Annotated in this window: 38 protein-coding genes (1 of these 38 running past the window's edge); 25 read left to right on the top strand and 13 right to left on the bottom strand. The window is 68.0% G+C overall.

Annotation, left to right across the window (positions count from 1 at the left end):
* From GEU84_RS19245 to GEU84_RS19230, 4 genes are all read left to right on the top strand, one after another.
* Positions 1 to 284, top strand: the 3' end of a protein-coding gene (locus tag GEU84_RS19245; RefSeq protein ID WP_241427775.1) for a DUF1800 domain-containing protein. Its footprint begins 1,126 nt before the window's first position; only the last 284 of its 1,410 coding nucleotides appear in the window; the start codon falls outside the window, past its left edge; it ends in the stop codon at positions 282 to 284.
* 8 nt (positions 285 to 292) lie between these two features.
* The gene (locus tag GEU84_RS19240) at positions 293 to 1,579 is read left to right on the top strand and encodes a DUF1501 domain-containing protein (protein ID WP_152828525.1); all 1,287 of its coding nucleotides are present in this window, start codon (positions 293 to 295) and stop codon (positions 1,577 to 1,579) included.
* Positions 1,580 to 1,741: 162 nt separating this feature from the next.
* Entirely contained in the window at positions 1,742 to 3,283 is a 1,542-nt protein-coding gene (locus tag GEU84_RS19235; RefSeq protein WP_152828524.1) for a hypothetical protein, read from the top strand.
* Positions 3,273 to 5,582, top strand: a complete 2,310-nt coding sequence (locus GEU84_RS19230; protein WP_241427774.1) for a sulfatase-like hydrolase/transferase — start codon at positions 3,273 to 3,275, stop codon at positions 5,580 to 5,582. Before GEU84_RS19235 ends, GEU84_RS19230 begins: the two co-directional genes overlap by 11 nt.
* A 40-nt stretch (positions 5,583 to 5,622) precedes the next feature.
* Here GEU84_RS19230 and GEU84_RS19225 read toward each other — a convergent pair whose 3' ends face one another.
* Both GEU84_RS19225 and GEU84_RS19220 read right to left on the bottom strand, forming a co-directional pair.
* Positions 5,623 to 7,860 carry a CAP domain-containing protein gene (locus GEU84_RS19225; RefSeq protein WP_152828522.1) on the bottom strand — a complete coding sequence of 746 codons (2,238 nt, stop codon included), beginning with the start codon at positions 7,858 to 7,860 and terminating at the stop codon, positions 5,623 to 5,625.
* 201 nt (positions 7,861 to 8,061) lie between these two features.
* Positions 8,062 to 11,292, bottom strand: a complete 3,231-nt coding sequence (locus tag GEU84_RS19220; RefSeq protein WP_152828521.1) for a M10 family metallopeptidase C-terminal domain-containing protein — start codon at positions 11,290 to 11,292, stop codon at positions 8,062 to 8,064.
* Positions 11,293 to 11,637: 345 nt separating this feature from the next.
* Between GEU84_RS19220 and GEU84_RS19215 the strand changes: the two genes are divergently transcribed.
* The 4 genes from GEU84_RS19215 (at position 11,638) to GEU84_RS19200 (ending at position 18,936) form a co-directional block, all read left to right on the top strand.
* A complete protein-coding gene (locus tag GEU84_RS19215; protein ID WP_174540005.1) occupies positions 11,638 to 12,582 on the top strand; it encodes a glycosyltransferase in 945 nt (314 codons plus the stop codon).
* A 615-nt stretch (positions 12,583 to 13,197) separates the two neighbouring features.
* On the top strand, positions 13,198 to 13,815 hold the full coding sequence (locus tag GEU84_RS19210) for a hypothetical protein (RefSeq protein WP_152828519.1): 618 nt from the start codon (positions 13,198 to 13,200) through the stop codon (positions 13,813 to 13,815).
* A complete protein-coding gene (locus GEU84_RS19205) occupies positions 13,808 to 17,749 on the top strand; it encodes a glycosyltransferase (RefSeq protein WP_152828518.1) in 3,942 nt (1,313 codons plus the stop codon). Before GEU84_RS19210 ends, GEU84_RS19205 begins: the two co-directional genes overlap by 8 nt.
* A 65-nt stretch (positions 17,750 to 17,814) precedes the next feature.
* Positions 17,815 to 18,936: a polysaccharide pyruvyl transferase family protein gene (locus tag GEU84_RS19200; RefSeq protein ID WP_152828517.1), complete on the top strand. Its 1,122-nt coding sequence runs from the start codon at positions 17,815 to 17,817 to the stop codon at positions 18,934 to 18,936.
* A 15-nt stretch (positions 18,937 to 18,951) separates the two neighbouring features.
* Here GEU84_RS19200 and GEU84_RS19195 read toward each other — a convergent pair whose 3' ends face one another.
* The gene (locus GEU84_RS19195; protein WP_152828516.1) at positions 18,952 to 19,455 is read right to left on the bottom strand and encodes a hypothetical protein; all 504 of its coding nucleotides are present in this window, start codon (positions 19,453 to 19,455) and stop codon (positions 18,952 to 18,954) included.
* Positions 19,456 to 19,721: 266 nt separating this feature from the next.
* Between GEU84_RS19195 and GEU84_RS21385 the strand changes: the two genes are divergently transcribed.
* A complete protein-coding gene (locus GEU84_RS21385; protein WP_152828515.1) occupies positions 19,722 to 24,065 on the top strand; it encodes a M10 family metallopeptidase C-terminal domain-containing protein in 4,344 nt (1,447 codons plus the stop codon).
* A gap of 80 nt (positions 24,066 to 24,145) precedes the next feature.
* On the opposite strand, the gene GEU84_RS19185 is transcribed toward GEU84_RS21385, so the two are convergent.
* Entirely contained in the window at positions 24,146 to 25,210 is a 1,065-nt protein-coding gene (locus GEU84_RS19185; protein WP_152828514.1) for a hypothetical protein, read from the bottom strand.
* A gap of 55 nt (positions 25,211 to 25,265) precedes the next feature.
* Entirely contained in the window at positions 25,266 to 26,195 is a 930-nt protein-coding gene (locus tag GEU84_RS19180) for an alginate O-acetyltransferase AlgX-related protein (protein WP_152828513.1), read from the bottom strand.
* Between the two features lie 284 nt (positions 26,196 to 26,479).
* Between GEU84_RS19180 and GEU84_RS19175 the strand changes: the two genes are divergently transcribed.
* The 4 genes from GEU84_RS19175 to GEU84_RS19160 are packed head-to-tail and all read left to right on the top strand — an operon-like array spanning position 26,480 to position 35,060.
* Positions 26,480 to 29,746, top strand: coding sequence for a hypothetical protein (locus GEU84_RS19175; protein WP_152828512.1), 3,267 nt, complete (start codon positions 26,480 to 26,482; stop codon positions 29,744 to 29,746).
* Positions 29,746 to 33,192: a glycosyltransferase gene (locus GEU84_RS19170; protein ID WP_152828511.1), complete on the top strand. Its 3,447-nt coding sequence runs from the start codon at positions 29,746 to 29,748 to the stop codon at positions 33,190 to 33,192. Before GEU84_RS19175 ends, GEU84_RS19170 begins: the two co-directional genes overlap by 1 nt.
* Complete coding sequence (locus GEU84_RS19165) at positions 33,189 to 34,169, top strand: hypothetical protein (protein ID WP_152828510.1); 981 nt, start codon at positions 33,189 to 33,191, stop codon at positions 34,167 to 34,169. Before GEU84_RS19170 ends, GEU84_RS19165 begins: the two co-directional genes overlap by 4 nt.
* Before the next feature lie 36 nt (positions 34,170 to 34,205).
* On the top strand, positions 34,206 to 35,060 hold the full coding sequence (locus tag GEU84_RS19160; protein WP_152828509.1) for a hypothetical protein: 855 nt from the start codon (positions 34,206 to 34,208) through the stop codon (positions 35,058 to 35,060).
* A gap of 58 nt (positions 35,061 to 35,118) precedes the next feature.
* Here GEU84_RS19160 and GEU84_RS19155 read toward each other — a convergent pair whose 3' ends face one another.
* The 7 genes from GEU84_RS19155 to GEU84_RS19125 all read right to left on the bottom strand — a co-directional run bounded on the left by GEU84_RS19155 (position 35,119) and on the right by GEU84_RS19125 (position 41,365).
* Positions 35,119 to 36,150 carry a GSCFA domain-containing protein gene (locus tag GEU84_RS19155; protein ID WP_152828508.1) on the bottom strand — a complete coding sequence of 344 codons (1,032 nt, stop codon included), beginning with the start codon at positions 36,148 to 36,150 and terminating at the stop codon, positions 35,119 to 35,121.
* A gap of 35 nt (positions 36,151 to 36,185) precedes the next feature.
* Positions 36,186 to 36,332 carry a hypothetical protein gene (locus tag GEU84_RS19150; protein ID WP_174540004.1) on the bottom strand — a complete coding sequence of 49 codons (147 nt, stop codon included), beginning with the start codon at positions 36,330 to 36,332 and terminating at the stop codon, positions 36,186 to 36,188.
* 217 nt (positions 36,333 to 36,549) lie between these two features.
* A complete protein-coding gene (locus GEU84_RS19145; RefSeq protein WP_152828507.1) occupies positions 36,550 to 37,005 on the bottom strand; it encodes a hypothetical protein in 456 nt (151 codons plus the stop codon).
* The gene (locus tag GEU84_RS19140; RefSeq protein WP_152828506.1) at positions 37,002 to 37,322 is read right to left on the bottom strand and encodes a hypothetical protein; all 321 of its coding nucleotides are present in this window, start codon (positions 37,320 to 37,322) and stop codon (positions 37,002 to 37,004) included. Before GEU84_RS19140 ends, GEU84_RS19145 begins: the two co-directional genes overlap by 4 nt.
* Positions 37,323 to 37,333: 11 nt before the next feature.
* Positions 37,334 to 38,707, bottom strand: a complete 1,374-nt coding sequence (locus GEU84_RS19135) for a DUF2793 domain-containing protein (protein ID WP_152828505.1) — start codon at positions 38,705 to 38,707, stop codon at positions 37,334 to 37,336.
* Between the two features lie 152 nt (positions 38,708 to 38,859).
* Positions 38,860 to 39,954, bottom strand: coding sequence for a ParB/RepB/Spo0J family partition protein (locus GEU84_RS19130; RefSeq protein WP_152828504.1), 1,095 nt, complete (start codon positions 39,952 to 39,954; stop codon positions 38,860 to 38,862).
* A 37-nt stretch (positions 39,955 to 39,991) separates the two neighbouring features.
* On the bottom strand, positions 39,992 to 41,365 hold the full coding sequence (locus GEU84_RS19125) for an AAA family ATPase (protein ID WP_152828503.1): 1,374 nt from the start codon (positions 41,363 to 41,365) through the stop codon (positions 39,992 to 39,994).
* A gap of 512 nt (positions 41,366 to 41,877) precedes the next feature.
* On the opposite strand from GEU84_RS19125, the gene GEU84_RS19120 reads away from it, so the two are divergent.
* From GEU84_RS19120 to GEU84_RS19085, 8 genes are all read left to right on the top strand, one after another.
* Positions 41,878 to 42,873 carry a replication initiator protein A gene (locus tag GEU84_RS19120; RefSeq protein ID WP_241427773.1) on the top strand — a complete coding sequence of 332 codons (996 nt, stop codon included), beginning with the start codon at positions 41,878 to 41,880 and terminating at the stop codon, positions 42,871 to 42,873.
* 98 nt (positions 42,874 to 42,971) lie between these two features.
* Positions 42,972 to 43,535, top strand: coding sequence for a dTDP-4-dehydrorhamnose 3,5-epimerase (gene rfbC / locus GEU84_RS19115; RefSeq protein WP_152828502.1), 564 nt, complete (start codon positions 42,972 to 42,974; stop codon positions 43,533 to 43,535).
* Between the two features lie 3 nt (positions 43,536 to 43,538).
* A complete protein-coding gene (gene rfbB / locus GEU84_RS19110) occupies positions 43,539 to 44,585 on the top strand; it encodes a dTDP-glucose 4,6-dehydratase (RefSeq protein WP_152828501.1) in 1,047 nt (348 codons plus the stop codon).
* Between the two features lie 17 nt (positions 44,586 to 44,602).
* Positions 44,603 to 45,478 (top strand): dTDP-4-dehydrorhamnose reductase, encoded by an 876-nt coding sequence (rfbD, locus tag GEU84_RS19105; protein WP_152828500.1) that lies wholly within the window; start codon positions 44,603 to 44,605, stop codon positions 45,476 to 45,478.
* 43 nt (positions 45,479 to 45,521) lie between these two features.
* Positions 45,522 to 46,394 carry a glucose-1-phosphate thymidylyltransferase RfbA gene (gene rfbA, locus GEU84_RS19100; RefSeq protein ID WP_152828499.1) on the top strand — a complete coding sequence of 291 codons (873 nt, stop codon included), beginning with the start codon at positions 45,522 to 45,524 and terminating at the stop codon, positions 46,392 to 46,394.
* Between the two features lie 152 nt (positions 46,395 to 46,546).
* Entirely contained in the window at positions 46,547 to 49,114 is a 2,568-nt protein-coding gene (locus tag GEU84_RS19095; RefSeq protein ID WP_152828498.1) for a glycosyltransferase, read from the top strand.
* The gene (locus GEU84_RS19090; protein ID WP_152828497.1) at positions 49,111 to 49,842 is read left to right on the top strand and encodes a CatB-related O-acetyltransferase; all 732 of its coding nucleotides are present in this window, start codon (positions 49,111 to 49,113) and stop codon (positions 49,840 to 49,842) included. Before GEU84_RS19095 ends, GEU84_RS19090 begins: the two co-directional genes overlap by 4 nt.
* A complete protein-coding gene (locus tag GEU84_RS19085; protein ID WP_174540003.1) occupies positions 49,839 to 50,612 on the top strand; it encodes a sulfotransferase family 2 domain-containing protein in 774 nt (257 codons plus the stop codon). The genes GEU84_RS19090 and GEU84_RS19085 overlap by 4 nt, the downstream gene beginning before the upstream one ends.
* A gap of 13 nt (positions 50,613 to 50,625) precedes the next feature.
* Here GEU84_RS19085 and GEU84_RS19080 read toward each other — a convergent pair whose 3' ends face one another.
* Positions 50,626 to 51,447, bottom strand: coding sequence for an ABC transporter permease (locus GEU84_RS19080; RefSeq protein WP_152828496.1), 822 nt, complete (start codon positions 51,445 to 51,447; stop codon positions 50,626 to 50,628).
* A gap of 472 nt (positions 51,448 to 51,919) precedes the next feature.
* Between GEU84_RS19080 and GEU84_RS19075 the strand changes: the two genes are divergently transcribed.
* The 4 genes from GEU84_RS19075 to GEU84_RS19060 all read left to right on the top strand — a co-directional run.
* Positions 51,920 to 53,047, top strand: a complete 1,128-nt coding sequence (locus GEU84_RS19075; protein WP_338144840.1) for a KpsE/RkpR family capsule polysaccharide export protein — start codon at positions 51,920 to 51,922, stop codon at positions 53,045 to 53,047.
* A 10-nt stretch (positions 53,048 to 53,057) separates the two neighbouring features.
* Entirely contained in the window at positions 53,058 to 53,720 is a 663-nt protein-coding gene (locus GEU84_RS19070) for an ABC transporter ATP-binding protein (RefSeq protein ID WP_152828495.1), read from the top strand.
* Positions 53,721 to 53,850: 130 nt separating this feature from the next.
* A complete protein-coding gene (locus GEU84_RS19065; protein ID WP_174540002.1) occupies positions 53,851 to 54,885 on the top strand; it encodes a class I SAM-dependent methyltransferase in 1,035 nt (344 codons plus the stop codon).
* 151 nt (positions 54,886 to 55,036) lie between these two features.
* The coding region (locus GEU84_RS19060; RefSeq protein ID WP_152828493.1) for a sulfatase-like hydrolase/transferase at positions 55,037 to 57,671 on the top strand (2,635 nt) is incomplete at its 3' end.

The raw sequence follows: 57,671 nt of genomic DNA, 5'->3' as shown, positions 1-57,671 counted from the left end.
TGACCGGCATGGGCCAGACCTTCCTCAGCCCCGGCGGGCCGAACGGCTGGCCCGAGGAGGCCGAGGCCTGGATCACCCCGCAGGGGCTTGCCGCCCGGATCATCTGGGCCATGGATGTGCCGCAGCGCCTGTTGGGCGGCGCATTTCCCGACCCCGTCCGGTTCGCCGGGCAGGCGCTGGGGGAGGCGGCCGGTGCGGCGCTGCTGCAGGCGGTCAGCCGCGCCGAAACCCGGCGCGAGGCGGTGGGGCTGGTGCTGGCCTCGCCCGAATTCAACCGCAGATAGGAGAGCCCATGCGGATCGACACGCGGATCGACCGGCGTTTCATGCTCAGGGGCTTGCTGGGGGCGGCCTGTTCGGTCGCAGCCCACCCGCTGACCACCACGGTGACACTGGCACAGGGGCGCGGCCTGGGCGACAGGCGGCTGGTCGTCGTCATCCTGCGCGGCGCGCTGGACGGGCTGGATGCGGTGCGGCCGCTGGGCGACCCGCTGCTGTCGGCCTACCGCCCGAAACTGACGGCGGGGGCGGCGGCGCGGGATCTGGACGGGTTCTTTGCGCTGGCCCCGCCGCTGGGCGGCCTGATGCCGCTGTGGAAGGCGGGCGAGCTGGGCTTTGTCCATGCGACCTCCACGCCCTACCGCGACAAGCGCAGCCATTTCACCGGGCAGGATCTGCTGGAGGCGGGCACGGGCATGGATGTGCCCGCCGGGGCGGTGCGGGACGGCTGGCTGAACCGGATGCTGCAGGCGGTGCCGGGGCTGGCCGCGGAAACCGCCTATGCGGTGGGGCGCGAGGCGCTGCCGCTGCTGGAGGGCCCGGCCCCCGCGCAAAGCTGGGCCCCCGAGATCCAGCTGCAAATTTCGGCGCAGAACCGTCTGCTGCTGGAACATGTCTATCACGACGACCCGCTGTTTCGCGACAGTGCGGGCCAGGCCCTGACACTGGCAGAAGAGCTGGCGGGGGCGGAAGAGCTGGCCCGTGCTGAAAATATGGCGGGGGCTGAAGATATGGCGGGGGCCGAAGATATGGCGGGCGGCGACGGCATGCAGCCTGCCCGCATGCCCACCGGCCCGAAGGAATTCGCAGGCCTTGACCGGCTGATCGATTTCGCCGCCGACCGCCTGCAGGGCGAGACCCGCATCGCCGCCTTCTCGCTGTCGGGCTGGGACACGCACCGCAACCAGGCGGCGGCAATCGCCAAACCCTATGCCCAGCTGGAGCGCACGATCCTGCGCCTGCGCAGCCAGCTGGGCGATGTGTGGGGCAATACCGTCGTGCTGGCGATGACCGAATTCGGCCGCACCGCGCGGGAAAACGGCACGGCCGGGACGGATCACGGAACAGCCGGCGTCATGGTGATGGCGGGCGGCGCTGCGCGCGGCGGCAAGGTCCATGGCAGATGGCCGGGGCTTGACGAGGCATCGCTTTATGACCGGCGCGACCTGATGCCCACCTCGGATGTGCGCGAATGGGCAGCCTGGACCATGCGCGGCCTTTACGGCTTTGACCGCAGCCTGCTGGAGGGCAGCATCTTTCCGGGGCTGGACATGGGGGCCGACCGAAGGATCACCCTGTAGGCCCGGTATCCGGCCAACACCCGGGCCGTGGCAGCGGCAGGGGCAGGCGGGAGGAGCTTTGGCGGGGCGGGCCTTGACCCGGCGCAGGCGCGCGCGCGACAATGGCCCTGCCCCGTCTTGCCCGCCCCGCCTTGCCCGCCCCGCCTTGCCCGAAAGCCCCCGATGCCCGATGATCCGCCGTTCACCACCGCGCCGCGCCTGACCGGCGTGCTGATCAGGGTTGAAAACGGCGATGTGGTGGCGGCCGATGCCACAGGGCTGACCTTGCGGCTGCCGGATCAGGTGCTGGCCGACCTGCGGCTGCGGCTTGGTGGGCCGGGGGATGCGCCCACGCCCGACCCCGCCGCCATTCTGGGCGATATCGACGCCTGGAACCTGCGGGCGGATGGCGCATGGTGGCATTTCACCGCGCGGCTTGCGCCCGGGGGCACAGCGCGCGGCTACCGGCGGGCCATCGCGGGCGGCGACATCCTGGCCGATGCGCCCGGCCCGCTATATGCGCTGCTGCGGCTGGGGGGGGCGCGGGCGGCGGGGTTCAACGACGGGCCAGCCGCCTTTGCGCAGCATGTGCTGGCCCCGGGGGATGACATCGGCGCGGTGGGGCTGGAGGGGACGGGTGCCGTCTCGGCAACGGCGGCGCTGCAACAGATCCCGCACCGCAGCCGCGATGCGCTGATCGCGGATACGCTGCTGGGCTGGCGCCATGAGGCGATGCGCGGCCTGCCGCTGTTCATGGTGCGCGCCGAAACCGACGGATCGGCAGATATCGCGGCCCTGGGTCAGGGCCTGGCCTGGGCCAATTTCCGCGCCGCGCTGGACAGTCTGGTGGCCGCCGCCGCCGCGCTTGGCAAATGCCCGCGCGTGCTGGCGGTCAGCCTGGATTACGGGCTTGAAGACCAGACCAGCACTGCCGCAGGCTTTGCCGAAGGCATGCGCGCGCTGATGCGGCAGATCATCCGTGATCTGGGCGCGCGCGGCCTGACCCGCCCGGTGTTTCTGATCCCGGCAGAGGCGGGCACGCATTGGCTGACCGATCACCCCGCCATCCGGGCGCTGGCCGATCTGGCCCGGGGCGAGGACGCCCTGCATGTCACGCTGCCTGCCCCCGGCTACATGTTCGCGCAAACCCGCCATGGCCGCCCGACAGCCGGGGCAAGGGCGCGGATGGCCGCGATGGATGCCCATGCGATCGTGAGCCTGTCACAGCACGAACCCTGGTTCTGCCCGCTGCTGCTGCTGGCGGAAAGCGAGGGCGCCACGATCCGCGTGACCGCCCGCGCCATGGGCGATCTGGTGATCGAGGATGCGTTTGGCACAGGCCCCGCCTGCGGCTTTCACCTGACGGGCACCGCAACGCCCTGCCGCGTGACCGGGGCAAGCCTGGCCCCGGATGACCCGCAGGCCCTGCTGCTGACCTGCGACGCAGCCCCCGAGGCTGCTGCGGGCCAGCCGGCCCCGCTGCTGCATTACGCGCATGGCGCGGCCCCCGGCCCCGGCCCCGGGGGTCATCCCGCCAACCGGGGTGCGCTGCGCGATACATGGGCCGCCCCCTGCGCTGGCGGCCCGCTGCACCGCTGGGCGCTGCCCGCCGTGCTGCCGGTGCACAGGGGCGGCCCCCCTGCCCCGCAGGCAGATGCCGTGCCCAATAGAAAAGAGGCCCGCAAACGGGCCCGCAGACAGGAAAGGCAAGACCTTGGCCTTTGACCCCGCCACCGCCCGGCAGGGCAACATCTGCGTCATCTGGATTGATGACATGATCGACATCTTCAACTGGCGCCATGCCTTCGGGGTGACGATCCGCACGCCCAACATCGACCGGCTGATGGCGGAAGGCACCCGTTTCGCCAATGCCTATGCCACGGTGCCGCTCTGCGCGCCCTGCCGGGCCGAGATTGCCACGGGCCTGTCGCCCTTCCGCTCCGGGCTGGTCGACCTGAACCGCTTCTGGCGCGATGTGCTGCCGCCCACGGCGCATTGGGCCTATGACCTGCGCCGCGCCGGTTTCCGCACCTTCACCACCGGCAAGACCGATGCCAATTACAAACCCATGCCCGCGGAATACAGCCGCATCCTGTTCCACGAGGATATGCCCGCCGAAGACCGGGGCCGCCGCCGGGGCGTGCATGCCTATCTGGACAAGGGGCCGGGCATCGAGGGGGTGAACCACCCCGATGATGACGGCAGTTGCGACCACACCTTCTACGATCACAGCGTGGCGTCGAATGCGGTGGATTATCTGGGCCGCGCCGACCCCGCGCGCCGCCACCTGATCCAGCTGGGCTTCAAGCACCCGCATTACAACCTGACCTGCCCGGACCGGTTCTATCAGATGTATGACGCGGCGGCGATCACCTGGCCCGCATCCGCCCATCCCGATGATTTCCACGGGCCGCAGCCCGGCATGGCGGTCTATGAGGCGGCCTATATCGTCAACGGGCAGTGGACGCCGGAAAAGGCCGGGGATGACGCCTGGCGGCAGGTGGTGCGCGGCTATTTCGCCGCCTGTTCCCATGTCGATCACGAGATCGGCCGCTTCATGGACGCCCTGCGTGCCTCGGCCCTGGGGGGCAACACCACGGTGATCCTGCTGTCGGACAACGGCTTCAACCTGGGCACCCATGACAGTTTCCACAAGATGAGCCAGTGGGATTCGGCGGCCCATGTGCCGCTGGGCCTGTGGCATGCCGGCATGCCCGGCGGGCAGGTGGTGGATTGCCCGGTGTCGCTGCACAACCTGCCGAAAACCATCCTTGATCTGGCGGGCCTGCCGCCACGCCCCGCCTGGGTATCGGGGCAAAGCCTGCTGCCGCTGGTCGACCCCGCATTCGGTGTCTATGACCGCACGAAATCACCGCTGACGGCGGTGTTCGGCACCTTGTCGGTGCGCCCCTCCACCCCCGGGCTGACGCATCTGCGCTACTTCCGCTATCCCAATGGCGAAGAGCATGTCTATGACGTGGTGGCCGACCCCGGCGAGACGACCAATCTTGCAGGCGGCCCCGATACCCCTGCCCTGCGCGCCGAACTGGTGGCGGCGGGGCTGCATCTGGGGCTGGACCTGCGCGGGATGGAACGGCCCGCCGATGGCATCAACGCCATGATGGCGATGGATGGCGCGGTGGTGCTGGCCGGTGGTCCGGCCGACAATGATTACTGGGCTTACGGCGAGGCGGCGGAAAAGATCGTCGAAGGCCCCGACGGCGGGCAGGATACGCTGTGGTATCTGGCGGGCCCCGATGGCTATACATTGCGGGTGCCCGCCAATATCGAAACCGTGCGCATGGCGACGGTCACCGCCCGGAACGAGACCGACAGCGCGGTGGGCAAGGTGGTGCGCATCGTGGCGCATCCGGCCTCGGCCATCAGGTTCGAGGCGTCGGAACGGGTGTCGGTGCATGTCACCGGCAGCGCGGGCGATGATGTGATGGTGGGGCCGGTCTATGCCGGGGCGGTGTTCGAGGGCGGGGCGGGCCATGACCGGCTGGTGGCCCTGTCGGGGCGGCGCAATGACCGGCACGCCTTCTATGGCGGGGCGGGCAATGACACGCTGACCGGCGGCAACGGGCGCGACACGCTGGACGGCGGGCCGGGCGATGACGTGATCCGCGGCGGCGACGGGTTCAACATCATCCATGGCGGGCCGGGCAATGACCTGATCACCGATGGCGATCATTCATCGGAAATCCACACCGGGCCCGGGCGCAACCGGGTGGTGTCGGGCAGCGGGCGCGACCAGTTCCATGTGGGGCCGGGCGAGAACACGATCACCGGTGGCGAGGGCGGCGTGACCTATCACATCGCCTGGGGGGGCGTGACCACGATCACCGACTGGCGCGCGGGCGATGCGATCCGGCTGGCGGGCTGGCCCGGCACGCCCGACATCGCGCAGGACGGGCCGGATGTGGTGATCCGCCTGGGGATGAGCGTCGTGGTGCTGGAAGGCCAGACGGATGGCGCGGCGTTGCGGGCGGCGCTGGCCTGGGCTGAAAGCGTCGGGGGCTGAAACCGTCCGGGGGCTGAAAGCGTCGGGGGGCTGAATCCTCTCAGAAACCGAACAGGTTGTCGGCCAGCCCGGAAAGGCTGGACAGGTTCTGCACCGTCAGCGTGTTGCCGCCGCCGAAATCGAACACCACCACACCACCCACCACATCGGCATAGCCCGCCAGCTGCGCGCCCGTCCGGATCACGCCGCCGGTCAGGGCCTTGTCGATGGCGATGCGGTCGGACTGGACATAGAGCATGTCCTCGATCACATCGCGCCCGCCGTTGAAGACGAAAGTGTCGGCATGCAGGCCGCCGCGCAGCGTGTCATTGCCCGGGCCGCCATCCAGCCGGTCGGAATGCGCGCCGCCGTTCAGGTAATCATTGCCCGCGCGGCCATAAAGCCGGTCGGCCCCCTCGCGCCCATACAGTCCGTTGTCCCCGGCATCGCCCCACAGCTGGTCCGCCCCGCCGGTGCCCGCCAGATCCTCGATGCTGTCATAGGTGTCGCCCGCCGCCGATTGCGTGTTGCGCGACGGATCGGCCAGATCGACGATGATGTCATTGGCCCCGTCGGAATATTGCGCCCGGTCGCGGTTGGCCCCGCCGACCAGATGGTCGGCCCCCGGCCCGCCGAACAGCACGTCATCGCCGACCCCGCCATAAAGCGTGTCATTGCCCTGCCGCCCGAAGATGTAATCCACATTGCCATTGCCGCTGATCACGTTGGCGCCATGCGTGCCGCGCAAATTGTCCTGGCCCTGGCTGCCCGTCAGGTTCTCGATGCTGATATAGGTATCGCCGCGCGCCACATTGGTGTTGAAGCCCGGAAACAGCAGATCGGCCAGCAGCGAGCTGACAGACCCCTCGTAGCTGGCCGTGTCGGTGCCGCCGCCGCCATCCAGCACATCGGCCCCCGGCCCGCCGATCAGCGTGTCATTGCCCTCGCCACCCCGCAGCGTGTCGTTGCCCGCAAGGCCAGTCATGATGTTGTCGCCCGCCGTGCCGTCGCGCAGGTCATCGCCGGGGCCGCCGGAAATCAGCGTCGGCGGCAGAGACACGCGGGTGATGACCCCCGCCGCCAGCAGCGCCTCCGGCGCGATGGAACGCCCGTCCATGGAATTCAGCACGATCTGCTCGGCCCCGATCTGGATCACCGCGCCGGTGGCGGTGGCCTGGATCACCATCTGCTGCGCCGCCTGGCCAAAGCCGGTCAGGTCGATGCGGTCCTGCCCGATCTGGAAATCGCGCACGGTGTCGGTGGCCCCGTCGGCGGCAAAGACGAAGGTATCCTGCCCCAGGCCGCCCGACAGCTGGTCGGCCCCTGCACCGTCCACCAGCCGGTCATTTCCCGCGCCGCCCAGCAGCGTATCGGCCCCGGCCCCGCCGGTCAGGGTGTTGTTGCCCGCATTGCCCGTCAGCAGATCATTGGCGGCGCTGCCGGTCAGCGCGATATGGCCGGTGCCAAGCGCCGTGGCGCGGGCGATGCCGCTGACCAGCACCAGATCGGCCGAGGTCTGCAGATGCGTGCCATCCACCAGATCCAGCTTGGCATTGCCCCTGGCAAGGTCGATGCGCACCGCTGCCGTCAGGGCGCCGGAGGTGATCGTCACCGCCACATCCGCCGCAGGGGCCAGCGCCAGCGCGTGCCCGCCCGCCGCCTGCGCCACCGATTTCGCCGCCCCGGCGGCAAAGACAGCCCCGCCGCGGCCCTCGCCCACGCTGTAGAAGGCGTTCTTGTCCAGATCGGCATAGACCACGCCGGTCAGGAACACCCGGCTGCCCGAGGTGCCGAAATTCTCGGTCAGCATCGAGGCGTTGTAGGTGACGCCCCCGCTGGTATAGCGGCCCTCGACCTGCGCCACCCCGATCTCGCGGAATTCGCCGTTCAGGATGTTGGTCCGGTGGCTTGCGCTGAGAAACAGGCCCTTGTGATGCTCTGTCACCGCGGTGTTCAGGTTGACCGCCCCCGTGGTGGCCGTCAGCGCAAGGTTTTCGCCCGCCCGCCAGCTGCCGGACATGTCATAGCCCGCCGCGCGGATGCGGTCGAATGTGCTGCTGCCCCCCGCGCCGGTATGGCTGAACGTGTCGGTCTCCAGCATCCAGGTCGAATGGCGCTCTGCCGCCGCTTCCAGCAGCGTGTTCGGCGCAAGCGCCTGCAGGGGCACGGCGCGGATGGTTCCGGGGGCCAGCCCGGCGTTGAGATCGGCCAGCCCGTAACGCGCCGCTTCGCCCAGAGGGTCCAGCCGGGCGCGGTTCAGCATTTCGACAAGCAGCTGTTCGGCGGCGGTGACGGTCATGCGGGCAGGCTCCGGTGATTCATTTTCAGAAACACGGGCCGCTGACGCCGCCCGGTGCGGGCCAGCCGGTCAGGGCTGGCTGTGACGCCATAGCATGGCAGTGCGGCAATCATGGGGCAGGCACCCCGGCTTGCCGGTCCCGCATGTGGCGATAACGCAGGACTATGAAAACTATTCCGTGATCCTGCCCGGAAAAGCCCTTCATATCACGAAAATGTCATCTGCCAGGCCTGCCAGACGGCTGACACCCTCCAGCACCAGCGTATGCCCGCCGTTGAAGGCGAAGACCACCCTGCCGCCGGTCACATGGGCATTCAGCGCCAGGATCATCTCGGGGCTGCGCATGCCGCCGCCCCAGAGAGCGGCGGAAAACGCGATCCTGTCCCCCAGCGCGCCGTCGAAATCCTCGATCACGTCGCGCCCGCTGTTGAAGACGAAAGTGTCGGCATGCAGGCCGCCGCGCAGCGTGTCATTGCCCGGGCCGCCATCCAGCCAGTCGGAATGCGCGCCGCCGTTCAGGTAATCATTGCCCGCCAGACCATAAAGCGTGTCGGCCCCCTCGCGCCCGAACAGACCGTTGTCTCCGGCATCGCCCCAGATCCGGTCAGCCCCGAAACCGCCTGCCAGATCCTCGATGCTGTCATAGCTGTCGCCGATCCCCTCGAACGTGTTGCGCCGGGGGTTGGCCAGATCAAGCGTCAGGTTGTCGGTGCTTTGCGAATATTGCGCCCGGTCGCGGTTGGCCCCGCCGACCAGATGGTCGGCCCCCGGCCCGCCGAACAGCACGTCATCGCCGACCCCGCCATAAAGCGTGTCATTGCCCTGCCGCCCGAAGATGTAATCCACATTGCCATTGCCGCTGATCACGTTGGCGCCATGCGTGCCGCGCAGATTGTCCTGGCCCTGGCTGCCCGTCAGGTTCTCGATGCTGATATAGGTATCGCCGCGCGCCACATTGGTGTTGAAGCCCGGAAACAGCAGATCGGCCAGCAGCGAGCTGACAGACCCCTCGTAGCTGGCCGTGTCGGTGCCGCCGCCGCCATCCAGCACATCGGCCCCCGGCCCGCCGATCAGCGTGTCATTGCCCTCGCCGCCGCGCAGCGTGTCATTGCCCGCAAGCCCCGCCAGGCTGTCGGCCCCGCGCCCCCCGGTCAGCAGGTCAGGGCCGGGCGTGCCCCCCCCGGGCGGCGGGGGCGGCGGAGGGGGCGGAGGCGGAGGCGGGGGCGGCGGAGGCGGAGGGGGAGGCGCAGGGAACAGCACAAAGCTGCCCGCCGTCAGCTGGGATGGGCGGATCGGGCCACCATCCGCAGACAAGAGCACGATCGCCTCGGCCCCCCAGCGGATCGCGGCCCCGCCCGGGATGGACCAGATGGCCAGGTCCGCGACAGATGTGACCCTGCCCCAGCCGGTCAGGTCGATCCGGTCCTGCCCCGGCTGGAAATCATGCAGCGTGTCGGTGGCGCCATCCAGCGCCAGCACGAACGTATCCGCCCCCGCCCCGCCGTAAAGATGATCGGCCCCGGCACCGTCCAGCAACCGGTCATTTCCCGCGCCGCCTTCCAGCGTGTCGGCCCCGGCCCCGCCCGACAGGCTGTCATCGCCATCGCCGCCCTGCAACAGATCGTCGCCCTCGTCGCCCGCCAGCGTGTCGGCCTCGGCCCCGCCTGCCAGCCGGTCATTGCCCGCGCCGCCGCTCAGCCGGTCGCGGCCCGCGTCACCGGCCAGCGTGTCATCCCCCGACCCGCCCAGCAGCGTGTCATGCCCCGCGCCGCCGGTCAGCACATCATCCCCCGATCCGCCGTCCAGCCGGTCGCGCCCGTCGCCGCCCTCCAGCAGGTCATTGCCCGCCAGCCCCGCCAGCCGGTCATCGCCCGCACCGCCGCGCAGCGTGTCGGCGCCGGCGCTGCCGGTCAGCCGGTCCGCCCCGCTGCCGCCCAGCACCGGCACGGACACCTCGGCCAGCACCGGGCTGTGCGACAGGTTCAGGATATGCGCCTCGCGGAAATCGCGCGGGTCCAGCGGGCGGCCGTCGGCGCTGATCAGGGTCAGGCGTTCCGCCCCGAAGCGGATCAGCGCCCCGGTGGCGGTGGCGGTGATCTCCAGCTGGTCAAGGCTGCGCAGCAGGCCCCAGGCCGACAGATCCAGCCGGTCGATGCCCAGTTGGAAATCCTGCACCACATCGCTTTCGCCATCACGCGCCAGCACGAAGGTATCGGCCCCCGTGCCGCCCCAGAGCCGGTCTTCGCCGGGGCCGTCCAGCAAAATGTCATTGCCGCCGCCGCCAAAGATCCGGTCATCGCCCGCGCCGCCCGCGATCAGGTCGCCGCGCGCATCGCCGGTCAGGCTGTCTGCCCCGTCGCCGCCGACCAGAACAGGGGCCAGCGCGCCGGTCTCGATGACGAAGCGGCTGATCCCGGCCTTTCCGGCACCGGCCGCGAACAGCTCGATCCGCCCGTTCACCCAGGCGGCGGCCAATGCCGTGACATTGACCAGCGCCGTGGCGGCGGTGCCCGCGATGCTTTCCAGATGCAGCAGCCGACCGCCGGGCAGCAGGGTCATCAGGCTCAGCCCGTCATCGCCGCCACCCGCGATCACGAAGACGCGGCCCTGCACCTCCAGCACCTCCAGCGCGCCCAGGGCCTGAAACCGCGTGTCCAGCCCGTCGATCACATGATCGGCCAGCGCCAGCGTGCCATCGGCGCGCAGCCGCACCACGCTGATCGAGGAACTGCCCGCCGACCCCACCAGCGCATAGGTGACACCGGCCAGCCTGGCCGTCTCCAGCGCCGAGGGCGCGGCGATGCCCAGCCCTTCGGCGGCCCCCAGTTCGGCGACGCGGGCCATGCGGCCCGTGGTGCTGATCTGATAGCTGGTCAGCGCGTTGTCGAAGGCCGAGACCGCCAGCACGAAGGTGCCGCTGCCGGTGTCGGCCTGCGCCAGCGCCGCCACATCCAGCCCGGGCAGCACCGCACGGCTGCCCGCCTGCGCCAGCATCCGCAGCCCGCCATCGGCCGCGGGGCCCCAGCTGGTCAGCCCGCCGCCGTTCAGCGCCGCCGTGACCAGCATGCGCTGCCCGCCGGCCGTCACCGTCTCCAGCGCGCTGATGGCCCCCGTGCCCGGCCCGGTCAGCGTGCGCGCGGTGTCAAGGCCACCGTCTGCGGCCAGCCGGAAGCCGCGCAGCCCGCTTTCCACGCGCCCCGACACCGCAAGGAACGGCGCACCGCCCCAGTCCAGCAGTTCGGTGCGCAGCGGGGCCGCCAGCACGCCCGACAGGCTGTGCGCGCGGTAATCCAGCAATGCCATCCCGGCACCGGGCCCCGCCCCGATGGTGCGGACCGAGACACCGCCGCCCAGCACCGTCGTGGCATAAAGCCGGGCCGTGCCGTTGACCCAGTGAACATCAAGATCGGTGATCCCGGTGACAAATGCCACCGGACCGCCGGAACTTGTCCCGACATGATTGAAATACGCCACCCCTGGCACCCTTTGCGCTTACCCACATAAGCCCGCCCAGGGTGCGGCAGCTGGCTTAACGATCCGCCAAGGGATCATGGCAGAACCAAGGCGTTTAGGATGCATTCGATGCAAGGCGGGCGCAGCAGGCGCGCGTGCCGGCCAGACGGGCGCGGGACGGCCAGGCGGGGGCGGGACGGCCAGACGGGGGCGGGACGGCCAGGCGGGGCCACCCCCTCTGGCCCCGGCAGATGCGCCCTGTTATGCCCTGTGCTGCCCCATTCCACGCCCCTTTTCCTTCACCCCGAGGCCCCTGACCGCATGATGCCCCCGGACCCGCGCCATGTGACCATCCTGCTCTGCACGCTGAACGGTGCGGCCTTCCTGCGCGAACAGCTGGCCTCCTATCTGCGCCAGACGCATGGCAACTGGTCGCTCTGGGTCAGCGATGACGGATCGACCGATGGCACAGGCGACATTCTCGCGGCCTTCGCGCGCGACCATGGCCGCGCGAATGGCGGGGCGCATGACATCCGCCTGCTGCGCGGGCCGGGGCGCGGCGGATCGGCCGCGAATTTCCTCAGCCTGCTGGGCCATCCCGATCTGCCGCCGGGCCTGGTGGCGCTGTCGGATCAGGATGACATCTGGCTGCCGGGCAAGCTGGCGCGCGCGCTGCGCTGCATTCCGGCCGGGGCGGCAGAGCCGGTGATCTATTCGGCACAAAGCTTTTACATCGACGGGGCGGGGCGGCGCATCGGCGGCTCGCGCCCGCCGCCCGGCGCGCCGGTGTTTGCCACGGCGATGCTGCAGAACGTGCTGGCCGGGCACAGCATGGTGCTGAATGCGCAGGCGCTGGCGCTGGTGCGCGCGGCGGGGCAGCCCCCTGTGCCATTCCATGACTGGTGGCTGACGCTGCTGGTCACCGCTGCGGGCGGGCGCGCGGTGCTGGACCGCCGGCGCGTGCTGCTTTACCGCCAGCATGGCGGCAATGTGATGGGCGCGCCGGGCGGGCTGCGGGCCGGTCTGCGCCGGGCAAGCCTGGTGCTGGCGCAGGATTACGGGACATGGGTGGCGGCCAATGCCCGCGCCCTGCAGGCGGCGGCCCCGCTCTTGCCCGCGCCGCAGCGCGCAACCGTTGCGGCCTTTCTGGCCGCACCCCGCCGGGCGGGGCCCGGGCGCATCGCCCTGCTGCGCCGCCTGGGGCTGCGCCGCCAGGGCTGGCGCGCCACCGCGGTCGTCTATCTGGCCGCGCTGCTGGGGCGGGTCTGACCGGCGGGGGGTGACATTGCCATCAGTTCCCGCCGCCGCCAGATTGCACCCACCCCGGAGCACGGCTGACCAGGAATGAAACCGGCAGGATGCAGGATGTTCTCGCCTTGGGCAGCGGCCGCCTGATGGATCCGGTCCGGCTTTTGGCCAGACGCGGCACGGCGGGTTTCGTGGACCAGTCGCGGGCCTGGCATGCCCCTACCTGCAAGGACATGCTGCAAGGCTTGGCCATAGGCAGGGCCGCGCCCGGATCCCCGAGGCGCTGGCTCCGCTGATCCTGGACCCGGACAGCTGCAAGACGCCGCCCGCGATCCGAAGGACCGCGACCATTGCCAGCCCGCTTTCGTGCCGCAGCTGGCGGATCCCTGCGCCAGCGTCCTGGCCGGGCATGAGCGGCGCAGGAGGTGCGGCATCCGGCATCCGGCATGCGGGGGCCGGTTGAGGGTTGTGCTGGCGCGCGGCTGTCAGTATCGCTGCCACAGCCGCAGCGGCATGTTTCCCGAAAGGCCCTTGCCACCACACAGCGCCAGCCCGGTGATGCCGCATCCGCGCAGCAGACCCACCGGCCCGGCAGGACCGTTTCACAGCAACGCCCGTATTTTCAGAGCAAGAACCGTGCCAGACACCCCATATGATCTTTCGGACGTCTCCGCCGCCCGCCTGCCGGACGAGCTTTACGCCTGCCGTGTCGATCTGATGCTGACGGTGCATGACCTGGCCACCGCCAGCGCCCGCCTTGCGGCAATGCAGCACGAGATCATCACTTTGACCCGGCTGCTGGCCGAGGCGCAGGTGGAACGCACCGATCACGTCAAGGCACTGGCCGACACCGATCTGCTGGCATCCGCCGCCGCGCGGCAGCGCCAGCAGCTGGAGGCCCTGGGTGCCGAATTCGCCGCCCAGACCCGGCTGCTGGCGGCGGCCGAAGACCGCGCGCAGCGGGCCGAACAGGCGGCGCAGGATGCGACCGGCTGGTTGCGCGCGCTGGTGGCGCTGCTGGTGACGGGGCCCGACGGCACGGCACGGCCCGCGGCGGATCTGGCGCAGCTGGGCCGCCGCATGGTGGCCGCGGGGATCTTCGATCCGGACTGGTATCTGGCCACCAATGGCGATGTGAAGGCAGGCGGGGCCGAGCCTGCGCAGCATTTCCTGCTGCATGGGCTGGCCGAAGGCCGCCTGCCGCGCGCGGCCGCGCAGGCTGCCGCAGACAGGGCGGGGCCGGCCCATGGCTGACATCCGGCGCATGGCGGCGGCGCGCGCCGAACTGGAGGCCTCGGGCCTGTTCGATGCGGACTGGTATGCCGAAACCTATCCCGACGTGGCTTTCGCGGGCATGGACCCCGTGGATCATTTCCTGTGGCTGGGCCAGCGGCTGGGCCGCAGCCCCGGCCCCGGCTTTGATGCCGCCGCCTATCTGGCGCGCTATCACGACGTGGCCCGGTCGGCGATGGGCCCGGTGCTGCATTACATCCGCTACGGGCGCAAGGAGGGCCGGGTGGCCCAGCCGGTCCGGCTGTGGGAACCGGCGCTGCGCGACGATGTGCTGCGCCAGCCCCGCGTCACCCGCCTGCAGGGCCAGGTGCCGCGCGTGGCGGGGCAGCGCACGGTGCTGCTGTGCGCGCATGTGGTGGGCGACACGCTTTATGGCAGCGAGCGCAGCCTGTTCGACATGATCGACGGGCTGAGGGCCATCGGCTGCAATGTGATCGTGACCGTGCCGGTGAACCGCAACGCCGCCTATGTGGCGCTGCTGCAGACGCGCTGCGTGGCGGTGCTGGAGCTGGCCTATGGCTGGTGGCGCGCCGAGGTGCCGGTGGACGAGGCGCTGGTCGCGGCCTTCGCGCGCATCCTGGCGGATGAGCGTATCGACATCCTGCATGCCAACACCATCATGCTGCGCGAGCCGCTGATCGCGGCGCGCCGCCTGGGCCTGCCCGCCATCGTGCATGCGCGCGAGCTGATCCGCCACGATGCCGAGTTGCAGCAGATGATCGGCCTTGATGCGGCCAGCATCGTCACCGCCGTGTGGAGCCGCTGCGACCGCGTGATCGCCAATTCGCAGGCCACCGCCGATTGCTTTGCCATGCCGGGGCGGCGGCCGCATGTCGTCTACAACACCGCCGATCTGGCCACGCTGACCGCGCTGCCCGGCCCGCGCCTGGGCGGGCCGCTGCGGGTGGGGATGATCGGGTCGAACGTGCCCAAGAAGGGGCTGGCGGATTTTACCGCCGTGGCCGCCGCCGTGGCGGCCCGGGGATCGGGGCGCGGCGCGGAGGCGGAATTCGTGCTGATCGGCCCGCGCCACCAGCATACCGAGGCCGTGGAGGAGGCCGTGCGCAGCGGCACCCTGCCCGCATCGCTGCGCGTGGCAGGCTACCGCAACACGCCGGCCGAGGCGATGGCCGAGGTTGATCTGGTGCTGAGCCTGTCGCAGTTCCAGGAATCCTTCGGGCGCACCGTGCTGGAGGCGATGGCCGCCGCCCGCCCGGTGATCGTCTATGACCACGGCGCCCCGCCCGAACTGCTGCGCGACGGCCAGACCGGCCATGTCGTGCCCTTTGGCGATACCGCCGCCGTGGCCGAGCGGATCTGCGCGCTGGCCGCCGACCGCAAGGCGCTCTTGGTGATGGGGCTGAAGGCGCGCGACCATGCCGCCGCCGCCTTCGGGGCTGCCGCCTATGCGCAGGCGATGGGCGCCGCCTATGCCGGCCTGCTGGAGGACAGCCCCCGCCCCGCGCCGCAGCCGATGACCCTGCGCGCCCGCGACCTGCCAGCGCGCATCGCGCGCAGCGACCTGAAGCTGGCCTATTTCTGCTGGCATTTCCCGGTGCCCTCGGAAACCTTCGTGCTGAACGAGCTGCGCCTGCTGCGCGCGCAGGGCATCGACGTGCGGGTGTTCTGCAAGGCCTCGCCCTACCCCGGTTTCACCCCCGATTTTCCCATCGAATGGGAACAGGTGAAAGACCCCGGCCATCTGGCGCAGCGCCTGCAGGAAACCGGGCGCGACGTGGTGCATGCGCATTTCGTCTATCCCACCGTCACCGACATGGTCTGGCCCGCGGCCGAACAGGCCCGCATCCCCTTTACCTGCATCGCCCATGCGCAGGACATCTTCCGCTATGCCAGTGCCAGCCGGAACCGGATCGACGAATTCGCCCGCTCGCCCTGGTGCCGGCAGATCTTCACCCTGTCGCAGTTCCACCGCCAGTATCTGATCGACCGCGGCGTGCCTGCGGACAGGATCACCATCAACTCCAACGCCATCGACCCCGACCTGTTCGCAGGCGGCAAGATCGCCGACCGCCCCGCACGCGCCGCGCGCCGCATCTGCGCCGTGTCGCGCTTTGCCGAAAAGAAGGGGCTGGATCTGCTGATCCGCGCGGGCAAGCTGCTGGAACCCGACGGGATCGGCATCGACATCCACGGCTATGGTCCGCTGGAAGACAGCTACCGCCGCCTCATCGCCGACGAGGCGATCGGCAATGTGGTGCTGCACGGCCCGGTGGCCACCCGCGAGGATCTGCTGGCGGTGTTCCGCAGCCATGACCTGTTCGCCTGCCCCTCGCTGCGCGCCGCCGACGGCGACATGGACGGCATTCCCACCACGCTGATGGAAAGCATGGCGGCGGGCCTGCCGGTGCTGACAACGCCGGTCGCGGGCATCCCCGATCTGGTGCAGGACGGGCTGACGGGCCTGTTGTGCGAGGCCACGCCCGACAGCATCGCCGCCGCCATCCGCGCCTTCTATGCGCTGGAGGCCGAGGCCGTGCAGGCGATGATCGCGGATGCCGAGGCGCAGCTGAGGCGCAACCACCATGGCGAGCGGCTGGTCGACACGCTGCTGCGCTTCTGGACGGGCGAGACCATCGACCTGATGATCGTGTCCTGGAACAACCTGAACCAGACGCGCGAGGTGATCCGCCGCCTTTATGCCAACACCGCCCTGCCCTTCCATCTGATCGTCTGCGACAACGGGTCAGATGCGCCCGCACTGGCGCATCTGCTGTCGGTCTACGGCGATCACGGCAACATGACGCTGATCCTGAACCGCGCGAATGCCTTTGTCGGGCCGGGCACCAACCTGTGCATGGCCCAGGGCACGTCTGATTACATGATCTATGTCTGCGGCAAGGAGGGCATGACCACCGCGCATGGCTGGGAAAAGCCCTTCGTCGCGCATATGGATGCCAACCCGCAGGTGGGCCAGGCGGGCACGCTGTGCTATTCGCCCAGCTACATGACCGGGCGCGACTACCCCGCCGGGGTGCGGCTGTTCGCCAAATTCCGCAACCCCGGCTTTGCCACCGGCAACCCCGACCGGCCCTTCCGCCATGTGCAGGGCGGGTTCTTCGTGATCCGCCGCGCGATGGTCGATGCCATCGGCGGCTTTTCCGACGCCGTGCCGCATGACTATACGGATGTGGAGTTTTCCTATCACGCCGAAAGCCATGGCTGGGCCCTGGGCGAGGTGCCGGGCCTGATGGCGCTGTTCAACAAGACCCGCCCCGAGCTGAAGAACCGGGTGGACGAGACCCATGCCGCCCTGCATCCGCCGCAGCTGGCCGATCTGCCCTGGCTGGACCGGATCGCGCGGCGCGAGGTGCGGCACTGCAACATCTGCGGCACGCAGGGCCCGGCCTTCCGGGGCGGCGATGCGCTGGCCGAATGCCCCGGCTGCGGATCGGATCCGCAGGCGCGGGCGCTGTTCCGCGCGCTGGCGGAATCGACGCAGCTTTACCGGCGGCTGCCGGCTCTGGGCGTGGGCCTGCCCGCCGCGCTGCGCGATTTCTGGACCGGCCAGTTTCAGGGCCCCGTTCTGGACAGGGCCGCGTTTCTGGACGCCTGCCGGGGCGGCAAGGCGCTGCCCAACGCAACGGGCAGGCTGCATCTGGCCGCGCTCTGCGGCGCCTTCGCCGCCCCGGACACACAGGCGGATGTGGCCGCAGAGGTGGCGCGGCTGTTGCGGCCGGGGGGTGTGCTTTATGTGCAGGATGCCACACCCCGCGCCCGGCTGGAGCCGCTGCTGGCCGCCGCAGGCTTCACCCATGACCGCCAGCTGCGCTACACCAGCGCGGTGATCCGCTTCGCGCGGTCCGGCATCGGCCGCTACATCCGCAACGGGGCCACGACGGCCCCCGATGTCCCCACCCCAAACCCCCAGGATTGAAGACGGGGCCGCGACACGGTATCGCTGCGCGCAGCCCCCCGCCTCAGCAGGACGGAACAACAGACATGAAGAACCCCTACATCTCCGGCCTTTTCCCGTATATTTTCGACCCCGAGGAGAAAGATTCCGAAGGGCTGCTGAAGCTCTCGGGGCGCAACCTCGGCAATTTCATGTTCTGCTCCTCCGCGCGGCGCTTCATCCGCACCACCACGAAGACCGACCGGCAATCGGTGGATCTGGAGGTGGTGAAACGCGAATGCGACGGGATCGTCATTCTGGCCGCCAACTGGCTGCAACCGCGCAATGATTTCACCGGCCTTGCCGCGCGGATCGAAAAGGCCAATGTGCCGACGGTCATCCTGGGCCTGGGCGCGCAGTCGCATGACGGCAAGATCCCCGACCTGCATCCGGGGATGCTGCGTTTTCTCAAGGCCGTGTCGGAACGCTGCGTGTCGCTGTCGGTGCGCGGCACCTTCAGCGCCGAGGTGCTGGAGCATCACGGCATCACCAATGTGACCGTGACCGGCTGCCCCTCGCTGTTGTGGCACATGACGCACAGCGCCGCCGTCACCCGGCAGACGGCACCGGGGCAGATCGGCCGCATCTCGGTCAGCGGCACCCTGCCCGATCAGGTGAACCCCAAGGGCGACGACGCGCGCATGCGCCTGACGCGCTTCATCCTGAAACAGGCGCTGGAGGAGGGTTACGATTACGTCGCCCAGACCGAACTGCCGCTGATGCAGGCCCATCGCGGCGAACTGACCGATGCCCACACGGTGGAGCATGATTTCCTGCGCCATGTCTTCAGCCCTGCCGACGAGGCGCAGACGCAGGCCTATCTGGCCCGCCACATCCGCGTCTTCACCAATATTCCCGAATGGCTGGCCTATTGCGCCAACCAGGATTTCGTCATCGGCACCCGGCTGCACGGGGTGATTGCGGGCCTGCTGGCGGGCACGCCCTCGATGCTGATCACCCATGACACCCGCACCGAGGAGATGGCGCAATTCGCGGGGATTCCGGCGGTGCGCAGCACGGATCTGCTGGCCGCAGGCCGGATGGACATGGAGGCCCTGCTGGCGCGCGCGGATTTCGCCGCCTTCAACACGCGCCAGGTGGCCTATTTCCGCAACTTCATCCAGTTCCTGGATGCCAATGCCGTGCCGCACCGGCTCGGCGCGATCTGAGCGGCAGGCACCGGATCAGCGGGCGGCCAGCAGGCGCGCCGCCTCGGCGGCCAGCGGGTGGCCCGCGTGCCGGTCAAGAAAGGCGCGCAGGGGCCCGCTGCCAGCCGCCAGCCGCGCCGCGTCAAAGGCGCTGACCACATCGGCATCGGCCCCGGCCACCGCCTGCGCGATGCCCGGCGCGTCGGGCGTGGTGCGCAGGGTCAGGTGCAGGCGGGCATCGGGGGCATGCGGGCTGGCGGGGTTGCGCGCAAGGAACATGATCAGCGCCGCGTTGCTGTTCTGGCCCCGGGCCTGGTCATAGATCAGCCGCTCTGACGCGGCCCCGGTCAGACGCGGGGCCGGCAGCTCGTCGCTGCGCACTGCGCGCCCCTCGTCGGTCATGCCTGCCGCCATATCCCTGCGCTCCTGTGCTGTGGAATGCGTCTCGGGCAGGCAGCCCGGCAGCAGCAGGCACAGCGCCAGCAGCCCGGCCGATTCCCGCACCGCCCCCGCCCGTCGCCGCTTCGCCGCTTCCGGCATGGCCCATGCCCCCTGATTCCGGCTGCAATCTGCGGCATGGCCGCCCGGAAAGCTACCACCCGCAGCCGCCCTGCCCCCGATCCGGCAGAAAATGGCCGCCCGCAGGCGCATGAGGAAAAACAACCCTTGATTGCATAGGGCAGACCGTGGAAGATTCCAGAGGCTCTCGGCACTTTTCTTGCCGAAAGTTTCAATTTTTGCTAATCTTGCACACAAAGAGTCACCCCGTAGACTCTGGCAGACTTATTTTATGGAAAGAAATCAAAATGGCACACGATCTCGTTGATTCTCGTGAACGGCGTCTTTCTTTGCTTGAGGCCCTGTTCGGAACAGACGGTGCAGCCCCCGAAACCGCGCCCGAAACCACCGCAGTCGCCGCCGACGCCCAGGCAGACGGCAGCCTGCCGCCCGAGGATACCGTCGAAGCGGAGCTCGTGCCCGAAAACGCCCCGCCGGGAATGTTGCCGGAGATGGCCGCAACATCGGCCCCCGCCTACAGCTGGACCCTGGCCTCCGACCGGGATGAGCAGGTCGCACAGGGTTTCACCCTTGCCAGCTGGACGGCGCTTGTGACCGACCGGCCGGAGGATCGCCTTGGCGAGGGCGTGCGGCTGATGGCCGTGCCGTCCTTCGCCGCGTTCAGCACGCAATCCGACAATCCCTTTGCCGGCGAAGACACTTCGGTCAGCACCACCTTTGACCAGCCCATCCGCTGCACCTGCCCGTTCTGCGGCGGGTCTACAGTGGACCCGGCGCTGGATCCGGTCGCAGCCGCCGGCGCGGGCCCCACCACCGGCCCGGTTGAAAACGGTTCGGGCGCGACCACGGTCGCCGTGGTTGCATCGGGCAATCAGGGCATCGACGGCCTGCTGGCCGGCATCCGCTGGGCGAACGCGGCGATCACCTATTCCGACCCCGACAGCGTGGCCGATTACCAGCCCAGCCACCCGGAAGCCTTTTCCAACTTCCAGCAGATCAATGCCCAGCAACTGCTTGCGGCGCATTTTGCGCTGAATGATTTCACCTATACCCAGTCGCCCAGTGCGGGCGGATTTTCGGTCGAAGGCTTCACCGGGCTGGGCATCGACTATGCGGGCTCCGGTTCGGGCGCGGGCACGCTGCGGCTGGCCAACACCTCGAACCCCAGCACCGCCTATGCCTATTACCCCAACAACGGCGTGTTCGGCGGTGATTCCTTCTACGGCGGCTCGGGCCGCTCGCCCGTCATGGGCAATTACGACTGGCACACCGTGCTGCACGAGCTGGGCCATGCCCTGGGCCTGAAGCATGGCCAGGAAACCAACGTCTTCGGCGCGATGCCCGCGAATCTCGATTCGATGGAATTCTCGGTGATGACCTACCGCTCGTATGTCGGCTCGCCGCTGAGCGGCTATACGAACGAACAGTTCGGTTACGCCCAGACCTACATGATGTATGACATCGCGGCGCTGCAATACATGTATGGCGCGGATTTCACCGCCAATTCCGGCAACACGACCTACACCTGGAACCCGCTGAACGGCAACACGGTGATCAACGGCACGACCGCCATCACACCCGGCGGCAACCGGATCTTCCTGACGATCTGGGATGGCGGCGGCACCGACACCTATGATCTCAGCGCCTATTCCACCAACCTGACGGTGGATCTGAACCCCGGCGGCCATTCGACCTTCTCGACCACGCAGCTGGCCGACCTCAACCAGTTCTCCGCCGGGTTCGAGGCGCGCGGCAACGTGTTCAACGCGCTGCTGTTCCAGGGCAACCTCGCCTCGCTGATCGAAAACGCCATCGGCGGGTCGGGCAATGACCTGATGACCGGCAACCAGGCCAACAACGTGCTGACCGGCAACAACGGCAATGACACGCTGAACGGCCTGACCGGCGCCGACACGCTTTATGGCGGGGCGGGTAACGACCTGTTCATCGACACGGATGCCATCAACTTTGACGCGATGTATGGCGGGTCGGGCGTCGACACCGCCGATTTCTCGGGCAACCTGTTCAGCAACGACCGGATCATCTATGACCTGGCCGCCGGGCTCGTCAGCGTGGTGAACCCGGCGGGCAACACCCAGATCATCAACGGTGTGGAAAACCTGATCACCTCCAACGCCGCCGAAACCCTGATCGGCGACGATGCCGCCAACACCTTCACCGCCAATGGCGGCAATGATTTTCTGGTCGGCGGCGGCGGGCAGGACACGCTCTTTGGCGGCGACGGCAATGACACGATCGAGGGCGGCTTCACCACCGACGATGTCTATGGCGGGGTCGGCGACGACCTGCTGCGCGTGCTGCAAGGCCAGTTCTATGACAACGTCTATGGCGGGTCGGGCACCGACACGCTGGACCATTCGGCCTCGGACTACTCCGGCACCGTCTTTGATTTCGAGGCGGGCACCATCACCGGCACCGGGATCAATGACGCGTCAGCAGCCCTGTCCAGCATCGAGATCTATTTCGACGGCACCGGCAGCAACACCATCGTCTCGGACGGAAACGGCAACACCTATTACGGTGGCGGCGGCGATGACACGATGGTGGCCACTTCGGGCGGCGAGACGATGTATGGCGGCACGGGCATCGACCTGCTGGATCTGAGCGTGGGCGATTTCGTCTACACCTTCGACATGGCCACCGGCCTTGCCACGCAATACCCCGGAGAGCTGTTCCTCGGCTTCGAGAATGTGGTGCTGGGCGGGGCCAATGACACCGTGACCGGCGACAGCGGTGCCAACCGGATCGACGGCGGCGCGGGCGATGATGTGCTGTTCGGCGGCCGCGGCACCGACACCATGCTGGGCGGCGCGGGCAATGACACGATCAGCGTCCTGTCGGGCGACGGGCTGGACGATGCCGATGGCGGCAGCGGCGTGGACACGCTGGATTACTCGGATGTCGGCTCGGCGGTCATCAGCTTCAACATGATTTCCGGCACGTTCGACTTCAACGCCAACCTGCGCACGGTGACGAATTTCGAGAATTACATCGACACCGACGGCGCGGGCACCATCACCGGCACCACCGGCGCCAACGTGATCGACGCGCGCGGCGGGGCCGACAGCGTGAACGGCGGCGCGGGCAATGACACGATCTATGGCGGGGCGGGCGATGACACGATCCGCGGCAGCATTGGCGCGGATGACCTTTATGGCGGGTCGGGCATCGACACGCTGAGCTACAGCACCGCTTCGGCGGCGGTTGCGGTCAGCCTTGCGGACGGAACCGGCACAGCGGGCGAGGCTCTGGGCGATACCTTCTCCAGCTTCGAGAATGTCTTTGGCGGGTCGTTCAACGACAGCCTGACCGGCGACAGCGGGGCCAACGAACTGCGCGGCGGCGCGGGCGATGACAGCCTGCTGGGCGAAGGCGGCAATGACACCATCCTGGGCCAGGATGGCAATGACACGATCCGCGGCGGTGCCGGCGCGGATTCGCTGGTGGGCGGCTCGGGCATCGACTCGCTGCTTTACAACTCGTCGCTGCTGGCGGTGAACGTGAACCTGACGCTGAACACCGCCGTCGGCGGCGATGCCGATGGCGACATCATCAGCGGCTTTGAAAACGTCTTCGGCGGCGGGGCCAATGACACGCTGACCGGTTCGGCCGGGGCCAACGAGATCCGCGGCGGCGCGGGCAATGACAGCCTGTCGGGCGAGGGCGGCAATGACACGCTGACCGGCGGCGACGGCAATGACACGATCCGCGGCGGCACCGGCGCGGATGAGCTGATCGGCAGCGGCGGCATCGACACGCTGACCTACAACACCTCGGTGGCCGGGGTGGCGGTGAACATCGGGCTGAACACCGCCTCGGGCGGCGATGCGGCCGGCGACATCATCAGCGGCTTTGAAAATGTCTTCGGCGGGGGCGGCAACGACACGCTGACCGGCTCGGCCGGGGCCAACGAGATCCGCGGTGGCTTGGGCAATGACAGCCTGTCGGGCGAGAACGGCAATGACACCATCCTGGGCCAGGACGGCAATGACACGATCCGCGGCGGCGCGGGCGCGGATTCGCTGGTGGGCGGCAACGGCACCGACACGCTGACCTACAACACCTCGGTGGCGGGGGTGAACGTGAACATCGGCACCAACGTGGCGTCGGGCGGCGATGCCAACGGCGACATCATCAGCGGTTTCGAGAATGTCTTCGGCGGGGGCGGCAATGACACGCTGACCGGCTCCGGCGCGGCCAACGAGATCCGCGGCGGCGCCGGCAATGACAACCTGCTGGGCGAGAACGGCAATGACACGCTGTTCGGCCAGGATGGCAATGACATTCTGCGCGGCGGTGCGGGCGCGGATTCGCTGGTTGGTGGCGGCGGCAACGACACGCTGATCGGCGATACGGGCAATGACACGCTGACCGGCAACAGCGGTGCGGATGTGTTCCTGTTCAACCTCGCCTGGGAAGATGACCGGATCACCGATTTCGAGCTTGGCATCGACACCGTCCGCATCCAGGGCGGGTTCGACTCAAGCGACATCACCTTCTCGACGGTGGCGGGCAATGCGCTGGCCACGCTGATCACGGGTGACAGCATCCTGTTCATCGGGCGCACTGTCGCGCAGCTGAACAGCTTTGCCGATTTCGACTTCGTCTGATCCGGCACCACGGCAATGCCGAAGGGCCGCCCTGCGGGGCGGCCCTTTGCATGTCTGCGCGAAGGCGGCGGCAGCCCCGGTCAGCCTGCGGCGCGGTATTCGCGCAGCGCCGCCGCCAGGCGGTTGCCGCAATCGGCCAGAGCGGCCTGCGCGGGCGCGGGCAGTTCGGCCGGAACCGCAGCCGTGCGGGCGGCGGCATGTGCCTTGTCGCGGCTTTCCGTCAGCGCCGCCACGAAACAGGGATCATCGGCAAAGAAGGCCGCATCAATCGCCTGCGCATCCTCGAGGCAGGCGTCATGGGTCAGATCTGCCGCAGCGGGCGACAGGCGCAGCGGCGGGTCATCCGGCAGCAACCGGATCAGCGTCTCGCGCAGCGGGCCCAGAAAGCGGCGTTCCAGCACGGCGGCGGGCAGCGCATCGGGTGTCTTTTCCAGCCCCGCCGCCACGCAAAGCCGGCGCACGGCCTCCAGCGCCTGCATGCCGGGGTTGGTGTTTTCCAGGGTGATCTGCGGTTTCGTCGCAACCAGCGCCGGATCAAGCCGCAGCACCCCGATCAGGAAATCATCCAGCACATCCTGGCGCAGCAGCCGGTCGCGGCGGTAGGCCCGCACCTCCAGCCGGTCGCCGAAATGGTCGCGCCAGCGCTGCAACCGCTGGAATGGCTGGCCCAGGCGGCCACGCGCGCTGCGGGCGGCAAACACCTCCAGCGGGCGGAAATACTTGCCGGTCTTCACATTCTGCGCATAGCTGGCGCAGATCCGGTCGATATGGCTGCGCAGATAGCAGACCATCTGCACCTGGGTGCCCGCAGGCAGATGGCTGGCGATATCCGCGGCCATCCGCGCGGGATCGGCGCTTTCAAACCCTTCGCTCGACACCACGACCAGCGGCGCGGCGGTCTCGGCGATCTCGCGGCCCAGATCGGCCCAGTTGCCCAGATCGGGGTTGAAGCGCGCATCGCCACAGGTCTGATGCGCCAGGTTGACATGGTTGATGCGCTGTTCGCGCCAGCGCCCGGCGCGCGGATAATGCGGTATGCCCGGCAGCGGCTGCCCGTCCTCGCCCAGCCAGTCTGTGAACAGCCGTTGCAGGCTGGTGGTGCCGGTCTTGCGGTCACCGATGTGAAACACCACGCGCGTCATCATCTTCCCTGTTGTTCCGGGGTTTCCCGGTTATGCGGGACCGGAGCCGGACCCGGGCTCAGATCAGCTTGCTCTGGTCGAAGAATGTCTGGAACAGTTCGGCAAAGCCATCCTGCGGCTGCATCTTGCGGTTGCCGATCAGCGGAATGGCAAGGAAATGTGGCCTTGCCGCATCGGGCAGGCAGGCGGCGAGATAGCGTTCCGCCGCCCCGGCCATGATCACCTGCGGGCCCACCGCGCGCACCAGTTCGTAATGGAAGAAGGCCGAGCGGCAGAACACGATGCGGCGGAACCGCCAGGCCAGCTGCGGCAGGAGCTGCCGGAAAAAGCTGTCGCCGAAGATCAGCAGGGTCTGGTCGGTCTCGGCCTCGGGGCTGTCGACCAGCGACAGCACGCCATTGTTGCGCTGCAGCCCGTTGGTGCGGATCGTGACCGGTTTCAGCGGTGGCAGTTCGCGGATCTTTTCCTTGCGGGGCGGGTCGAACTTGCGGCCCAGATCGCCCGCCTGCGCCTTGCCTTCGGTCAGCGCCGCCATCGCCTCTGCCCGGTAGGCATCCGCCGCCGGCAGGTCCAGCCGCTGCAGGATGGCATGGGTGATCGCAATGGCCCCGGTGTCGGAGTAATGCGTGTCGGTGCGCAGAAAACAGGCATCCTGCCCGTCGACCGCCGCCAGCGGATAGATCACGGGTGCCGTGGCCGACCACAGCGGGCTGGCCTGATAGCGGTCCAGATAGAGCGAGCCGAAATCGCCCAGTTCACGCAGCTTGGCGCGCAGCGCATGCACCTTGTCGGGAAAGATCCACATCGAAAAATCAATGCCCGCATCCCGGCAATAGCTGGCGCGATCCTGCAGATTGCCGAAAAACGCGGTGACAGAGGCGGCATCAGGACGTTTGCTGCCCGTGAAATAGGCGCCCACGTCATGATCACCGCCGGTCAGGAACAGGAAGCCGTCGTCGGTTTCAAATATCTTGTCGTGGTCCGTCATATGCCGTTGTGAACCCATCTGGCCGGGCAAGGCGCAGACCCGGAGCGTCGCGCAAGCTAGGCCCGCAGGCCCGGTTTGGCAAGCGATCCCTGCCCTGCCCCGCCCCGGAAGAACGCCTAAAAAAGCATCACCGCCTGCGCGTGGGGCCGAAGAACCATGCTCTTGCTTGAAACGGCCGCAGGCATCCCCTATAGCCAGCAGCGTTGCTTGTAGCGCGTATATTCATGCCGATTCAAAATACTCTGACATCAGGGTGAGCGGCCATTTTTCCCTGGGGTGAGACGATGCAGAACCGGAGCGACCGGGCCAAGACCAGCAAGCCGCAACGCATCGGGATTCTGGTTCTGGGCATGCACCGCGCTGGCACCAGCTGCACGACGCGGCTGCTGAGCCTGCTGGGGGCAGACCTTCCGGCCACCCTGATCGGCGCAAGCCAGCACAACCAGAGCGGCTATTGGGAATCGCGCACCGTGCGCGCCTTCAACGACCGCCTGCTGGCCTCGGCGGGCAGCCGCTGGAACGACTGGCGGGCGGTGAACGCAGGCTGGCTCGACTCGGCCAAGGCGCAGGAATTCAAGGATGAGGCGGCAGACCTGCTGCAGGCCGAAATCGGCAGCTCGCGGTTTTTCGTGCTGAAAGACCCGCGCATCTGCCGTCTGGCCCCGTTCTGGTTCGACGTGCTGGAAGCGGCGGATGTCACGCCGCATGTGGTCTGCGTGCTGCGCAACCCGCTGGAGGTGGCCGCCTCGCTGGCCGCGCGCAACGGTTTTGCGCCCGAATTCGCGCATCTGCTGTGGCTGCGTCACATGCTGGATGCCGAGGCGCTGTCGCGCGGGCGGCCACGCGCCTTTGTCAGCTATGACCGGCTGCTGCGCGGCTGGGGCCGGGTCGTCAACCGCGCGGGCGAGGCGCTTGGCCTGTCCTGGCCGCGCGGGCCCGAACAGATCGCCGAAGATGTCGCGGGCTTTCTGTCGGACGAAAAGCGCCACCATCAGCATGCGCTGGAGGATGTGGTGGAAAACCCGCTGCTGCCCGCCTGGCTGCGCGACACCTACCGCATTCTGGACACATGGTCGGCCGGGGGCGAGAACCCGGATGATTACCCCGCCCTCGACGCGATCCGCACCGAGATGGGCGCAACCGGGCTGGCCTTTGCGCAGCTGATCACGCTGGGCCAGAAGGCCGCCGAGGATCTGCGCGGCCGCGACGAGGTGATCGGCAAGCTGACCGCCGCCGGGCAGGAGGCCAAGGACCGCACCGCCACGCTGGAGGCCGAACTGGCCGCCCTGGCCGAGAAGATGGAGGAAGGCCGCATCAAGCGGCTGCGCCTGTCCAGCGACCAGGAGGAGGCCACGCGCGAGGCGGCACGGCTGCGTGCCGAGCTGGCGCAGGCCGAGGCCGATCTGGCCGCCGCCCGCAGCGCCGCCAGTGCTGCCGAAACCGCCGCCGCACAGCGGCTGGAATCGGTGGCCGCCGCCGCCCGCACCCGCCTTGCCACGGCCGAAACCGCCCTGACAGCCACCCGGGCCGAACTGGCCGAAGCCACAGAGGCCGCAGCGGCGCTGCGCGCGGATCACACCGCACAAGCCGCCTCACTGGCGGCAGCCGAGGCCGAAGCCGCCACGCTGGCCGCAGCCCTGGCCGAGGCCGAGGCCGCACGTTCCGCTCTGGCCGAGGCCGACGAGATCAAGGCACGCCGCATCGGCGAGCTGAAGGCCTCACGCAACACCGCCGAAGCCAATGTGACCCGGCTCAATCAGGCGTTGGGGGCCGAGACCGCCGCCCGCAGCGCCGCCGAGGCCGGGGCCGCAGAACTGGCCAAGGCCGCCGAGGCCGAAGCCGCCCGCCTGACCGCCGCGCTGGAGGCCGAGACCGCCGCCCGCAGCGCCGCCGAGGCCGGGGCCGCAGAACTGGCCGAAGCCGCCGAGGCCGAAGCCGCCCGCCTGACCGCCGCACTGGAGGCCGAAGCCGCTGCCCGCAGCGCCGCCGAGGCCGCAGCCGCAACTCTGGCAAAAGCCGCCGAGGCCGAAGCCGCACGCCTGACCGCCGCGCTGGAGGCCGAAGCCGCCGCCCGCAGCGCCGCCGAGGCCGCAGCCGCAGAACTGGCAAAAGCCGCCGAGGCCGAAGCCGCCCGCCTGACCGCCGCGCTGGAGGCCGAGACCGCCGCCCGCAGCGCCGCCGAGGCCGCAGCCGCAACTCTGGCCGAAGCCGCCGAGGCCGAAGCCGCCCGCCTGAGCGCCGCGCTGGAGGCCGAGACCGCCGCCCGCAGCGCCGCCGACACCCGCGCCATGGCGCTGGCCGAGGCCGATGCCGCCAAGGCCGCCCGGATTGATGCCCTGCACGCCACACAGGAGGCCACCGAGGCCGAGGCGGCTGCCTTGCGCGACCAGCTGCGCGAAACCGAAAACGCCCTGTCGCAACGCCGCGCGGAAACCGAGGATGCCAACCGCGCCCTGGAAAAGGCACTGGCCGAACTGGATCAGGCCGCACGGCGGCATGCCGAACAGACACGCCGCCAGAACGAGGCCGAGGCGGCCCTGCATGATGCCAGGGCGAGCATGGCCAAACTTCAGCAGGCCCATGCGGCGGCCGTGGCCACTGGCAAGGTGCATGAACAGGTGGCCGCCCGCATCGAGGCGCAGTTGCAGCCGCTGATCCGCGAGATGCAGGACCATGCGCGCCAGCATGCCGAGACCGAAGCCGGGCTGCGGGCCGAAAAGACCATGCTGCAGCGCGAAACCGCGCTGCTGGCGGAATCGCACGAGGCCCGCCTCAACGATGCCGTGCAGTTGACCGATCTGCTGCGGCTTGCAGAACAGGACCAGCAGGCGGCAAGGGCCAGCCTGCTGGACACCACCGGCCGCCTGACAGAGCTTGAGGCCGAGCTGGCCGCGCAGCAAAAGGCACGCGCCGAACTGGAAACGGCGTTGCAGGCGGCAAGGACCGGGCAGGCCAGGCTCACGGCGATGGAGGCCGAACTGGCCGCGCAGAACAAGGCGCGCGCCGAACTGGAAACGGCGCTGCGCGCCGCCGAGGCCGAGCAGACCCGGCTGGCCGAGCGCAATGCACAGATCGAGGCGGCGGCACGGCGGCAGGCGGCGGCAGAGACCGGGCTCGCGGCCGAATTGCAGGCCGAGCGCGCCCGCGCCGAAGCCGTCGGGGCCGCACATGCCGCCGCACTGGCCGAGGCCGCCCGGCGGCTGGCCGAGGCCGAGGCGGCGCTGGCCGGCCAGAGCCACGCCCAGACCGAACAGGGCAAACAGACCGAACAGGGCAAACAGCAGGCCGCCGAGGCTGACCGGACCGAGGCCGACCGCCAGTATATCCGCGAGGCGCTGGCCAGCAGGGGCCGGGGCCGCTTCCTGACCAAGGGCGCACGGCTGCGCCGCCAGATGGCCGCGCTGCGCGCGACGGGCCTTTTCGATGCCGAATGGTATCTGAAGGTCAACACCGATGTGGCCGAAGCGGGTGCCGACCCCGTGCGGCATTTCGTGCTTTACGGCCTCGCCGAGGGCCGGGCCCCCAATCCGGGCAACATCAGGAGGTCATGATGGCAGTTTCTACCGGCAGTTCTTCCAGGCCACTGCTGGCGCCACGCACCGCGATCGAGGATGTCCGCCGGTGCGACCTGTTCGATGCCTCCTGGTATATGGCGCAATATCCCGATGTGGCGCGGCTGGGCATGGATCCTGCCGAACACTATCTGTGGCTGGGGGCGCGGCTGGGGCGCGACCCCTCGCCCGCCTTCGACAGCAAGGCCTATCTGAAGCTGAACCCCGATGTGGCGCGGGTGGGCATGAACCCCTTGCTGCATTACCTGCGCCACGGCTTGCACGAGGGCCGCTGGGTGGTGCCGGTGCAGAAATCCGACGTGCCGCCGCGCGGCAAGCCGGTGCTGAACTGGGTGATGAACCCCGACAACGTGGGCTGGGCCTATGGCAACAACGCCCGCATGCTGGCCCCGCATCTGCCGGAATTCGAGCATGTCATCGACGGCACCGAACCGGGCGCGGATCTGGCGCTGTATTTCGACATCAAGATCTTCAAGATGCGCGGCGTGCTGGGCCAGCGCAATGTGCTGCGCGTGGGCGGCCCGCGCCCGATCGAACTGGCCTATGGCGACGATTTCGCGCGGCTGCGCGCCGATCTGTCGGTGTTCGATTCCGTGATCGTGCTGAACGGCCAGTTGCAGGATCTGCTGTCGCCGCTGCATGCCAATGTGCATCTGATCCCCAATGCGCTGGATCTGGACGATTGGGCCATCTGCGATCCGCGCAGCGGCGACAGCTTCACCGTGGGCTTTGCGGGCAACCTGACCACCAGCAAGGAACGCAAGATCAAGGGCTATGATTTCGTCGAGGATGCCTGCAAGGCGCTGGACCTGCCGCTGCTGCATTTCGGCAAGGGTGCGGGCCAGATCGCCCGCGAGGACATGCGCGCCAAGTTCTACAGCCAGATCGACTGTCTGGTGCATCCGGTGGCCCCCGGCAAGGAAGGCTGTTCCAACGTCATCATGGAGGCGCTGGCGCTTGGCGTGCCGGTCATCACCACGCGCGATGCGGGCTTTCATGCCGAACGCATCCCCGATGGCGAGGGCATCCTGTATTGCAAGCGCGACCAGCATGACATCGCCCGCCAGATCGAGCGGCTGCGCGACACGCCCGGGCTGGCCGCCACGATGCGCGCCGCCGCCCGGCGCTTTGCCGAAAACTACCACAATGTGCGCCGCACGGCCCCGCTTTACCGCCGCGCCTTCACCCCGCGCAATGCCGCCACCCAGGCCCCGCCCCGGGTGCATTTCGTGCCGTTCTGGGAACCGGCCGCCGATTTCGCCTCGTCCCGGCTGCGCTGCGCGCAACCCGTGAAGCTGCTGGCGGGCAGCGCCCAGATGCATGCGGCCCTTGGCTTTGCCCCCGAGGCCGAGGTGGTGATCGTGTCGCAGCTGGCGTCGGATGCGACCTATGACGCGCTGATGGCCAATCCGCAGATCACCGTGATCTATGATGTGTGCGACCGCTATTACGACGATGACCGCCAGGTGGGCGGGGTGCATGCCAAGACCCGCTTCTTCCAGCTGGCAGAGCGCGCCACGGTCATCATCGCCTCGACCGTGGCGCTGAAGCGCGAGATCACGGCCCTGGGCCTGGCGCGGCCCGTGGTCTGCATCCAGGACGGCATCGACTATCTGGGCCAGCGCGATGCCAGCCCCTCGCCCGCCGACGGGCCGGTGGTCTGGTATGGCAATGCCGGGCGCAACAATTTCGAATCCGCCCGCTGGATGATCGACCATGTGATGCAGAACACCGAGCGCGGCATGCGCCTGATCACGCGCAAGCGGCATTTCAACCATGTCGCCAAGACCGAGAACAAACCCGAATACGCCGCCTATGGCGATGTGGCGGTTGACTGGGCCTATGACAGTTTCGTGGCCGACCTGCGCGCCTGCAGCATCTGCCTGCTGTCGCACAGCCCCGAGGAAAACACCAAAAGCCCGAACCGCCTGATCACCGCCATCGCCAATGGCGTGCCGGTGATCGTGACCTCGGCCCCCAGCTGCGAGGCGCTGCTGCGCGCGGGCGGCATGGATTATGCCATCGTGCGCGACAAGGCGGGGCTGGACCGCGCCATGACCGCGCTGTCGGCCCCTGCCGAGCGCCAGCGCTATCTGCAAAAGATGCAGGGCGTGATCGAACGGCGCTTTGGCGATGTGGCGATCCGCGAACAATATGAGGCGCTGCTGCGCCACCACGTCGTCACCGGGCCAGGCCGCGCGGTGACACGGCGGCTGAAGGTGATGTTCGTGTCGCACAACATGAATGTCGGCGAAGGCGCGCCGACCAGCCTGATGCAGACCGTGCTGGGGCTGAAGGCGCATTACGACATCGACCCGGTGGTGTTCTCGGTGATGCCCGGCGCGCTGGAGGAGGAATACCGCCGTGCGGGCATCGAGGTGATCGTGCCCGATTTCGGCGCGCGCAGCCGTCTGGCCGCCAATATCATCGCGCGCACGCATGAGAAACTGGGCGAACGCTTCCGCGAGGATGTGCGCGCGCAGGGCATCGACGTGGTGGTGGTGAACACCGCCACCTGCCTGTGGTTTGCCAAGCTGGCCGAGGACATGGGCGTGCCGACGCTGGCGATGATCCGCGAAAGCAGCCAGGAGCATGTGAATTTCACCTTCGGCCCCGAACTGGTGATGGAGGCCTGCCGCGCCGGGCTGGAACAGACCGGCAAAGCGATCTTCGTTTCGGAACACACGCGCGAATTGTGGCGTGGGCATCACGGGCTGCAACGCACGGCCCTGATCCCCAACGGCATTGATCTGGCGCATTTCGACACGGTGCGCGCGATGGACAAGGCCGCGCTGCGCGCCTCGCTGGGCCAGCCGGCCGACGGGGTGCTGCTGGTCTCGGTGGGCTCGATCAACGCGCGCAAGGCGCAGGCCGATATCCTCGAGGCCATCGCCGCCCTGCCCGAGGATCTGCACGGCACGCTGCGCCTGGCGCTGGTGGGGGCCAAGCCGTCGGAATATCTGGACCAGATCAAGGCCCGGATCGCCACCCTGCCCAGTCTGGCGGGCCGCGTGCATATCGAGCCCGAAACCCATGACGTGGCGCTGTGGTACCGCGCCGCCGATGCCTTTGTCTTTGCGTCAAAGAACGAAAGCTATCCGCGGGTGATCGTGGAGGCGATGTCTTTCGGGCTGCCGATCGTCAGTTCCGCCGTGTTCGGCACGCAGGAACAGATTGTCGATGGCGAAAGCGGGCTGCTTTACCCACCCGGCGACATCGCGCATCTGACGCGGCACCTGCACCGCCTGCTGACCGATGGGCGCGCCCGGGCTGCCCTGGCTGAAAGCGCGGCCACCCGGTTCTGGGAACTTGTCACCTACCGGGAAATGGTGCATCAGTATTTTGTGCTCATCCGGCAGGCAGTTGCCGAAAAGTCGGGTGAACCTGCACGGCCCGTCACGCATGAAGGTACTGTTGCTGCATGAAAAAACTGTATCTTCACATCGGGTTGCAGAAAACCGGCACCTCGACCATCCAGATGTATTTCATGGCGCCGCAGGGCCCGCTGAAGGCCGCCAAGATCGATTACCTGCGCGAGGCCTTCGCCCCGCGGCACGCCCATCACAATGCCGCCCTCGAGATGTCGCGCAACCGGCGCTATGACCCGGCGCTGCCGGGCATGGATGCGCTGCTGGCCGCGGCCCATGCCTCCAGGCGCGACAAGCTGTTTGTCAGCTCCGAAGATTTCAGCCTGCTGGGCCGCAATGACATCAAGGTGCTGGGGCAAAGGCTGGAGCCGTTCTCGGTCCAGCTGATCCTGTGCCTGCGCAACCAGCTGGAATGGTCTGAATCGCTGTTCGCCCAGGCCTGCAAGCGGGGCTATACCGGCAGTTTCACCACCTTTTCGGATCGTTTGCAGGCCGATGGCAAGCTGGATTTCCTGACGCTGATCCAGAACTGGATCGCGGTCTTCGGGCAGGACAACCTGTCGGTCATGATCTACGAGAACCATGCCGACATCAGCGATGCGCTGGCGGACCTTCTGGGTGTCACGGTCGATGCGCCCCCTGCCCGCAAGAACCAGTCGCTGAACGAACGTTTCGTCACCGCCAGCCAGATCATGGCAGAGCAATGCCAGAACGGCCAGCTGCGCCGCGGCGACGCGGTGATTCCGGCCGAGCTTCAGGCGCTGGTGGCGAAAAAGCTGCTGGCCCTGGGCGCGCAACATGCGCCCTTCGCAGGCAGCCCGGTGTTTCTGGATGCCGATGCGGCGCAGGCCTATCTGGACCGTTCGCGCGCGGTCAACACCGGCATCAGCCAGATCGTGCCGCTGCCCGAGGCGTATTTCACCCTTTCGCCCCGGCGCCGCGCCCCGAAAGCCCCCACGGCCGAAGACATGGAATGGCTGATGGACGGGCTGTTCGGCGATCCCGATATTCAGGCAAAGCTGGCCGGGGCGTAATCCCGCCCGGCGTGATTGCATGTGAAAGGACAGGCCATGGCCTTGGCCGCTCTTGCCATCCTCGGCAAAAAATACACCGTGCAGCGCGAGGGGCGCCACTGGCAGTTCCGCCTGCCGGGCTACACGATCGAATTCTTTCTGCGCAGCACCGACACGCTGGTGGTGACGTTCGATCCGCGCCGCAAATCCTATCCGCCCTCGGCAACCCGCGAGGCCTGGGCGGCGGTGTTTCTGGCGCGGCGCGGCCTGTCGGGGCTGCATGTGAAGCCCGACCAGTCCTGCTGGTATCTGGACCCGGGGCTGGAGACCTTCTTTCGCGATGCGCAGGCGGCGGGCCTGTTCGGCAGCTTTGCCACGGTGATGAACTATGGCGGCTCGATGGGCGGGTTCGGGGCGCTGGCCTTTGCCGCGATCACCGGGGCGCGGCGGGTGCTGGCGATGAATCCGCAGGTCAATCTTGGCCCCGAGGTGCGGGGATGGGAGCGCCGCTACAAGGACGCCGAGGCACTGGACTGGACACGCCCGATCTGTGATCTGGGCCTGCAGGTGGCGGGCGTCGAAACGCTGGCCGTGGTCTTTGACCCCTATGACACCTATGACCGTCCGCAGGCCGATCTGATCGCGGCCGATCACATGATCCGCCTGCACATTCCCTTTGTCGGGCACCGCATGCCGGCGCATCTGCTGTCGCTGCGGCTGCTGGCGCCGGTCTTTGACCAGACGCTGACGGGCAGCCTTGATCTGCCGGCCTTCTACCGCACCGCCCGGCAGCGCCGCATGCTGCTGCGCTACAAACGGGTGATGCTGCGCCGCACCAAGGAGAACAAGCCCCGCCACCGCCGCCTGAAGCGGCTTCTGCCCGAGGATGACGCGCTGATCGGCCCGGCCTGAGCCTTTGCGCCAGGGCGGTGGCGGTGGCGGGGGCGCAGATGCCCCCCGCCACCGCCGCTCAGGCGGTTTCAGCCGCTTCTGCCACGGGCTGGCTGTCGGCCAGCGCCATGCAATGCCTGCGCACGAATTCGCCCACGATGGACGAGACGAAATCGCTGTTGATGTGGCGTTTGTCACCGCGGAACACATGATGCGGGTCGCAGGACATCGCCATCTCGAAGGACGGGAAATAGATCACATCGGATACCTGCGCGCAGAACTCTGCCGCCGCCGCCCGCAGGATCGACTTGCCCTCCATATTGGCCAGGATGACATCCTTGCGCTGATAGGTCAGCGTCAGCGGCACGGGCGACACGGTGATGAACACCTTGGGATTCTTTGTGCAATGGGTGCGCACCAGACGGTAGATCTCGTGCAGGGCCGCCACGTTTTCGGCCACGGTAAAGCTGTGCACCTCCAGCGGCAGCGCCAGCCGCAATTCGCGCACCGTGGGCGACATGTTGCGGTAAAGACCGTTGCGGGTGTCATAGCCCGCCTCGTTCAGCCCCAGGGTGAAGAACAGCACATCGGCATCGCGGATGCTCTGGAAATGCTCGTAAAAGCGTTTGCGGCGGCCAAGCACCGTCTCCTTGTCGCCAACCGTCGCATCATGGTAATGCGCATCGGCATAGCTGCCCGGCCGCTGTTCGATCAGCAGCGCGTCATCGGCCAGAATGTCGGGCTCCTCCAGCAGCCGGCGCATTTCCAGCAGCATCGAGGCGGTGTTGTAGCGGTTGGTGATCGAGACCTCGGATTTCCCGTCATCGGTCTCGCCCGGCACAAAAGACGCGATCTTGAAGCCCTGCCGCGCCAGGTGGCGCTCGATCTCGCGGGCAAAGCATGACCCTACGGCAAAGATGGTGGACCCCGGCAATATCTGCTCCGGTGTGCCATCCACAAAGAACCGGATCGACTGCTGGTGCAGCCGCGCCGACGCATTCATCGGGTTGGTGCCCGGCTGATGCGAATTGCGGCCCTTGCCCCATTGCGTCGCGCCATCAATCTTGAAAGTCTGTAGCGCCTGGTCAGGGGATACAACGCCGAGGGTCATGCAATCACTCCAGAAAAACTATGCGCCGTGCCACGTCATTCCGACGGGGCGACGTCTTTCATCGTGGTGAGTTCGGCCAGAAGCGCCTTCAACTCGGCCTGTTTGGGGGCGAGGTCGGCGCGCAATTCGGCGATCCGCGTCTTGATTTCACGCAGACGTTTGCGTTTCGGGTCAGCTGCCATGTTTGTGGTCCTTTGGTGTTTGCAAACGCAGCACAATGCTGCGTGGCCTCAATATCGTGTCTTTGCGACAGCGCGTCAAGCAAACTTGGTTGGGGAACGGGCGTGGATCACAGCCAATGTGTATTTGCAGGGCATTGACTTCATTGATGAAACTTAAAAAGGCGGGTCATGGACCCGCCTTTTGCCACAGTGCCCCACCACGCGGGAGACCCGCCTCTCAGCCGCCTGACACCCCCGGCGCCGCCACCTCGGCATGCAGCGCGGCCAGGACCGCTGCGGCCTCATCCGGGGTGGCGGCGGCGGCGATGGCCCGGCCTGCCTTGCGGCGCAATCCCGTCAACCGGGCCAGCGCCGCGCAGCAGGCGGCATCCCGTGCCACGATCCGGGCCGCCAGCGCCGCGGGCTCTTCGCCGGTCACGGCGGCCTCGGCCGCGATCAGCGCCCTCTGCCGGGGCTTGGCCTTGCCCGCCAGCACGGCCTGCGCGGCCAGGCTCTTTGACGCCCAGCCCAGCCTTTCGGCCAGCGGCACATCGCCGTGCAGGGCGGCGGCGGCGGCATCGCCCCAGGCCAGCACACCGGCCAGCGCCTGCTGCCGGGCGTTGTCCAGCGCCAGTGCGGCGCGCGCCTCGGCTGTCACAAGCTGCGTCAGGTCGACGGTGCTGCCCCCCTTCACGCCACGCCCCCCCCGGACAGGGCCGTGTAGGGCGGCAGGGTGACGGGGCCGTCGCCGGTCAGCAGGATGGGCGCGGGAAACAGGGTCGCCTCCGGCGCATCGGGGCCATGCGGCAGGATCAGCACCAGATGCAGAATGCCGTCACGCCGTTCGATATCCCCGGCCAGCCAGTCGCAGGCCACCGCCGCGCGCGGCAGGACGGCCCCTTCGGGAATGCCGGACAGATCAAGCTCTGCGCCATTCACGCACAGCCTGTCGCCATGGCGCCGCAGAACCAGCGGCATGTCATGCCGCATCGGGGCAAAGGTCAGGTGCATTGCTGTTCTCCTCAGAACCACTGGCCAACGGCCATCACGTGAAGGGTGATCACCGCCGTTGCCGAAACGCTGCGGCAGGCGCGCAGCGTGGCACTGGTGCTGGACGCCGCCGAGGCCCCCCGCGCCACCCAGCCGCGATCCACCGACGCGGTGCCGCTGACCACCGGGGCGCCGGAAAACACGGCCGGAAACGTCCAGCCCAGCGTGTCGCTCATATAGATGCCGCCCGACAGCACGTCGATATTGGTCACGGTCGGGGCATGACGGCAGATCTGCGTGCCATCGGCAAAGCGCACATAGCTGCCGTTGGCGTTGCTGCCACGCTCGATCACGGCCCCGGTCGGCAGGCCGCCGCTCTGGCTGACCGCGCCCAGAAGGTTGCCCGCATGGCGCAGTTCCGTCCAGGCAATCGCCCCGGTGGCCGCCATGCGCGCGCCGATCCACAGCCGCTGGCTGGTGACGCTGGCACTGCGGCGCAGCGCGACAAAGGCCTCGCCCGCCCCCGCCACGCCCGCGCCGCAGACCAGCAGCGCACAGTCGAAGCTGCCGGTGCCGGGGCTGCCCGTCGCGCTGTTCTCGGCAAAGCTGTAAAGGCCGGGGGCGATGGCCTGCGTCAGGTCTGTCAGCACCGGGGCCTGCGCGCCACCCAGGCCGAAATCGCCGGCCTTCAGCAGCCGCCCTGCGGTGCTGTCGGTGGGGCCTTGGGTCACGGCGGTGCCGCTGATGGCACCCTGCACCTGCATCCCATGCGCCGCGATCACCCGCCCGGTGGCCGCCTCGGCGCGCAGGGCCTCCAGAAACAGGCTGCCGTCGGGGCTGACCTTGACGGTGAAATCATCGCTGCCTGCCAGCCCCATTTCCGCCCTGCCCGACCAGCCCGACTGGAACAGCAGGCTTGCGGTATCGGCGGCGGCCGTCTTGTTGATCTTCATCTGATGCCCGGCCCCGGCATGGCTGAACAGCGAGGCCGCCGCCGATACCGCAAGCCTGTTGGTGGCATCGGGGCTGGCGCTGACCCCCAAACGCTGCACCGTCAGCGGCCGTTCTGCCGCCGCCTGCCAGACCCCGGCATGGAATACCACATCGGCCTGTTCGGCCAGCACATGCACTTGCCAGCCGGCCTGCGGCACCACAAAGGCCCAGCCGCTGCCCTGCCATTGCGCGATGGTGCCATCCTGCCCGGCCCAGGCCCCCAGCCCGCCCGCCGCGACGATATGGCGTGCGCCGGGGGCCGGATCGGGCGGCGGCGTGGTCAGGCTGCGGTCGGCCACCACCGGCTGCACCAGCAGATCCAGCAGGCGCAGCGCCTCGTTATGGGTGACATGCTTCTGCGCCTGCGCCGGCAGGATATAGGGCAGCGCCAGGATGGGCGAGACATCGGGCATGGGGGGCGGTCTCCGCTGTGCGTATCAGCCCGGAAGGCTAGGCAGGAAAGGTAAACACCCCCTGCCCCCACCGCGCGCGGCATTCCCGTTCCGGCAACACCCCCGGATGTTTCGCGCGCGAAACATTTCAGCCCCGCAGAACCGGGCAGAGATCAGATCTGTGTGGCGATCCACCCGGCCAGAGCGGCAGCAAAGGCATCGGTCACGCCCGGGCCGCTCAGGGTGATCTGCCCCCCGGCATGGGCCATGCGCACGCCCTGCGGCCCACCTGCGCCCCCACCTGCGGACAGCATGGCTACAGGGTCTGACGGCCCGGACAGTGCCGTTTCTTCGGGGCTCGGCATGTCTTCGGGGGCTGCCAGATCATCGGAAGCCGGCCGCCCCAGCGCCCGCGTCAGCACCAGCAGTTCCTCGTCGGCGCTCGCGGCAGGCGCCTGCGCAAGACGCGCGGCCAGAGTGGCGGCAAAACCGGCCTGCTCCTCGATCCGCTTTGCCAGCCGCAGCCCCAGACGTTCCGGAATCGCCGTGGCAAAGCGCAACCGCGCATCCAGCCCGTGATAGATCGGCAGGAACGAGCGGATCTTTGATCGTTTCGCCCGGCTTGCGGTGGAAAACAGCGCCAGCAGAGCCGCTTTTTCATCACCGTAAACCCCCAGCTCCACCGCCCGCGCCGCGATCCGCGCGCGTTCGTAATAGCTGAGGCCCACCCGGATCTCGTTTTCCTCGACCATGGCGACATAGGCATCGGCCGCCGTTTCGGGGTGGCGCAGCAGGCATTGCACCACGCCGAAACGCGGCTCGCCGGTTTCGGCCAGCAGGCGGCGCAGCGCGGTCAGCCGCCGCCAGCCCGAGATCAGGCCATAGCGGCCGCCGTCAATCGCCACGATCTCGATCGGGCTTTGCTGCCCGCGCTGGCGCAGGCTTTGCATCAGCGCGTCCAGATCCTGCTGATCCGCGGCCAGACGGTCGCGCACCAGATAGGCCGCGTCGATCTGGTCCAGCGGCACGGCCAGCACCATGCGGCCCTCCTGCCGGGCCTGACGCAGCTCTTGCGACACGGCATCCAGTGCCGCCGAGGCAGCGGCATCGCCCGCGATCTGGCTGATCGGCGCGCGCACGGCGGGTTGCAGGCCAACGGCGGGCAACAGCGCCGGTCTGGCCTCGGGTCCGGCGGGGCCTGCCGGTTCCGGGCCATCGGGCAGCAGGTAATCATCCCGGGCCGGGGTCAGGCGTCTGCGTTTGGCCATGTGGTGTTCCCCCTGCGGTTTGCGCCCGAATGACGCGTCATGTGGCGGCCGCGGCCAGCACGTCGCGGCGCCAGACCCCGATCAGCAGCCGCTTGAAGGCGGCATAGGTGGCATCGAATGTCTCACGGCCCCGGGCATAGGTTTCACGGTTGAAATCGCGGTAATCGGCCTCGTAGATGCCCGACACCCGTTCCCCGGCCTGGCCGATCAGCGCCGTCACATCCTGGCGGTGCGGTGACAGGGTGCGCCCCAGATAGGCCTGCATCAGGCTGGCAAGCTCGGCCTGCTGCGCCCCGTCATAGCGCGTGATCACTGCGCGCACGGCATCCCATTCGAACGCCATTTCCGGGCGGCCAAGCGCCCGCGCTGCCATGTTCTCGCCCTCCTCGATCGACTGGAAGGTCGAATGCAGCATGTCAAAGAACCGGCCCGTGCTGTCAAACTCCAGAAACGACGCGCCCAGCGGCACCAGCAGGATATCGGCCGCCGACAGCCCGTTGATCGTCAGATAGCCCAGGGCAGGGGGGGTATCGAGAAACACGATGTCATATTCATCCAGCACGCCATCCTGGGCCAGCCGGTCCGACAGCGCATCCCACAGCTTCCAGGATCGTGCCTGCATGCGCCAGACCGGAATCTGGAACTCCGCCCAGTAAAGGTTCAGCTGCGCGCCGATCAGGTCGATGTTGGGCCAGTGGGTTTTCTGGATCAGGTCGCGCGCGCCGATCCCCAGCGCCTCGTTCAGCGTGTCGTCGATCGGGATCGGCGCCTCGCCCCGGTCCAGCCGGGTCTGGTTGTCGCGGCGCAGATGGGTGGCATAATGCCGGGCCAGCAGCGGGAACACCGTCTGCCATTCATCCGCCACCTTGCCCCCGAAGATCGAGGTCATCGAGCCCTGGCTGTCCAGATCGATGACCAGCACCCTGTAGCCATCCAGCGCCGCCGACATGGCAAGATGCGCGCAGGTCGAGGTCTTGCCCACACCGCCCTTGAAATTCGCCAGCGCCACGATCTTGGCGGGCAGGCCTTCGGGGCGGTAGGGCAGATAGTTCTTGGCCTTGGACCCCTCGGCGCCGAAATGCGCGCGCAGCCGCAGCACCTCGTCCAGGGTGAACCATTTCGCGCCGGCATCGCTCTCGCTGCGCCCCTGCGGCAGATCGGGGTTCAGCTTCAGCACCCGGCGGAAATGCGCGCTGGCCACCGGGATCAGATAGCGCGTGATCTCCCATGTGGAAAACAGCCGCAGCGTCTTGGACCCGCCCGCCTCCAGCCCCCGCCCGGTCAGGTCGCTGCGCCCGCGCGCGCAGGCCCGCGCCAGTTCGGCAAAGCCCGCACTGGTGGTGGGGGCACCCAGTTCTGCCAGTGCCGCATCGGGGGCGATGTTGAAATAGGGCGGCAGGTCGGCTGACATGGAAGCCTCGGATCTATTGTAAAAACAGGGGTTTCGCCCTGCATGTGCTGCATTTCTGGCAAGATACCAAAAAACACCGCACATGGAACAAAAATCAGCATGTGCGATGCGGTTTCTCAGCAAAACCTGTCTTCTGGCGGGGTGGTGGCGGGGTTTCTGCGGCTCTCGCGCAGTTATTTTTCTGTTAATTTGCAGTTACGCCTGCAAATCCATGGCATGATTGTGCGGCTTTTCCTTTGCCTGCAAGGCTTTCGGTGGGGGCCTTGCAGGGGAGGGTGACTCTGATACCCCGTTGGGACGACTCTGATACCCCGTTGAAGCGACTCCGATCCCCCGTTGAAAACCCATTCAAAACCCTCTGCGCACTGGACGCGGGTTGTGGATAACTTTATCCTGCCGTCACTGAAACCACGAAGCGCGGGAAGAACGCCGCGCAAGACCGGCAAACCGGCATGTGGATGGGGCAAGGCAGTGATGACGGGCAATGATGATAAGACGGATCGGGGCAGGCCATGACTGCGGCCCTGATGCCGCAGCGCTATCCGGCGGCGGAAATCTTTGTCTGCGACGTGTTCGACGCGCTGCCCAAAGACGATCTGGCGACGATGGAGCATCCGATCTTTTCGCTGTCCACCCGGCCCGATCTGCAGGTGCTGCGCTACAGCCACAACAATGCCGCCATCGAGGTGGTGCCTTCGGTCAGGGGCCGCGCCACGATCCATGACAAGGACATCCTGATCTATTGCATCAGCCAGCTGATGGCGGCGCTGAACGCGGGCCGCCCGGTGTCGCGCATGATGCAGCTGCGCGCGCATGACCTGCTGGTGGCCACCAGCCGCGAGACCTCGGGCGATGCCTATCGCCGCCTGCGCGAGGCGTTCGAGCGGCTGGCAGGCACCCGCATCACCACCAACATCACCACGGGCAATACCGAAACCACCAGCGGCTTCGGCCTGATCGAAAGCTGGGAGATCGTGCGCAAGACGCGCGGCGGGCGGATGATCAGCGTGATGGTCACCCTGTCGGACTGGCTGTTCCGCGCGGTCACGGCGCGGTCGGTGCTGACGCTGAGCCGCGACTACTTCGGCCTGCGCCGCCCGCTGGAGCGGCGGCTTTACGAACTCGCGCGCAAGCATTGCGGCAAGCAGGCCGAATGGCGGATCTCGGTCGAGACGCTGTTGAAGAAATCCGGCTCGGGCAGCCCGCGCCGGGTGTTCCGCGCCATGCTGCGCGACATCATCGCGGCGGGGCAGATGCCCGATTACGATCTGGAACTGGAACCCGGCGATGTGCTGCGCGTCACGCCGCGCGGCGGGCTGGTGGCCCCGGGCGACGCGCCGCTGCTCAGCCCCGCGGCACTGGACCAGGCGCGCGCGCTGGCCCCGGGCCTTGATGTGCATGCCCTGCAGGCGGAATGGCAGGCCTATTGGGCGCGCCATGGCCGCGTGGTGCTGCGCGCGCCCGACAAGGCGTTCCTGGGCTGGCTGAAGCTGCGGCTGGCGGGCTGATGCCGGTCCGGCTTCCGCCTGTGGCAGAAGCTGCGTGACAGGGGCAGGCCTGCTTGCTAAGACCCGGCGCATATCTCCGGAACCGATACGAGGCCGCCTTGCAGATTGAAGACACAGCACTTGAGGGCGTGAAGATTCTCCGGCCCCGCCGCTTTGAAGACGCCCGCGGCTTCTTCTGCGAAGTCTGGAACCGCGATGTGCTGGCGCGGGCGGGCATCGTGATGGATTTCGTGCAGGACAACCATTCGCTCAGCCGCAGCACGGGCACAGTGCGCGGGCTGCATTTCCAGGCCCCGCCGCGCGCGCAGGACAAGCTGGTGCGCGCCGGGGCGGGCACGGTGTTTGATGTGGCCGTGGACATCCGGCGCGGCTCGCCCAGCTATGGCAAATGGCTGGGGGTGGAACTGTCGGCGGAAAACGGCCTGCAGCTGCTGATCCCCAAGGGCTTTCTGCATGGCTTCGTCACGCGCACGCCCGATGCCGAACTTTTGTACAAATGCACCGACAGCTATGCGCCCGATTGCGATGGCGCCGTGTATTTCGCCTCGCCCGAGATCGGCATCGACTGGGGCATTGCCGAGGATGCCGCCATCCTGTCCGACAAGGATCGCGCGGCAACACGCTTTGCCGATTTCCAGAGCCCGTTCGTCTTTGAGGGATAAGTCATGAAGATACTCGTCACGGGCGGCGCCGGTTTCATCGGCTCGGCGGTGGTGCGCCATGCGGTGCGCGCGGGCCATGCGGTCGTCAATCTGGATGCGCTGACCTATGCCGCCTGTCTCGACAATGTGGCGGGCGTGTCGAACAGCCCCGCCTATGCGTTCGAACAGGCCGACATCCGCGACCGCGCGGCGCTGGACCGGATCTTTGCCACGCACCGCCCCGATGCGGTGATGCATCTTGCGGCGGAATCCCATGTCGACCGCTCGATCGACGGGCCGGGCACCTTCGTCGACACCAATGTGATGGGCACGTTCCACATGCTCGAGGCCGCCCGCGCCTACTGGATCGCGGAAGGCCGCCCCGCCGCCTTCCGCTTTCACCACATCTCCACCGACGAGGTGTTCGGCACGCTGGGCGAAACCGGCCAGTTCACCGAAGACACGCCCTATGCCCCGAACAGCCCCTATTCGGCCTCGAAAGCCGCGTCCGACCATCTGGTGCGCGCCTGGCATGAAACCTACGGCCTGCCCGTGGTGATGACCAATTGTTCCAACAACTACGGCCCGTTCCATTTCCCGGAAAAGCTGGTGCCGGTGGTGATCCTGAAGGCCCTGGCGGGCGAGCCGATCCCGGTCTACGGCAAGGGCGAGAATGTGCGCGACTGGCTTTATGTCGAGGATCACGCCGATGCGCTGCTGACCGTGGTGGCGAAGGGCGAGGTGGGCCGCAGCTACAACATCGGCGGCGAGAACGAGGCGAAGAACATCGACCTCGTGCGCATGATCTGCGCCATCCTGGATGCCAAGCGCCCCAGGGCCACGCCCTATGCCGACCAGATCACCTTTGTGGCCGACCGTCCGGGCCATGACCTGCGCTATGCCATCGATCCCACCCGCATCGCCACCGAACTGGGCTGGCGCCCCTCGGTGACGCTGCAGCAGGGGCTGGAGGCCACGGTGCAATGGTATCTCGACAACGAGGCCTGGTGGCGCGCCCTGCAGGGCCGCGCCGGGGTCGGCACCCGGCTGGGCACCGATACCAGGGCATGACAGGGGGGAAGCGGCAGATGCAGGCACTGATCTTCGGCACCACCGGGCAACTGGCGCTGGCGCTGGCGCGGCAGGTGCCCGCCGGGGTGACGGCGCAGCACCTGTCGCGCGCCGCGGCGGATCTGGCCGATCCCGCCGCCTGCGCCGCGGCGATCCTGGCCGCCCGCCCCGATGTGGTGATCAACGCCGCCGCCTATACCGCCGTTGACCGCGCCGAGACCGACGAGGCCATGGCGCTGCGGGTGAACGGCGACAGCCCCGCCGCCATGGCACGGGCCTCGGCCGATCTGGGCATCCCGTTTCTGCATGTCTCCACAGATTATGTGTTTGACGGCTCCGGCACGGCGCCCTGGCAGCCGGATGATGCGACCGGCCCGCTGGGGGCCTACGGGCGCAGCAAGCTGGCGGGCGAGGCGGGCATCCGCGCTGCGGGCGGGGCACATGCCATTCTGCGCACCTCCTGGGTGTTTTCGGCGGATGGCGCGAATTTCGTGAAGACCATGCTGCGGTTGTCTGAAACCCGTGACCGGCTGAGCGTGGTGGGCGACCAGACCGGCGGCCCGACACCGGCCGCCGCGATTGCCGCCGCCTTGTGGCGCATGGCGCAGGCGTTCCATGCGGGGCAGGGGGCCGGTGGCGGCCTGACGGGCACCTATCATTTCGCGGGCGCGCCCGATGTCAGCTGGGCCGGTTTCGCCCGCGCGATCTTTGCCGCCGCAGGCCGCGACGTGGAGGTGGCTGACATTCCCACCGCGGCCTATCCCACCCCCGCCGCCCGCCCGGCCAATTCGCGGATGGATTGCACCAGCCTCGAGACCGTCTTCGGCATTGCGCGCCCCGACTGGCGCGCCGGGCTGGATGAGGTGCTGGCGGCATTGCGGGCACCGGCATGACCGCCCCCTTTCATCTGACCGAAGCATTTGACGGAGACCTCTCATGACGCAGCGCAAAGGCATCATCCTGGCCGGCGGGTCCGGCACCCGGCTCTATCCGATCACCATGGCGATCTCCAAGCAGCTGCTGCCGGTCTATGACAAGCCGATGATCTATTACCCGCTGTCGGCGCTGATGCTGGCGGGCATCCGCGAGATCGCCGTCATCACCACCCCCGAGGATCAGGCCCAGTTCCAGCGCCTGATGGGCGATGGCAGCCAGTGGGGCCTGGCGCTGACCTGGATCGTGCAGCCCTCGCCCGACGGGCTGGCCCAGGCCTATATCCTGGCCGAGGATTTCCTGGCCGGCGCGCCCTCGGCCATGGTGCTGGGTGACAACATCTTCTTCGGCCATGGCCTGCCCGAACTTCTGGCCGATGCCGACCAGCATGAAACAGGCGGCACGGTGTTCGGCTATCATGTGGCCGACCCCGAGCGTTACGGCGTCGTGGCCTTTGACGATACCGGCGCCGTGACCGACATCATCGAAAAGCCCGAGGTGCCGCCCTCGAACTATGCCGTCACCGGGCTTTACTTTCTCGATGGCACGGCCCCCGCCCGCGCCCGCGCCGTAAAGCCCTCGGCGCGGGGCGAGCTGGAGATCACCAGCCTGCTGGAAAGCTATCTGCATGACGGCTCGCTGCGGGTGAAGCGCATGGGCCGCGGCTATGCCTGGCTGGATACCGGCACGCATGGCAGCCTGCTGGACGCGGGCAATTTCGTGCGCACGCTGGAACAGCGGCAGGGCCTGCAAACCGGCAGCCCCGACGAGATCGCGTTCAACCAGGGCTGGATCACCGCCGAAGCCCTGGCCGCGCGGGCCGGGAAATTCCGCAAGAACGATTACGGGCGCTATCTGTCGGCCCTGCTGGACTAGCAATCCGTTCCTGCGGCGATCCGCCATCCGGTCCGCATTAGGCGGGCGGGGTGGATGGACAGCCCGTGACTTGCCCGATACATCCTGCGCAATTGTCGTGCGGCGGGGGCTTCGGACCGGGCCGCATCTGTGTGGATCAAGGACGTTGGCGCGTGTTGAACATAGGCATCCAGGTTTTCCGGCGCTATGCGGTCGAGCATATCGACCTGCGCCGGCCCGGGTTTGCGCTGGCTGACGAACAGGGCCGCACCATCGGCCATCTGGATCTGGTGGCGCTGCAGGGCAACCGGATCAGGGTCGAGGGCTGGTGCGATGCGCCGCTGGTGGCGCTGGTCACCGGGGGCGCGCGGGTCGAGACCGTGCCGAACCTGCTGCGCCGCGATGTGTCGGCGGCGCGTGGCGATGCTGCGGGCCAGACGCCCGGCTTCCGGCTGGATGCCCCGGTGATGCCGGGCCCGAGCCTGCTGAGCGTGGAATTCGGCACCACCCGCTACATCCATCCGCTAGGCCGTTTCACCCCCGCCGAGATCCGGGCCGCGCGGTTGCGGCTGGTCTGGCCCTTTCTGCGCGATCTGGCCGGTGCCGCCCCTGCGGCGCTGCGCTGGCTGATCAGCCGTGATCCGGCGGCCAAGGCGCGCATCAAGCGGGCGCTGCGCTTTTCCGCCAACCGGATGCCGGTGTCGGTGATGAACAGCGGCCTTTTTGCGCAGGATGGCACCGCCGCGCCGCCAGAGCCCGCGGGCCTGTTCCAGACCCCGATCACCATCGTGCTGCCGGTCTACAATGCCTTCGATCTGCTGGCCGAGGTGCTGGAGCGTGTGCTGGCCCATACCGATCTGCCGTGGCGTCTGGTGATGGTCGAGGATTGCTCCTCCGATGCGCGGGTGCGCCCCTTCCTGCGCGACTGGGTGGCGGCGCAGGAGGCCGGTGCTCCGGGCCGCGTCACACTGGTCGAGAATGCCACCAACATGGGCTTCATCCGGTCGGTCAACGCAGCGCTTGATCTGGCGCGCGGCTTTGGCGATCATGTGGTCTTGCTGAATTCCGATGCCTTCGTGCCCGCAGGCTGGGCCTCGCGGCTGATCCGCCCGTTCCTTGTGCACAGCGACGTGGCCAGCGTGACCCCGATGTCGAATGATGCCGAGATTTTCAGCACCCCGGTGATCTGCCAGCGCACCGTGCTGGCACCGGGGGCCGCCGATGCCATCGACGCCACCGCCCGCCGCTTTCACCCCGATGCCGATCTGGCGCAGGCCCCCACGGGGGTCGGCTTCTGCATGGCGCTGAACCGCCGCTATCTGGCCCTTGTGCCGCAGCTCGATACCGTCTTCGGGCGCGGCTATGGCGAAGAGGTGGACTGGTGCCAGAAAGTCCGCGCCCGGGGGGGGCGCCATCTGGCCCTGCCGGGGCTGTTCGTCGAACACCGCGGCGGCACCTCCTTTGGCAGCGCGGAAAAGCTGAAGCTGATCGAAGCCAACAATGCGGTGATCTCGCGGCGCTACCCCGACTATGACCAGCAGGTGCAGGATTTCATCCGGCACGACCCGCTGCTCACGCCCCGTCTGGCGCTGGCCATCGCCTGGGCTGCGGCGCATCAGCCTGCCGGCCTGCCCATGCCGGTCTATCTGGCGCATTCGCTGGGCGGCGGAGCCGAGAATTACCTGCAACGCCGGATCGCGGGCGATCTTGCCGGCGGGGCAGGGCAGGGCGGTGCAGAGGCGGGCGGATCGGCCATCGTGCTGCGCATCGGCGGGCCCTTCCGCTGGCGGGTCGAGCTTTACACCGCGGCCGGCGTGACCGGCGGCGGCACGCATGATTTCGCGCTGGTCGCGCGCCTGCTCGAACCCGTTGCGGCGCGGCGCGTGGTCTATTCCTGTGGCGTGGGTGACAGCGATCCCGTCACGCTGCCCGGCCATCTGCTTGCGCTGGCGGCCGGGCCGGATCACCGGCTGGAGGTTCTGATCCATGATTTCTACCCGGTCAGCCCGTCCTATACCCTGCTGAACGATCAGGGACTTCACACCGGCCTGCCCGCCCCCGATGCCCCCGATGCCGTCCACCGCAGCCGCCGGCCCGACGGCGCCCGCGTGACGCTGGCCGAATGGCAGGCGGAATGGGGCAGGTTGCTGGCGGCGGCGGATGAGATCACCGTGTTTTCCGAAGACAGCCGCAGGCTGGTGGCCGGGGCCTATCCGGCGGCTGCGGGCGCGCTGGTGCTGCGCCCGCACCGCCTGCTGGCGGATGTGCCGCGCGTCACCCCGCCGCCTGCGGGCGCGCGCCCGGTCATCGGGGTTCTGGGCAATATCGGCTATCAGAAGGGCGCGGCCCTGCTGGCCGATCTCAGCCGGGAACTGGCGCAAAGCCGCGCGGCCGATCTGGTGGTGGTCGGCAATCTGGACCCGGCCTATGCCCTGGCGCCCCCCGCCATCGTGCATGGCAATTACCGCCTGCCGGATATTCCCGATCTGGTGGCCCGCTATGGCATCGGCTGCTGGCTGATCCCCTCGGTCTGGCCGGAAACCTTTTCCTATGCCACGCATGAGGCGCTGGCGACGGGCCTGCCGGTCTGGTGCTTCGATCTGGGCGCCCAGGCCGAGGCGGTCGGCCCCCATGCGCAGGCCAGCGGGCAGGGCGGCGTGATCGCGCTGAACCGCAGCCGCCCCGATATTCCCGCCCTGATCCGCACGATCACCCATCGCCCGACACATGAGGACGCATGAGCAAGATACCTGTTTCCATCAAGGCCCTGCGGGACCGCGGCATCGAGGTTCTGAACCGGCCCAGCGGGTCGGTCATCAACCTGCCCAAGAACACGCGGCTGGAATCGCCCTCCAGCCTGAAATGGACGGAATATGAACATTCCATCCATATGGGCGCGTTTTCCTATCAGGTCTCGGGCTATTGCTTTGCCGCGCGCATCGGGCGCTATTGCTCCTTTGGCGAACAGGTGCAGATCGGGCGGCAGAACCACCCGCTGACCTGGGCTTCGACCAGCCCCGCCTTCTACCTGCATGACCAGCTGTTCACGCTTGGCAAGGGTTTCGAGGGCGCCGAGAAGTATCACAACTACCGTTTCGAGAATGCGGAACCGCCCACCAAGGTCAAGGTGACGACGATCGGCAATGATGTATGGATCGGGCATGGCGCGCTGATCTCGGCCGGGGTCACGATCAGCGACGGGGCCATCGTGGCCGCGCATGCCGTGGTTGCCAAGGATGTGCCGCCCTATGCCGTGGTGGCGGGCAATCCGGCGGTGATCAAGCGCTTCCGCGTGCCGCCGCAGACGATTTCGCCGCTGCTGCGCAGCCGCTGGTGGCGCTATGCGCCCTGGCAACTGGCGCATCTGGATGCGACCCACCCTGAAAAATTCGTGACCGGCGTCTTTGCGATGAAAGACGTGGAGCCCTTTGCCCCCACGATCACCGACCTGCGCGAGGACAGCCTGTGACTGCACGTTCGGCCCAGCCCATCGTTTTTCTGCATATTCCCAAGACGGCGGGCCAGACCATCCACAACCAGCTGGCGCAGATGGTGGGCCGGGATGCGGTTTCGCCCGTCCGGGTGCATTCCCAGGCGCCGCAGGGGCCGCAGATGCCCCCCGGATACAGGCTCTATTCCGGCCATCTGGACTGGACCGAGGTGGATGGCCTGGCCGATCCCTTCGTCTTCACCGTGCTGCGCGACCCGGCCGAGCGGATCGCCTCGTTCTATTTCTACCTTCTGGCCGAGGCCCGGCTGCTGACGCCGCAGGAACTGGCGCTGCCGGGAAACCTGGGCAAGGCCAATATCCTGAAGATGTCGGCCGAGGAGTATTTCTTTGGCGGCAATCCGGGCTGGCAGGTGTTCATCCGCGCCCATTACGACAATTTCTACTGCTCGTATTTCGCCACGCGCAAGATGCGCGGCTGGTCGGATATCCGCACCCTGGACCCCGCCGCCCTGGTGGAGCGCGCCTTGGCGGGCCTTGCGAGCGTGGACCGCGTCTACAGCACCGCCGGGCTTGACGTGCTGGAACAGGACATCGCCCGGATGTTCGGGGCCAGCATCCGTGTGACCGACAATTATGTCAACGCTGGCCAGCATGCGCGGGGCGAGGCGCGCTGGCCCAAGCTGCTGGCCCTGATGGAAACCGACAAGGCCCGCAGCGCGCTGGAGGCCTTTACCACGCGTGATGCCGATCTGATGGCGCGGGTGCGCTTTGCGCAGGCGGCGGACTGACCGCCGCCTTCCGTCAGCTGCCGTTCAGCAGGTCGCGGTGGTAGTGGCGCAGGAACACCAGCCCGATCACCATCATGCCCAGCCCCAGGCCGAACACATAGAGCAGCGACACATAGGGCGCGTCATAGCTGGGGTAGAACCCGTGGCGCATGTAGCCCACCACATGCACCAGCGGGTTGAACCACAGGTAATCGCGGTAGGGATGCGGGATCGTGTCGAACACGAAGAAGATGCACGAGATGATGAACAGGGGCCGCGTCAGCACCGACCAGACCCGCTGCCAGACCGGAAAGGTGGTCATCAGAAAGCAGTTGAGCGTGCCGACCCCCAGCGCCAGCACAACCACCATGGCATAGGTCGTGGCGATGACCGGCAGCACGGGTGCGGTCCGGGTGTCGAAGGCCATCAGGATGCCGACGAACACCACATAGGACACCATGAGCTGCGTCATCGTGGCCACGATCAGCCGCCCCAGGATGGCATCCACGAAGGTCACCTTGGGATAGGCCAGCAGCGCCTTGGAAAACATCAGCGATCCCGCGACCTTGGACGATATGTCCATGAACACGGAAAACGGGATCATGCCGGTGGCATAGAAGATCGGAAAGTTGACGCCGATCGAGGGTGACTTGAACCCGACCGAGAAGATCAGCGTCAGCAGGGTGATGGCCGCCACCGGCTCCAGCACCGCCCAGACATAGCCGCCCGGCGACCGGCCATGCGTGGTGGACATCTCGCGCAGCACAAGGGCCAGCACCGAGCGCAGGCTGGCAAAGCGCAGCCGCGAGGCCGTGATGCGGGGCTGCTGGGGGGACGGAAACGTGCTTTGCGACATTCGGTGATCTGCATTATCCTGGGGGCGGGGCACAGGGCACCAGCGGTTCTTGGGCACCAGCGGTTCCTGGCCGGGGCCATGCGTGGCTTTCTGCAATCCGGCTGGCGAGTGGCGGATAAATTATGTAGCAAAGGGGCCGAATGTTCAAATCAATAGATCGGCGTCTTTCGTGACCCAGCCCATCCCGCCCGGCCCCAAGACCCCTGGCCCCGTGATCTCCGTTCCGGTGGGTTCTGGCCCTGCGAGTTCCGGTCCCGGCGCACCGGCGCCCCTGCCGGGGCCGGGGGCACCCGTGCGGGGTGTGGCCCCGGCCGTGCAGGCCCCGGCGCGGCCAGCGGTGTCCGGCGCCGGCAAGCCCGCGGGGGCCGCAGGCGGGCCGCCGTCGCCGGGGCCGAAACTCGTGCCCCCGGCAGCCGCCGCGCCTGCCGCCGCTGTGCGCCCTGCAACCAGCCCCGCGGCGGCCCCTTCCGGGGTGCGCCCGCCGGTGCACATGGCGCGGCTGAAGCGCCGTCACCATCTGGTGTTCCTCAGCTTTCTGGCCTGTGTGCTGCTGCCGGGGCTGGTCTCGGGCTTCTATCTGTGGACGCGGGCTGCCGATCAATACGCCTCCACCGTGGCATTTTCCGTGCGCAAGGAAGAGGTCAGCTCGGCCATTGAGCTGCTGGGCGGCATCACCGAACTGTCCGGCTCCAGCTCGTCCGACACCGACATCCTCTATGAATTCATCCAGAGCCAGAAGCTGGTCTCCGAGATCGACGCAGAGATCGACCTGCGCGGCATCTGGTCGAAACCGCAGGGCGACCCGATCTTTGCCTATGAGGCCCCCGGCACCATCGAGGATCTGGCCGCCCATTGGGACCGCATGGTGCGGATCTATTACGACAGCGCCACCAGCCTGATCGAGGTGCGCGCGCTGGCCTTCACCCCGGACGATGCCACCGCCATTGCCGAGGCGGTCTACCGGCGCAGTTCCGCGATGATCAACGCGCTGAGCGACATCGCCCGCGAGGATTCGCTGCGCTATTCGCGCGAGGAGCTGGACCGTTCGGTCGAACTGGTGAAAACCGCGCGCAATGCCGTGACGGCCTTTCGCAACCGCAACCAGATGGTCGATCCCACGATCGACCTGCAGGCGCAGGCGGGGCTTCTGGGCAATCTGCAATCGCAGCTGGCCGAGGCGCTGATCGAGGTCGATGTGCTGGACGAGACCACCCGGGTGGGCGATCCGCGCATGGAACAGGCGCTGCGCCGGGTCCGGGTGATCGAGGACCGCATCGAATCCGAACGCCGCAAGATGGGGATCGGCGACCAGGCGCAGCAGGGCCAGGTCTATGCCGATCTGGTCGGCGAATATGAACGCCTGGTGGTGGACCGCGAATTTGCCGAACGCTCCTACACCGCGGCGCTTGCGGCCCATGATGCCGCCATGGCCGAGGCGCAGCGCCAGAGCCGCTATCTGGCGGCGCATGTGCTGCCGACCGAGGCGGAAAAATCGCAGTATCCGCAGCGCGGCATGCTGCTGGGGCTGATCATGCTGTTTGCCTTCCTGATCTGGGGCATCGCGGTGCTGGTGGTCTATTCGCTCAAGGACCGGCGCTGAGGGGCGGGCGATGATCCAGTTCCAGAACCTGACCAAGACCTTCATCCTGCGCGGCCAGCGCAAGGTGGTGGCCGACAACATCAACCTCACCTTTCCCACGGGCAAGTCGGTGGCGCTTCTGGGGCGCAACGGGGCGGGAAAGTCGACGCTGCTGAAGATGATCGCGGGCACGATGGACCCGACCGCGGGGCGCATCGTGTCCACCGGCACGATTTCCTGGCCGGTGGGCTTTGCGGGGTCGTTCCACGGCGAATTGACGGGCGCGCAGAACACCCGTTTCATTGCCCGCGTTTACGGTGTGGACACGGACGAGCTGATTGATTTCGTGCGTGATTTCGCGGGCCTTGGCACGCATTTCAACCTGCCGTTCCGCACCTATTCCTCGGGGATGAAATCGCGGCTGGCCTTTGGCGTGTCGATGGGCATCGCCTTTGACACCTATCTGGTGGACGAGGTGACAGCGGTGGGCGATGCCGCCTTCAAGGACAAGAGCAACGCGCTGTTCAAGGAGCGGATGGCCCATTCGGGGGCGGTCGTGGTGTCGCATGGCATGGGGCTGGTGCGGCAGCTCTGCGATGCTGCGGCGGTGCTGGAAAACGGCCGGCTGGTCTATTACGACGATGTGGAGGCCGCGATCGAGCATCACGAGCGCAACATGCGCGGCAAGGGCTGACCAGGGCGGGGGGCTGACCCGGGCGGGGCGGCGCGTTTTTCTGCCCTGTTTGGCGCTTGCTCTGCCCGGGCTTTCGTCGCAGGATCGCGGCATTGCAGCGGGCATCATTGGCAAAAGGACGGGTGGGTGCATGTTCGGAGTGTTCAAGAAGGCTCTGGGTGGCCGCCCTCCTGCCGTGGAAACCGGCAGTCTTGCGGGCCGGGTGGCTGCGGCGGGCCTGACACTGGACAGCACGCTGCGCCCGGCGCCCCTGTTCAAATCCTATCCCGCGCTGCGCGGCACCAAGCTGAGCGACCGCTACCGCGAGTATTTCTTTGCCGCCAAGAAGCATGGTCTGGCCGAGGTGGAACAGCTGGTGCCCTTCGTCAACGTGCCCCCGGCCGCCACACGGGCCGAAACCTTCACCGCACAGGCCGATGACGCCGCGGGCGCGCAGGCGCTGCTGGCCGCATTTCCGCCGGCGACCTGGGGCTATTACCTGCCGCTGTCGAAGGATTTCGGCACGCTGGGCCGCAAGGATGCCATGCCGCCGGGGTTCCGCCTGTCGCAGCGGCGCAGCGATTACCGGCTGAACTTCATCTGGCAGGGGATCGAGGCCATGCTGGGCGGATCCATCGCGGGCAGCAGCGTGGCCGATATCGCCTGCAACTGGGGCGGCTTTTCCATCGAGGCGCATCTGCGCGGTGCCTCCAGCGTGCTGGGCTTTGACATCCGCCCGGAAAACATCGCCAAGGCGGGGCGCGTGGCGCGGCATTTCGGGGCCGGCAGCATCGACTTCCGCGTGCAGGATCTGTTCACCCACGAGGTGCGCGAGACCCATGACATCGTGCTGAACCTGGGGCTGATGTATCACATCTCGATGCCCTGGGAGATGATGAAGAAGACCTATGACATGACGCATGGCATCGCGGTCTTCGACACGGTGGTGCACCGCGAATCCTTTTCGGGCTTCATCCTGGGCACCGGCGAGGCGGCGGTGGGCCATGCCGCCACCGCGATCGGGGTCGAACTGCACCCGACCTACCGCGGGCTGATCGACATGGCCTATATGGTCGGCTTCAAGGACGTGGTGGAACTGCACGGCATTCCCGACCCGGCCTGGCCCGATTTCGACAAGGAGCCCTACGGCAACAAGACCCGCCGCTGCATTGTCGCCTTCAAATAGCAGGGCGGCACACGGGGCGCGGGCGGCGGGCGGTTTCTTCCCGCGCAAACCGCCGCCGTTCAGCACGCGGAAACCCCTTTCGCGCCAGAATGGGCCTGCGCCTGACACAGGCCCTGTGGCGGCACATATTCCGATGAAAGACTGACAGCCGATGGCAAACACCGTGATCATCAGCGTGGACGATCTGACCTACTGGGTCGGGGCGCACACGCTTTATTCCGCGCAGGTCAAGGCCCCGAACATCCAGCGGCTGGCCGATATGGGCGTCAGCTTTACCAATGCCTACACGCCCGAGGCGATCTGCAACCCGGCCCGCACCAGCTTCTTTTCCGGCCAGACCCCCAATGTCACCGGGGTGCATGCCAATGACCAGGCCTGGCACGAACATGTGGCCCCCGCCGCCACGCTGGCCGCGCATTTCCTGCGCGCGGGGCATGATGTGGCGGGGTTCGGCAAGCTCTTGCACACGCTGGATCTGCCCGAGGATGTCTACAGCCAGATGTTTTCGCATTATGCCCCGGTCAGCGGCTATCAGGGGGGGGCGCCCGCGACATCCTTCGTGCAGCCGCTGCCGCCCGGCGTGGCGGAAACGGCGCTGGCCGATCATGTGACCATCAGCCGGGCGATCGACTTCCTGCAGAACCACGACGGTGATGCGCCGTTCCTGCTGAATGTCGGTCTGGTCAAGCCGCATCTGAACTGGGTGGTGCCAAAGGCCTATTTCGACCTCTACCCCCTCAGCCAGATCGTGGTGCCCGGCCTTGTCGGCGATGACATGAGCCAGGTGCCAGCCTTCATCCGCGACCAGCTGGTGGATTCGCGCGGCCATCCCACGCCCGACAGCGTGATCGGGGCCAAGCTGTTCATGCAGGGCTATCTGGCCAGCCTGTCCTATGCCGATGCGCAGATCGGCCGGCTGTTCGCGGCGCTGGATGCGGCGGGCAGCTTTGATGACACCACGATCATGCTGTGGAGCGATCACGGCTATCACCTGGGCGACCGGGACAATCTCTGGGGCAAGTTCACCCTGTGGGAAGAGGCCACGAAAGTGCCCTTCGTGATCAAGCTGCCGGGCAATGCGCAGGCGGGCGCGGTGGTTGACGATGTGGTCAGCCTGGTCGATGCCATGCCGACGCTGCTGGATCTGGCGGGGCTGGACATTCCGGACGGCCTGTCGGGTGACAGTCTGGTGCCGCTGCTTTACGGCACCGGGCCCGCGAATGGCGACGGGATGTCGCTGACCTGGATGTTCGGCTCGGTCATGCTGCGCACCGCGACCCATGCGTTCATCCGCTATGAGGACGGGTCGGAGGAAATGTATGACATGATCGCCGACCCCGATCAGATCCACAATCTGCTGGGCCGGCCGGGGCAGGGGCCGCAGGCGGCAGAGCTGCGCGCGGCACTGATCGACAAGGCCGATATCGTGCTTCTGGTGGGCGGGCAGGCCAGCGGCACGGCGGCGGGCGAGATGTTCCACCTCAACGCGGCGGGCGACCATGCGGCGGGCAGGGGGGGCGATGACCGCTATTACGTCAACCATACCGGAACCACCGTGACCGAAGCGGCGGGCGGCGGGCACGACATCATCTTTACCTCGGTCGATGTCCTTCTGCCCGATCATGTCGAGGATCTGGTGGTGTCGCGCTATACCGGGGCAGAGGTCAGCCGTCTGGGCGGCAATGCGCTGGCCAACAGAATCATCGGCGGCACCGGGGCGGAAAGCATCACCGGCGGCGGCGGGGATGACACGCTGCGCGGCGGCGGGGGCGGTGACACGCTTCTGGGCGAGGCGGGCAATGACGGGCTTGTCGGCAGCACCGCCGCCGATCTGCTGTATGGCGGTGACGGCAGCGACCGGCTGCGCGGCAATGGCGGGCGCGATACGCTTTATGGCGGGGCGGGAATCGACATTCTGGAAACGCGCAGCGGGGATGTCTGGCTTTACGGCGGGGATGGCACCGATATCCTGGTCTCCGCGGGCGGCACGGCATTTCTGGATGGCGGGGCCGGGGCCGACCAGTTCCGCGCGGCGGCGGGGGCGCAGAACACGGTCAGCTACCTGTCATCGGCCACGGGCGTGGTGGCCAGCCTGCGGGACGCGGCCCTCAATACCGGCGACGCCAGGGGCGATGTCTATCACAACATCGGCCATCTTGCGGGCAGCGCCTTTGCCGACCGGCTGGAAGGAAACGCGGCCGCCAACCATCTGGGCGGCGATGCGGGCAATGACACGCTTTCGGGCGGGGCCGGGGATGATGTGCTGGAGGGCGGCGCGGGCGCCGACCGGCTGGACGGCGGCGAGGGGCGCGACATGGCCGCCTATGCCACCTCGGCCACGGGGCTGCGTGCCGATCTGCTGATGGCCGGCACCAACACCGGGGCGGCGGCAGGCGATGTCTACAGCGGCATCGAGGGGCTGCGCGGCGGGGCCGGGGCGGATGTGCTGCTGGGCGACACGCTGGCCAACCGCATCGAGGGCGGCGCGGGCCATGATGCGCTGCATGGCCGGGCGGGCGATGACACGCTGGCCGGGGGCGATGGCAATGACGTGCTGTTCGGCGGCACGGGGGCCGACCGGCTGGAGGGCGGTGCCGGTTTTGACACGGTGCATTACACGGGCACCGCCGGGCTGCGGGCCGATCTGCTGGTGGCCTCCACCAACACCGGCGAGGCCATGGGCGACAGTTTCAGCGGCATCGAGGCGCTGACCGGCACGGCCGGGCAGGATACGCTGCTGGGCCATACCGGGGCCGATGTGCTGGACGGCGGCGCGGGCCATGACG

The organism is Fertoeibacter niger, assembly GCF_009380135.2.
Taxonomy (GTDB): Bacteria; Pseudomonadota; Alphaproteobacteria; order Rhodobacterales; family Rhodobacteraceae; genus Fertoeibacter; species Fertoeibacter niger.
The sequence above is the reverse complement of the archived record's forward strand: the minus strand, read 5'-3'. Positions and strand labels throughout refer to the sequence as shown.

Excerpts from the sequence above, each read along its gene's own strand:
- GEU84_RS19170 (WP_152828511.1), top strand. The coding sequence starts at position 29,746 with ATGGCAGTTTCTACCGGCAGTTCTTCCAGGCCACTGCTGGCGCCACGC.
- GEU84_RS19090 (WP_152828497.1), top strand. The coding sequence starts at position 49,111 with ATGAGCAAGATACCTGTTTCCATCAAGGCCCTGCGGGACCGCGGCATC.
- GEU84_RS19235 (WP_152828524.1), top strand. The coding sequence starts at position 1,742 with ATGCCCGATGATCCGCCGTTCACCACCGCGCCGCGCCTGACCGGCGTG.
- GEU84_RS19150 (WP_174540004.1), bottom strand. The coding sequence starts at position 36,332 with ATGGCAGCTGACCCGAAACGCAAACGTCTGCGTGAAATCAAGACGCGG.
- GEU84_RS19205 (WP_152828518.1), top strand. The coding sequence starts at position 13,808 with ATGGCTGACATCCGGCGCATGGCGGCGGCGCGCGCCGAACTGGAGGCC.
- GEU84_RS19160 (WP_152828509.1), top strand. The coding sequence starts at position 34,206 with ATGGCCTTGGCCGCTCTTGCCATCCTCGGCAAAAAATACACCGTGCAG.
- GEU84_RS19140 (WP_152828506.1), bottom strand. The coding sequence starts at position 37,322 with ATGCACCTGACCTTTGCCCCGATGCGGCATGACATGCCGCTGGTTCTG.
- rfbA (WP_152828499.1), top strand. The coding sequence starts at position 45,522 with ATGACGCAGCGCAAAGGCATCATCCTGGCCGGCGGGTCCGGCACCCGG.
- GEU84_RS19180 (WP_152828513.1), bottom strand. The coding sequence starts at position 26,195 with ATGACGGACCACGACAAGATATTTGAAACCGACGACGGCTTCCTGTTC.
- GEU84_RS19155 (WP_152828508.1), bottom strand. The coding sequence starts at position 36,150 with ATGACCCTCGGCGTTGTATCCCCTGACCAGGCGCTACAGACTTTCAAG.
- GEU84_RS19185 (WP_152828514.1), bottom strand. The coding sequence starts at position 25,210 with ATGATGACGCGCGTGGTGTTTCACATCGGTGACCGCAAGACCGGCACC.
- GEU84_RS19200 (WP_152828517.1), top strand. The coding sequence starts at position 17,815 with ATGAAGAACCCCTACATCTCCGGCCTTTTCCCGTATATTTTCGACCCC.
- GEU84_RS19225 (WP_152828522.1), bottom strand. The coding sequence starts at position 7,860 with ATGACCGTCACCGCCGCCGAACAGCTGCTTGTCGAAATGCTGAACCGC.
- GEU84_RS21385 (WP_152828515.1), top strand. The coding sequence starts at position 19,722 with ATGGCACACGATCTCGTTGATTCTCGTGAACGGCGTCTTTCTTTGCTT.
- GEU84_RS19065 (WP_174540002.1), top strand. The coding sequence starts at position 53,851 with ATGTTCGGAGTGTTCAAGAAGGCTCTGGGTGGCCGCCCTCCTGCCGTG.
- GEU84_RS19135 (WP_152828505.1), bottom strand. The coding sequence starts at position 38,707 with ATGCCCGATGTCTCGCCCATCCTGGCGCTGCCCTATATCCTGCCGGCG.
- rfbD (WP_152828500.1), top strand. The coding sequence starts at position 44,603 with ATGCAGGCACTGATCTTCGGCACCACCGGGCAACTGGCGCTGGCGCTG.
- rfbB (WP_152828501.1), top strand. The coding sequence starts at position 43,539 with ATGAAGATACTCGTCACGGGCGGCGCCGGTTTCATCGGCTCGGCGGTG.
- GEU84_RS19215 (WP_174540005.1), top strand. The coding sequence starts at position 11,638 with ATGCCCCCGGACCCGCGCCATGTGACCATCCTGCTCTGCACGCTGAAC.
- GEU84_RS19130 (WP_152828504.1), bottom strand. The coding sequence starts at position 39,954 with ATGGCCAAACGCAGACGCCTGACCCCGGCCCGGGATGATTACCTGCTG.
- GEU84_RS19165 (WP_152828510.1), top strand. The coding sequence starts at position 33,189 with ATGAAAAAACTGTATCTTCACATCGGGTTGCAGAAAACCGGCACCTCG.
- GEU84_RS19195 (WP_152828516.1), bottom strand. The coding sequence starts at position 19,455 with ATGCCGGAAGCGGCGAAGCGGCGACGGGCGGGGGCGGTGCGGGAATCG.
- GEU84_RS19120 (WP_241427773.1), top strand. The coding sequence starts at position 41,878 with ATGACTGCGGCCCTGATGCCGCAGCGCTATCCGGCGGCGGAAATCTTT.
- GEU84_RS19125 (WP_152828503.1), bottom strand. The coding sequence starts at position 41,365 with ATGTCAGCCGACCTGCCGCCCTATTTCAACATCGCCCCCGATGCGGCA.
- GEU84_RS19175 (WP_152828512.1), top strand. The coding sequence starts at position 26,480 with ATGCAGAACCGGAGCGACCGGGCCAAGACCAGCAAGCCGCAACGCATC.
- GEU84_RS19070 (WP_152828495.1), top strand. The coding sequence starts at position 53,058 with ATGATCCAGTTCCAGAACCTGACCAAGACCTTCATCCTGCGCGGCCAG.
- GEU84_RS19240 (WP_152828525.1), top strand. The coding sequence starts at position 293 with ATGCGGATCGACACGCGGATCGACCGGCGTTTCATGCTCAGGGGCTTG.
- GEU84_RS19080 (WP_152828496.1), bottom strand. The coding sequence starts at position 51,447 with ATGTCGCAAAGCACGTTTCCGTCCCCCCAGCAGCCCCGCATCACGGCC.